We start from the raw sequence: 57,671 nt of genomic DNA, 5'->3' as shown, positions 1-57,671 counted from the left end.
TTAAGGCGCTGTTGTTGCTTGTATTCAGCTCGCTCTTTTTCACGATCGAGTATCGTTAATTTATGGTTGTTACTGCGAAGTTCAGCTTGTAATCCAGCCAAAAGCCTTTCTCGCTCAAGATCGTTTAGTTGTTTTCTATAATCAACTTTAGGGACATTTTGCAGTATGTTTGTGGTATTTACTTTGTATGTAGTTGCGCGATGATCGCAAGGAAACTGAGAAAAAACAGTCTCTTTTTCTGTCACGCATTTGTAGTAAGTCGTGGCGTTATTATAAAAGCAGATAAAGATGCAAAGTGAATAAAATAAGTAACTAACAAGTTTAATCATAGCAGGGCATCCATGAATTTATTTTGCGTTGCTAAAAACGCAGTTCCAAAATAAAAACTATAACCTAGCTTGACGTTATAGCAAGCTAGGTCAGGATTACAGTTATTGAGTGAAAGTTTTTAACTTCTTAATGCTTTGTACTAAAAATGGAATATCTAAACCTTGCTCAATAGAGAACCCTTCAGCGGCAGAGATGTTTTTAAAATTCCCATCAGAGTCTATTAATGTGATCCTATCTTTTTTGTATGCTATGACTACACCTTGGGAGTAATTAACACCCATATTGTCTTTTTTCTTGTATAAGTTAACACCTAACATTGTTTGTTTGGCAATCGCTTTACAATTTAAGTACTGACCGACACTAGTCGCAATTAAATCACTTGGTTGAATTAAGCCTTCAATTTTTGAGATTCTTTTATCTGAGCTGTATAAGGTTGATGTACTTACCACTTCTTGAGTATCATTTACTAAGCTAAAAGCAAAGATTTGCGTTGCGTTATCGCGTGGGGATACAACTTTTGAACCGCTAATAACTCTAATCGCACTGTTAGTGTGAGCTTGGTCATTAATAAAACTCAGCTCGTCAATACCACTTACTTCAATACTGCGACGTTGGCTCTGCCATGCCGGAAGAGTGTGCTCTTCAATTATCGCAACTTTATAAAAGGCAGGTAAACCGTATACCAAACTAAATAGCATGTCGCTATGATTAGTTGGCTGTAAAAACTGCTCTGTTTTATGTAGACCTTTATTTTCTGAAATAAAGTCGGCTAATTGTTGGTCGGTTTCAAAAACAAAAATGTCGATATTAGCCTGAGTGTAATCTTCACATTTCTCAAGAGGAGTTGGTATTTGGTAGTTAATATTCTGGTTATTAATTTTAACGCTATGAGCTTGTTTATATGTTTCGATATCTAGTAAATCATTTTTAGCTAACAAACTTTTAGCTGTTGTAGGGTATGAAAGTGGTAAAACATTATCTTGCTTTGTTACATCAAATTTTAAGTTAGCATCTGCCCAAATATGAATGCTGTGGCTAAGCGCAAAACATATAACTAAAAATGAGCTTGCGTAACGTGCAAATTTAAACTGTTTTAGACGCGCTAAATGCCGCCATGTAAGATTACTGGCAACGAGTTGAAAACCTAAGATTAGCAGAACAATACCGCCGGCAAAAAGAGTTGTTAAAGCAGGCGAACTTGTTAATCGATGCCACAGTAGTGAGATGATTTCAGGCAAAGCGGAAGTGCTTAAATGATAGCCCAAATTAACATACACATAAGCATCAAGAGTAAGCAGTGATGCGCCAAACGTAGCAATTACAGCAGCCATTCCACGAATGTGCCTAGGATAGGGGAAAATCAAACTAAGCGGAAATACCGTCAGCACAAATGCTAAAAAGGCAATAAAACTAGTGTGGCTAAGCCATGTCACTAGCATATAAGTTATGCCCATAAAGCTAGTTGGTGGCGAATCGGCAAATAAATAGCTTAAGCTAATAAATAGCGCCAAGCCGATGTTGGCAAAGGTGAACCAATGCCCCCAGCTTAATAACTGACTCGCTTTTGATGAAAACTGATTGTGCTGCGATAAGTTCATAGAGTTTATTTAACCGACTGTGACAATGCTTTTGCAAAGTTCTCAGTTACGGCTTGTCTTTTCCCTGTTGGTACATGCTCTTTTAAGATATGCGTGATAGAATTTCCTAAACACATAAGGCTTAAATCAACCGGTGCATTATGTTTAGTTAGCACATCAATAAGCTGATCGACGATTTGTTCTACTTCTTCATTAGAGTATTTTGATAAGATTGGCATCAGTTGGTTCAATAAAATAGTTATATTCCCGTATTTTAACACTAGAGGCGTGAAAAACAAAGATGACAACAGACGTTAAAAAATTAGTCGTTCATTATGTAGACAAAAAAGACGACGATACGCAAATTCACCTTCGAAATGATGAAATGATCATCAACGATAAAGTGGCCGTGTTCATTGAGCAGTTACATCATGCGTACAACGGTAAACCTGGTAAAGGTTATTGTGCTTTCAGTGGAGACAAAAACAGTATTGTAGCATCAGCAATGCAAAGTTACCGTAATGATGAGTTGGGCTTTTGGCATATGACAGAGCAAGCTTCAACAGTCTTAAAAGAAGAGCTTGATAAGTATGCTTTTAGTGAAACAGGTTATTTAGTATTTTGTCATTATCAGTATGTTGCTACCGATTACATGTTAATTGCGATGATTAACATCAAAGAACATTATTCAATGACTTCAGAGCTTGATTTAGCAGCTTCTCGCCATTTAGATATATCGCGTATGCAACTCGCTGCTCGCATCGACTTAACAGCGTGGGATACACAAGCTGACGACAACCGTTATATTTCATTTATCAAAGGACGAGCTGGACGTAAAGTTGCTGACTTTTTCTTAGACTTTTTAGGTTGTGAAGAGGGTATTGATTCAAAACAGCAAAGCCAAGTAATGCTTAGCGCAGTAGAGGATTATTTATCAGAGCAACAGTTTGATAAATCAGAAAAAGACGACTTACGTAAACAAGTATTTGATTACTGTAATGATTGCGTAACTACAGGCGAAGATGCAAGTGTGAGCGATCTATCAGCAACGCTCACTAAAGGCGATGACAGCCCGTTCGACAGTTTTTGTAAAGAACAAAGCTATGACTTAGAAGAAACCTTCCCTGTAGATAAAAAAACGGTAACCAGTATGGTTAAGTTTTCAGGTCTAGGTGGTGGCGTAAGTGTAAGTTTTGAGCGTAAACATTTAGGTGAGCGCGTTACTTATAATGAAGCGACTGATACCTTAGTGATTAAAGGTATTCCGCCAAATTTAAAAGATCAGTTACAACGTTTTATGGAACAAGAGCAAGAATAAACGTTACATAAATAATGTTTTAGCTTTATTGAAAACGCGGCAAGTAGACCGCGTTTTTTTTATGAGAAAACTTATTTTTAAACGCCAGCAAGCTGTGCGTCTACAGGTTATGGATTTAACGTTTGGTGTTTACTTGTAGAGCTTGATCACGTTATAAGCGCTTTACATATCACTTAAAGCAAAAAAGCCCCGCTATTGAGTAAATAGCGGGGCTTTTTAATGAGCGTTAGTTACTAATCAGCACTCATTGTTTTAGTCATTGCAGAGCTTGCACGACCAGCAGGTTTGATTGAGCCTGCACGTAAGCCACTGTCGGGTACTAGTTCACGTTTGTCGTGAGCCATTGCAACAGAGATATGTTTTACTTCGCTATCAGCTACAGGAGTAGGTTGTGCCATTGCTGCACTTGCAGAACCTTGCGAAACGACGGTTTTAACATGCTGTACTGATTTTTCAACTTTAGCTGGTTGCTCAGTCACTACAGGCGCTTCAACTTTAGCTGGTTGCTCAGTAACTACAGGTGCTTCAACTTTAGCTGGTTGCTCAGTCACTACAGGTGCTTCAACTTTAGCTGGTTGCTCAGTCACTACAGGTGCTTCAACTTTAGCTGGTTGCTCAGTCACTACAGGTGCTTCAACTTTAGCTGGTTGCTCAGTCACTGCAGGCGCTTCAACTTTAGCTGGTTGCTCAGTCACTGCAGGTGCTTCAACTTTAGCGGGTTGCTCAGTCACTACAGGCGCTTCAACTTTAGTTGGTTGCTCAGTCACTACAGGTGCTTCAATTTTAGCTGCTTGCTCAGTCACTACAGGGGCTTCAACTTCAGCTGATTCTTTAACCGCTTCAACTTTAGCCAAGTCTTCTACAGCAAGTGCTTGTTCAACTTTTTCAGAAGCATCAACAGCGGTTTCTTGCGATTTAGCTTTAAGTTCAGCTTCATACTCAGCTGCAGCTTGATCTGCTACTGGTACAAATGCAGGTGTTTCGTCTGATTTGTTTTCAGAACCTTCACCTTCTGGTCGGCGGCGACGTTGACCAGATGCACGAAGATGACGAGGAGAGCGGCGTGAACGTGTACGTGTTTGCTCTTGTTCTTCATCAGATGCAGATGTTTCATCGTTAGAATCAACAACGTCAACTTTCTCTTCTTTAATATGCGCTGTTTTTTCTGCTGGAGCTTGCGTTTGCTTTTCTACAGTAGGCGTAACTTGCTCTTTAACTTGTGGTTTTTCATCACTTACCACAGTTTGTTCTGTTATTTTATCTACTGTTTTTGCTTGTTCAGCATTTTCGTCTTGTAAACGTACTTTTTTACGTAAATTACGTCGTTGACGGCGAACTTTAGGCTTCTGCTCTTTAGGCTCTGCAGCTTGTGCTGGTTTAGAATCAGTTTCTACTTCCGCCTTTGCAGGGGCTTCAGTTTTAACTTGATCTTTTTCTTGGTTTTTATGCTCTGGGCGCTTACGAGAGTTAGGATTACGACGACGCTTGTTGCGATTTTCGTTTCTTTCTTGGTTCTCGTTAGTTACTGGTGAATCAGTTTTAGCTTCATCTTGATCAGTATTGCTGCGTTCAGCACGAGGCTTAGTGCGAGGATTATTTCGACGACGTTGATTGTTATTTCGACGGCGGTTATCGTTACCTCTGCGGTTATTACGTGCTTCTTCTTGCTGCTTTTCAGCGGCTTCTTTTTTCTCTTCTACCGTTTCAGTAGCAAATAACGACTTAAACCACTTAGTGATTGCTGTAAATAAGCCACCATTAGCTTTAGTCTCATTGGTCACTGGCTTAGCTGTTTGTGCAGGCGCTGCTTGTGGAGCTGGTGTAGAAGGCATTACTACACCTTTTAGCATTGGTTCTTCACGTACTGGTGTACTTGGAGATTTAGACATCTCAAATACTTCAGGCTCAGGCGCAATAACTTGTCCGTAACTTACCGTTTCAAGTGTTTCGTCTTTACGTAAACGCATAACTTCGTAATGTGGTGTTTCCATATGTTGATTAGGAATAATCACTACATCACATTTATGATGTTTTTCAATACGATGAACACTACGTCGTTGCTCATTTAACAAATAAGCGGCAACAGCAACAGGCACTTGTGCATTTACTTGTGTCGTATTGTCTTTTATTGCTTCTTCTTCAATTAAGCGAAGAATAGAAAGTGCGATTGATTCGTTAGAACGAATAGTCCCTTGTCCGCTACAGCGAGGGCATGGGCCTTGGCTTGCTTCACCTAATGAAGGACGCAAGCGCTGACGCGACATTTCAAGTAAACCAAAGCGTGAGATTTTACCAATTTGAACACGAGCACGATCTGGGCGAGCAGCATCTTTTAAGCGATTTTCTACTTCACGTTGATGACGTGGAGGGGTCATATCGATAAAGTCGATTACAATCAAACCACCTAGGTCACGAAGACGTAACTGACGTGCAATTTCATCAGCAGCTTCTAAGTTAGTATTTAGTGCTGTTTCCTCAATATCACCGCCTTTTGTTGCTTTAGACGAGTTAATATCGATAGATGTTAATGCTTCAGTAGGGTCAATAACTATTGAACCACCAGATGGAAGACGCACTTCACGCTGAAACGCTGACTCGATTTGGCTTTCAATTTGATAATGTGTAAATAATGGCGTATCGCCTTGATAAAGCTTAACGCGGCTCATGAAATCAGGGCGAAAACGCTCAATGTGCGCTTTAGCTTCTTCAAAAACACGTGGTTTATCAATTAATATCTCACCAATGTCGCGACGTAAATAATCGCGAATGGCGCGAAATATTACGTTACTTTCTTGGTGTATTAAAAAAGGCGCTTTAGCACTGTCGGCTGCTTGGCCAATAGCCTCCCAGTGTACTAATAATGCTTTTAAATCGTAGTTAAGTTCTTCAAATGACTTACCAACACCAGCAGTACGAACAATTAAGCCCATACCTTTAGGTAATTCTAAACGACCTAGTGCTTCTTTAAGTTCAGTGCGCTCATCACCTTCAATACGGCGAGAAATGCCACCGGCACGAGGATTGTTAGGCATTAGAACTAAGTAACTACCAGCAACGCTGATAAAAGTAGTTAACGCTGCGCCTTTTTGGCCTCGTTCTTCTTTATCAACTTGTACTATTACTTCTTGACCTTCTTTGATTACGTCGCGAATATTCGGACGACCGTGAAAAGTGTAACCTGCAGGGAAGTAAGTACGGGCTATTTCTTTTAAAGGGAGGAAACCATGGCGATCAGCACCGTATTCAACAAATGCTGCTTCAAGAGATGGTTCAATGCGGGTTATTTTGCCTTTATAAATATTGGCTTTTTTCTGTTCGTGACCTGGGCTTTCTATATCTAAATCATATAGGCGCTGGCCATCAACCAGTGCTACGCGCATTTCTTCTTGCTGCGTTGCATTGATTAGCATACGTTTCATATTGTTACTCTACTTATTTATGTCGCTGACATGACGATGTTTTTATCGCCTGTTCAGTTGTTCCTATTTTTAGAATGTGCAGCCTCACGACTGGGTCTTTAACGGAACGGCTCTGTATTTTCGTACGCAGTATTTTAAATGCTGGCAAACAATAACGTGTATTACCGTTATTAAATTCTAAATGGTGTTAAAACAGTCGGCTTTTCAGCTACGTTTACATGTTTTACCCAGAAGTTGGCCTGTCATATCAATCTTACTAAATGTCATTCATATTAGGTGCGTAGGGCTCATTAAGTTGGTGAGTAATACATATTTATGTATCACTAATATCCATTTTAAGAGCAAAAGTTGCTACCAATGTTAATGAACGCTTATTTATTAGATTTTTTTAGTTCTAAATAAGCTGCTGTACGGTACTACAATAATTGAGCAAATGCTGAACGACGTGTTTTTACGTCGTCACTATCAGACAAATTATCTGTTCATTGCTTTCTCAATCGCATTAAAAACCACTTCATGTTCAAACTTAACCAGCAATATATTACGCGCATTGCCGTTAATTGATCGCACGTGTTGACTAGGTATGTATAAAAGCTTTGGAAAACTTAACTCGGATCTGTATGATCGGCTACCCAGAATGTGCATCACGAATGTTTTAATGTGTTAAAAAGCACCGTTGTTATTTGCAAATACTAAATATTTGCGCTGCTGATTATCCCACTATTATTACAGTGTTAGCAACTAAATTATTTTACTTAAATTAGTGATTAGGCAATGTCAGAAAAAAACGACTTACAAGTAACTTATGTCACGATCAATGAAGACCATTTAGGTCAGCGTATTGATAACTTTCTTATTACCCATTTAAAAGGGGTGCCTAAAAGCGCTATTTATAAACTTTTGCGCAAAGGTGAGGTACGCGTTAATAAAAAGCGTATTAAGCCTGTATATAAACTACAGCTTGACGATGTGCTTCGTATTGCACCTATTAGAGTTGCTGAGCGTGAAGAGTTTGTACCATCAAAACTAGATAAAGTAACTCGCCTTGAAAACGATATCTTATTTGAAGATAAATACCTTATCGTTATAAATAAACCTTCAGGCATGGCTGTTCATGGTGGCAGTGGTTTAAGTTATGGTTTAATTGAAGCTTTGCGCGCGCTTCGCCCAGAGGAGCGCAGTCTTGAGCTAGTTCACAGGCTTGACCGTGATACATCGGGTTGTTTACTTATAGCAAAACGTCGTTCGGTGTTAACAGCATTGCATGAACAGCTTCGTGAAAAAACAATGGAAAAAAATTATTGGGCGCTAGTTGAAGGGCAGTGGGACTCTAAAACTAAAAATGTAACCGAAGGGCTGCGTAAAAATACGCTTAAATCGGGTGAACGCGTAGTACGTGTAGATAACACTGAGGGCAAGCCTTCGCATACGCGTTTTAAAGTACTTGAACGTTTTAATGATTGCTCGCTTGTACAAGCGTCGCCTGTTACAGGTCGTACACACCAAATTCGTGTGCACACGCAGTGTAAAGGTCATCCAATAGCGTGTGATGATAAATACGGCGATCAAGGGTTTGATGAATCTATGCGTAAAGTTGGCTTAAACCGATTATTTTTACATGCACACGATTTAAGTTTTTATCATCCTAAAAACGAAACAACGATGCGTATTGAAGCGCCCCTTGATAAAACGCTTAAAAATACATTACTAAAATTACGAGACGCAAAACAGTGATTGCAGTGACGCCAATTAAAAAATATAAGCTCGTCATTTTTGATTGGGATGGCACCGTTATGGATTCAGTCACTAAAATAGTTAACTGTATTCGTAGTAGTGCTGAGTCACTTAATTTAGTGTCACCAAGTGATTTAGCAATTAAAAATATTATTGGTATGTCGCTTGAAAAAGCAATTGATGTTTTATTTCCTGATGATACCGCGCAGCATCAAGCGCTAATTAAAGGGTATAAACACCAATATAGTGTTGATACCACGCCAACTCCTGTATTTGCTAATGTTGTCAGCGTTTTAACTGCTTTAAAAAAGCAAGGCATTGTTTTAGCTGTTGCCACAGGTAAAGGTCGAGATGGATTAGAGCGCTTGCTTGATCAAAGCCAACTTAGACATTTTTTTAGTGCAACACGTACAAGCGATGACGCACTGTCTAAACCGTCTGCGGATATGCTGTATCAATTACTTGAAGAACTTGGCATAAGCGCTCAAGATGCCGTAATGATTGGTGACACTCAAATAGACATGACAATGGCAAAAGCTGCAGGCATGGATAGAATTGGTGTAACCATGGGGGTGCACAACGCACAGCAATTAAATGAGCTTAATCCGGTTGCAACGGTAGATAACTATCTGCAGCTGCAACAGGTTTTGCTTGGCTAATTTATTTAACTAGAACTTGTTTTGAGCGGTAAGTACATCAATACCAAACTCAGCCAGTAATTGGCTGAGTTTAATTAGCGGCAACCCAATTAAGCTATTAGGATCGTCTCCGCTTAACTTTTCAAATAAACAAATACCTAACCCTTCACTTTTAAAACTGCCAGCACAGTTATATGGCTGCTCTGCGTCGCAATAAGCACTAATTTGTGCATCACTGAGTGTTTTAAACGTCACATTAAACGGTTCTACGCAGGTTTTTTTTGTTCCAGTTACAATATCGTAAACACAAAGCCCAGTTAAAAATGTTACAGTATTACCGCTAAATAAATTTAGTTGTTTTACGGCATTTTTTTTATTGTGTGGTTTACCTAAAATTTGATTATTAAACACAGCTACTTGGTCTGATCCAATAGCTAACCCTTTGTTAAAGTGTTTATTAGCTGCAGAGGCTTTTAATTCACTTAAACGCTTAACCAGTTCGGTAGGTGTTTCGCATTCAAGTGCTGACTCGTCAACGTCTGGTGAAAATGTATCAAATGGTAAATTAAATTTTTGTAATAAAGACTGCCTAAAAGGCGAGCTTGACGCTAAAATAAGTGGGTGCTTCACGGACTGTTTCCCTAAGATAATTCAGATTGAGTTAGGATAAATCAGATCCGAGAGTAAAACACGTTAAAAACCAAGTAAAAATGGTTTTTTACTTTGACTAACAAACTAACTATCTATATGATGCAGCCCCTATGCAAAAGGTGAAAATTCCCATCACTCTTCATCCAGGCAAAGCAGCGCAGCACCGTTTAAAGTATGACGGAATTGTACCGCTTGAAAAACTTACTCGTTTAGAGAAAGTTGTGCAGGAAGAAGTAGGTGAAATAGCGGTAAAAATACATTGCAAGAATGATGATCAAGGTTTCGCTGTGATTAGAGGCAATTTGTCCACACACGTTACTGTCATTTGTCAACGTTGTAATGGTGATTTAGGGTTGGATTTGGTTCAAGACTTTGCATATTCACCAGTAGGTGAAGATACAGAGTTAGATATTTTTCCAGAAGACTACGATGAAGTAGCGCTTGATGAAAATGGTGAAGTTAACGTTTTTGATTTAATTGAAGACGAACTAATTTTAGCAATTCCATTAGTAGCTACCCACAACGAAGCTTCATGCAGTTATTCAGCAAAGCCTGCCAGCTTTGGTGTTTTAAAGGCGGAAGATGATAAACCTAATCCATTTGATATTTTGAAACAACTTAAGAAAGATTCTTAGGAGAAGACTATGGCTGTACAAAAAAGCAAAAAGTCTCGTGCAAGACGCGGCATGCGCCGTTCACACGATGCGATCAGTGGTCCAACTTTAACTGTAGATCAAACATCTGGTGAGACTCATCGTCGTCACCATGTGACTGCAGATGGTTACTACAAAGGCGTTCAAGTAATTTCTAAATAAGAGATTACTTATATGCTGAATGATCTAACCATAGCGTTAGATATGATGGGGGGCGATTACGGCCCCCGTTCATCTATTCCTGCTGCCGTTCACGCAGTAAACGCTCATGCCAATTTAACTCTCATTTTATGTGGCAATGAAGACGTTATATCTAAAGAACTCGAATCCCTCGATTCCTTACCTCATCCTAGACTCATAATTCGTCACTGTAGTGAAATAGTCACTAATGCTTGTGAACCTGCAATTGCTGTGCGTTCAAAAAAAGATTCATCTATGCGTGTTGCCCTTGATTTAGTTAAGTCAGGCGAAGCTCAAGCGTGTGTTAGTTCAGGTAATACTGGTGCGCTATTTTTTATGGCTCACTATGTGCTAAAAATGCTGCCAGGTGTAAAACGTGCTGCACTCATTTCATCCGTTCCTACAGAGCTTAAAAACCCAGTATATTTACTCGACTTAGGTGCTAATGTGCATTGCGATGCGCAAATGCTGTATCAGTTTGGCATTATGGGCTCTGTAGTTGCTGGCCAAGCACTTGGCTGCGATAACCCTCGCGTTAGCTTATTAAATATTGGCGCTGAGGATATTAAAGGTCACGATGATATTAAACAGGCTGCACAATTAATGCAGCAAAGCCCACATATTAATTACATTGGTTATAGCGAAGGAAGCGATATTTTTTCTGGCAAGGCTGATGTTATTGTATGCGAAGGTTTTGTGGGTAACGTTGCACTTAAAACATGCGAAGGCATTGCCAAGCTTATTATGAATAAGTTTACAGTTGCGCTCGAAAAGCACCTTTTATATAAATGTATGGCGTTTATATTGCGTCCAATAATAAAAAAACTCTATAAAAGGGTGAACCCCGACCAGTATAACGGTGCTTCTCTGGTAGGATTGCGCGGTATTGTCGTTAAAAGTCATGGAAATGCGTCAGCTAAAGCATTTCAAGCAGCAATTGATGAAGCGGTAAAGGAGGTTGAACGTCAACTTCCTGATAAAATAGCCGCTATTTTCGAAAAAACACATTCTAAAGACACGGCGGTTAATCAATAATTGATGTGCCGTGTATTTCATTATTTATTTGTTTAATTAAAAAGAGCAAAGTATGGCACAAAAAATTGCACTTCTATTCCCAGGTCAAGGCTCGCAAAGCGTTGGTATGTTACAAGAGCTACTAGAGAGTTCTGACATTGTTAAAGCAACATTTGCAGAAGCATCAGATGCATTGGGTTACGACTTAGCAGAGCTAGTTCTTAATGGCCCAGAAGAAAAATTAAATCAAACTCATCGTACACAACCTGCATTATTAACTGCAAGTGTTGCTATTTACCGTGATTGGCTTGCAGCAAACCCAGATGCCGACGTTGTTATGGCCGGTCACAGCTTAGGTGAATATTCAGCACTAGTGTGTAGCGACGTACTAAGCTTGAGTGAAGCTGTTAAGCTTGTTGAAAACCGTGGTTTATATATGCAAGAAGCTGTGCCTGCAGGCGTAGGTTCAATGGCTGCGATTATTGGCTTAGGCGATGAAGAAATAAAAGCGGCGTGTGCTGCCTCAGCGCAAGGTGAGGTTGTATCTCCAGTTAACTACAATTCTCCTGGTCAAGTTGTTATTGCAGGGCATAAAGCGGCAGTAGATAGAGCATCACAAGCATGTAAAGATGCAGGTGCTAAACGCGCATTACCACTTTCGGTTAGCGTACCTTCACATTGTGAACTAATGAAGCCAGCAGCGGATAAGCTAGCGGTAGACTTAGCCGCTTTAACATTTAATACACCTAAGTGTGATGTAATTAATAATGTTGATGTAAAAGCTGAATCGACCGCTGATGCAATTAAAGACGCACTAGTACGTCAACTATACAGCCCAGTTCGCTGGACAGAAACAGTACAAGCCTTGGTTGCGCAAGATGTAACACAAAGCTACGAATTTGGTCCTGGTAAAGTATTAACAGGACTTGCTAAACGAATTGATAGAGCAATGATCTGTGGCTCAGTAAACGATGCCGCTTCAATCGCTGCAGCTAAATAAGAGTATATAAAATGTCTAATTTATTTTCATTAGAGGGCAAAATTGTCCTAATTACTGGCGCTAGCCGTGGTATTGGTAAAGCAATTGCAACAACATTAGTTGCGCAAGGTGCAAAAGTTGCAGGCACTGCTACAAGCGAGTCAGGCGCTGCTAAAATCAGTGAGTACCTGGGTGATAGTGGTAAAGGTTATGCATTAAATGTAACGGATCCTGCATCTATTGAAGCGACACTTGCCGCAATAAAAGCTGATTTTGGCGATATTGACGTACTTGTTAATAACGCAGGTATCACACGTGATAACCTATTAATGCGTATGAAAGAGACTGAGTGGGACGATATAATCGACACTAACTTAAGCTCGATTTTCCGTTTATCTAAAGCGGTACTTCGTCCAATGATGAAGAAAAAGAAAGGCCGTATTATCAATATTGGCTCAGTAGTAGGCACTATGGGTAATGCAGGGCAAGCTAACTATGCGGCGGCTAAAGCGGGCGTAATTGGTTTTTCTAAGTCACTTGCGCGCGAAGTCGCATCTCGTGGTATTACAGTTAACGTAGTGGCACCTGGTTTTATTCAAACTGATATGACAGATGATTTAACTGATGAGCAAAAAGCAGCAACGCTTGCCAATGTTCCAGCAGGGCGTTTAGGTCAACCAGACGAAATTGCTGCTGCAGTGTGTTATTTAGCATCTGACTCAGCTGCGTATGTATCAGGCGAAACTTTGCATGTAAATGGTGCGATGTACATGGTTTAGTAGTCATAATATCGGCTAAATAATAAAATTAAGTTAAGTTAGTTAACTCAAAAACATTGAATTATTTGTGAACTTGCTTTAAACATACTTGAAATTGCTGTGAAAATAAGCGATAAAAGATAAAACTTACACTCAGAGGTTTGACCAGACAATTATTTATGGCCAAATCATTGAATCAGAGAATTATGCGGCGTAAACTACGCCGCAATCTGAAAATAACGCATTGGCGTTTTTAATAAAGGAAAGAAGAATGAGCGATATCCAAGAACGCGTAAAGAAAATCATCATTGAACAACTAGGTGTTAAAGAAGAAGAAGTTAAAAATGAATCTTCTTTCGTAGATGACTTAGGTGCAGATTCTCTTGATACTGTAGAACTAGTAATGGCTCTTGAAGAAGAGTTTGATACTGAGATCCCAGATGAAGAAGCTGAAAAGATCACTACAGTTCAAACTGCAATCGATTACGTTACAGCTCACGCTGAGTAATTAATCGCAAATTAAGGGCAGCATTCGCTGCCCTTAATCTATATATCCAAACCACCTCAAAGTTCGTGATTCAAAAACAAACCTTAACTCCCAATCTTAACTAAAAATTATTTTTGCTAGTGTTATGCGTTTTTAATCTATTTTGGGACTAGCACTTTGAGGTAGCTTGGGTATGATCATCCACCTTATAAAAATATCCCTTATTGGAGGCAAACCGTGGCTAAACGTCGAGTCGTCGTAACTGGCTTAGGAATGTTGACGCCGCTAGGTAATGATGTTCAATCAACCTGGCAAGGCTTATTAGATGGTAAAAGTGGTATTCAAACAATAACCCACTTTGATACATCAAAATTTGGTACAAAGTTCGCTGGTTTAATTAATGACTTTGATGCATCGGCTTATATGTCACCAAAAGATGCAAAAAAAATGGATTTATTTATCCAGTACGGCATTGCAGCGGGTGTTCAAGCTTTTGAAGATTCTGGCCTCGAGATAACAGAGCAAAATGCAACACGCATAGGTGTGGCTGTAGGTTCAGGTATTGGTGGTTTAACGCTTATCGAAGAAAACCACATTAAACTATTAAATAGTGGTCCGCGTAAGTTATCGCCATTTTATGTGCCATCTACCATTATTAATATGATTTCAGGTCATTTATCAATAATGCATGGGCTTCGTGGCCCAAATATTTCTATTGTAACGGCTTGTACAACAGGTTTGCACAACATAGGCCATGCTGCGCGTATGATTGCTTATGGCGATGCTGATGCAATGGTTGCCGGTGGCGCCGAAAAAGCCTGTACACCAATTGGTATGGGTGGCTTTAATGCTGCACGTGCACTATCAACCCGCAATGACGATCCACAAGCGGCTTCTCGCCCTTGGGATAAAGACCGCGATGGTTTTGTGCTTTCTGACGGCGCAGGTGTTGTCGTAGTTGAAGAGTACGAACATGCTAAAGCACGTGGTGCTAAAATTTATGCTGAGCTTGTAGGCTTTGGCATGAGTGGCGACGCGTACCATATGACATCACCACCAGAAGACGGTGCAGGCGCTGCCCTTGCAATGCAAAATGCATTAAACGATGCGCAAGTAAATGCAGAGCAAGTGGGCTACATTAATGCACACGGCACATCAACGCATGCTGGCGATAAAGCCGAAACTGCCGCTGTTAAATCTATTTTTGGTAATGCAGCTAAAGATGTAATGGTTGGTTCGACTAAATCAATGATGGGTCACTTATTAGGTGCTGCGGGTTCTGTTGAATCAATCGTTTCGATTTTATCGTTAACGGATCAAAAAGTATCGCCAACTATTAACCTTGATAACCCAGACGAAGGGTGTGACTTAGATTATATTGCGCACACTGCACGTGATGCAAAGCTAGACTTTGCACTGTGTAACTCGTTCGGTTTTGGTGGTACTAATGGCTCGTTGCTGTTTAAAAAGGTATAATCTTTTTTAACAACGAATCAAATTATAAGAGCTCAGTTGTTTAACTGGGCTTTTTTTATATGCCAAATAAAATGCAAACAATAATAGCAGTAGATCAAAACAGCACTTTAAGCACGTGTGACAGAGGCTTAAATTACGGTGACGGCTTTTTTACAACGGCTAAAGTTGTTGATGGGCAAGTACAGTATTGGGCTCACCATAAAGCGCGTTTGATTGAATGTGCACAGCGTTTGGGTTTTCCTGAGTTAGACTTTAATAGCCTTGAAAATCAAATTGCTCAGTATATAAAAGCTGCACCACTGAACGTGCTTAAAATACTTGTAACGCGAGGCGAAGGCGGACGTGGTTATGGGCTGCCAAGTGAGTGTAATATTACTATTTTATTGAGTATATTAGATTACCCTAGTAATTACAGTGCGCTTACTAAAAAGGGTGTAAGTCTCGAAATAAGCCCAATTAAATTAGCTGCACAACCTCATTTAGCGGGTCTTAAAACATTAAACCGGCTTGAGCAAGTACTAGTTAAAAAAGCAATGCAAACGCAAAACTGCGACGATGTGTTAGTGCTTGATTACAATAACAATATAATTGAAGCCTCAGCAGCTAATATTTTTGCGATTAAAAATAAGTGTGTGTTTACGCCACTGCTTGATGAGTGCGGAATAAAGGGCGTTTACCTACAATCGTTATGTGCTAAATTACCAGTTGAATTTAAACGCGTGAAAGTAGAAGACCTAATCCAAGCAGACGCCGTATTTGTGTGTAATAGCTTAATGGGAGCAGTACCAGTAAAACGTATTGAACAACAGGTATTTAATACAGACGACAGCCACGCATTATTAACTAAATTATTAGCCAAGGAGGCTGAGTGTTAAAAGTTATTTTATCGGTACTCTTTTTAGCTGTTATAACCACTGCTGTTGGTTACCAGCAATTACAAGCAACAATTAATAGCCCGTTAAAGGTAGCTCAAAACACACAATTTGAAGTTAAGCATGGCACTGGCTTTAATAAGTTATGCCACCAATGGCAAGCTAAAAACTGGGTAGAAAGTTGCTGGCGCTATCAGGTAATTGCCAAATTAGATCCCACACTCACCGACTTAAAAGCGGGGCTTTACGAGCTAACAGCCGATAGTGTTATCAGTAATATAAAAAAAATTAATCAAGGCCAGCAAGTCAGTTTTAGTTTTACCATTATTGAAGGGCAAAACTTACGTGAAGTACTAAGTGCTATTAAAAAAGCCGATAATTTACAAAACGATTTAAAAAGTGATGAACTAAGTACACAAATACTGGGTAATAATATGCACTTAGAAGGCTGGTTATTCCCCGACACTTACCATTATCATAATAACGATACTGTAAGCGGTGTATTAAAACGTGCAGCACAGAAAATGCAGCAAACATTAGATGATGCTTGGCAGCAGCGCGCTGCTAATCTACCCTATAAAACAGCATACGAAGCACTAATAATGGCTTCAATTATTGAAAAAGAAACAGGCCTTGCTAGTGAACGTCCGTTAATTGCATCAGCGTTTGTTAATCGATTAAACACCAATATGCGCCTGCAAACCGATCCCACCGTAATATACGGGCTAGGCGCTGATTTTGATGGTGATATTAAACGTAAAGATTTGCGCGATTATACGCCTTACAATACGTATCGAATTAATGGTTTACCACCAACACCTATAGCAATGCCATCAAAAGCTGCTATTTTAGCTGCAGTTAATCCGCCGCAAAGTGAATACGTTTACTTTGTCGCAAAAGGCGATGGCAGTCATCAATTTTCAATCACGTTAAAGCAGCATAATGCAGCAGTTAAAACGTACATACTAAATAAAAAGAACTAAATTTTTATGAAACCAAAATTTATAGTAATAGAAGGGCTAGAAGGCGCTGGTAAATCAACAGCAATTTCCTTATGCCAAGATTTTTTAAACAAAAAACAGATCGACTTTATAAATGTACGTGAACCAGGCGGAACACCACTAGCCGAATCACTGCGCACACTTGTAAAAGCAGAGCATGAAGAAGAAATTGCCTTTGAAACCGAATTGCTGATCATGTATGCGGCGCGTTCGCAGTTAATGCATAACGTCATTAATCCTGCGCTTGAGCAAGGTCAATGGATATTGGCTGATCGCCATGATTTATCATCTCAAGCATATCAAGGTGGCGGACGAGGTATTAGCTCAAATACACTAGCGTCGTTATCATCAATGGTATTAAAAGGATTGAAGCCCGATTTAACTATTTACCTTGATATTGACCCTGTTATTGGCCTTGAACGTGCAAAAGGGCGAGGCGAACTTGATAGAATAGAGCAAGAAGCTATTGAGTTTTTTCAGCGCACTCGCATGCGTTACCTTGAGCTTGCTAACGACGACAGCTCAATTAAAACAGTTGATGCAAACCAAGACATCGATAAAGTACACCGCGATATAACTAACGTACTACGTACATTTTTTGAAGGGCTAAAATAATATGGCACTGCCTTGGCTACACGATACACAGCAACGCTTAGCGCAGAGCTTTCGTGGCCAACGTTTTCATCATGCACAGTTGTTTTGTGGACCCATTGGCGTTGGTAAATTCGAGTTAAGCGATCAGTTAGCTAATGCCTTATTGTGCCAAAATATAGTACAGCAATCAGCAGCTGCTAATAGTATTTTAGCACCGTGTGGCCACTGTAAAAGTTGTTTACTCACACTTGCAGGCACGCACCCTGATAAACGTTTAACGCAGGTTGATGGGCAAAGTATTGGCGTAGACGATATACGCGGGATCAGTGATTTTATGAATCACTCTGCGGCGCAAAATGGTAACAAAGTAGTTGTTATTAAAAATTGTGAAAAAATGACAACCGCCGCAGCAAATGCATTATTAAAAACGCTAGAAGAGCCAAGTAATAGCCGATTTTTGATACTTACAACAAGCCAAGCTGCACAGCTTCCGGCCACGATATTAAGCCGGTGTGCTAAAACAGATATAAAAGTAATAAACACACAACTTGCCCAGCAATGGCTTGAGTCATTGCAAATTAAAGGTTATAGCTGGTTGCCACTTTTTTATAGCCAACCATTACAAGTTAAGCATTGGCAAGAGCAAAGTCAGTTACAAAGTATTGATATGCTTTATAAGTTTGCAACTGAGTTTAAACAAAGTCATAATTTTAAAGTGTTAGTCGATATTATAAATAAACAGCCTGAGCTTGTTCGCATATTTACTTTGTTCTTAAGTGAGCAACTAAAGCAGCAGTTAATGCAAGGCATGAGCTTTGATGCATATCAGATTGCGCAACAGGCTCTGAGTGAATTTTTGCAAAATAACACAAAAATCCTTGGGCTTAATTTACCGCTTTCAGTATCGCGATTAGCGCACATATTACGTAATTCATAAAAAGGATTAAACATGCAAGAGCTATTAGTTGATATAGATGATCTAGATGAATTATATCGTTGTTATATGCCTTATTTAAAAAAAGGTGGCTTATTTGTACCCACTAATATGCGTTACGAAGTAGGGCACTCATTGGCACTTAGAGTTACCTTGCCTGATGCACTAGAAGATGATGTAGTGACGGGTAAAGTGTCGTGGATCACCCCACAAGGTGCACAAAGCTCTAACCCACCAGGGATTGGTATTACTTTCTTAGATGATAAAACAAACCTTAATTCTAAGATCGAAAAACTACTGGGGACTATGTTAAACTCCGGTAATCCGACTTACACCATGTAGTAAAAAACAGGCCCAATTTTGATTGTAGATTCGCATTGCCATTTAGACCGTCTTGATTTTGATAAACTTGATTTAAACCTTGACCAAGTGCTTGATAAAGCACGTGCTAAAAAGGTTGAGCATTTTTTATGTGTAAGTGTAACACTTGATCAGTTCCCGAGTATGCTTGACAAAATTCAGCATTACGACGATGTATCAGCTTCTTGTGGCGTACATCCACTTGATCAAAAATATGCACTTAACAAGCAGCAGTTAATTGACCTAGCATCGCACGACAAAGTAGTCGCTATTGGCGAAACAGGCCTTGATTATTATTATTCAAAAGATACACATGCAGTACAGCAAGCCAGTTTTGTTGGGCATATTGAAGTAGCTAACGAATTACAAAAGCCGTTAATTATTCATACTCGCGATGCACGTGTCGACACCATAAACTTAATGCGTGAACATAAAGCGGAAAATTGCGGTGGCGTATTGCATTGTTTTACTGAAGACTGGGATATGGCTAAAAAAGCCATAGACATGGGCTTTTATATTTCTATTTCCGGCATTGTTACCTTTAAAAATGCTTTAGAACTAAAAGAAGTCGTAAAAAAAATCCCACTCGATCGCTTATTAATAGAAACCGACTCGCCTTATTTAGCACCGGTACCGTATCGTGGGCAAACAAATCAGCCAGCATACGTAGAAGACGTTGCTTATTACATTAGCGAACTTAAAGGCATTAGCTTTAATGAACTGGCTAAAGCGACTACCGAGAACTTTTATTCTTTATTTAAATTAGCAGCTAAAGGCTAAATGCATGATTACTAACACGGCAAACCTTCCTATTTTACTAATGGGGCCAATGGTGCGCCGTGCAGAGCAAACTGGAGTCTGTATTCAGTTTGCTACCAGCAAGTCTGCAAACTGCCAAATAAACTTATTAAATGTTGAGTGTTATAGTGATCAACACACTGTTTCTTTAGGGGAACATTTGTATCTGCATTTCGTCATTATAAAGCCAATAGACAACAAACTCCCTCTAGATAGCTTATTAAACTATGAGCTTGTAATTGACGATACAGTAATCGATTTATCGCCTTGGTGCTATAGCAGTAAAACAACGCCTGCATTTGTAATCCCCGATAAACTCAGTGATATTTTGCATGGCTCGTGCCGTAATGCACATCATCCAGCAAAAGATAGCTTAGTGTCTGCAAGTCACTGGCAAAATAATCAGCGCGGTAATAATAATCAAGGCGCACAATTGCTATTACTGAGCGGTGACCAGGTTTACGCCGATGACGTAGCAGGCCCCATGTTATTAGCTATTCATCAGTTAGTTAAGCAACTAGGTATTTATAAAGAGCAACCACTTGCCATTGAGTTACCGGACGATATAAAAGAGCAACTTTATAATCGTCATTTGTATTTACCAAAAACGCCTTGGCAAAAACGTTCAAAATTAGGTATAGGTTACTGGCTAAAAAAAGACGAACCTCACTTTTCAAGTGTAAAAGCCTACAATCACCTTATCCATTTTGAAGAATACATAGCGCTTTATTTATTAAATTTTAGTGCTGCTGCTTGGCAATGCGTTGATATACAAAATACAACGTATTCAGGTCAAAACAAGCAAAACAAAACTATTTTTGACGCTGAAAAAACAGCACTGATTGATTATGCAAAAGGCTTAAGTGAAGTAGAGCGGTTGTTTGCCAATGTATCGACATTAATGATGTTTGACGATCATGATGTAACCGATGATTGGAACCTCACCGCTGGGTGGGAGCAAGCTATAAATGAAAATCCAAGTAGTAAACGAATCATTAATAACGGCTTAATTAGTTATTGGCTTTTCCAAGGAATGGGGAACGATGCACTAAATAAAACAGGCGAGTTACTAACACCTTTTAAGCAAAGCCGTACTGCTAATAATTTATGGCAGTTTAAAGCATTTGATAAACCACTAAACGATTTTAGTTTTTGGCATTACGAGTTAACTACAACCCCAAAAGTAGTGGTGCTAGATACACGTACGCACCGTTGGCGAAATGAGCAAAATTTTAACGAGCCTTCAGGTCTACTTGATTGGGAACGCCTAACAGAGCTTGAAGAAAGCCTATTAAGCCACGACCAGGTTATTATTGTATCACCAGCCCCCGTATTTGGTGTTAAATCAATAGAAGCTATTCAAGCCATGTTTAATATTTGCGGGCAACCGCTTATGGTTGATGTAGAGAACTGGATGGCACACGAAGGATCGGCTAAAAAACTACTCGATACGTTTAGGCGAACTGATACACCAAACGAAACGCTTATTTTATCGGGAGACGTGCACTATTCATTTTGTTTTTCAGTGCAAAAACGTTTTGGTAATCACCCCAACCGAATTTGGCAACTTACCGCCAGTGGTATTAAAAACGAATTTCCACGTAAATTAATAAACGTACTCGATAAACTAGATTCAATTTTATATGGACCAAAAAGCCCACTTAACTTTTTTACTAAACGTTGGCATATGGAAGTAGATAAACACCAAACTAAGGGCGAAGGGCAAAAGTATTTAGTAAGTGACTCTGCGATTAGTTTAATAACACTCGAACAAGGCAATTTAGCGCGCTATCAATTGATTCATGGCTCTGGGGAATTAACCGAATTTGATTTAGTTGAAAATTAAAAAATGCCCAGAGTAATTAGGAAAACTCTGGGCTTTAGAATGACTCTCTGTTGAGTCTTGCGTTAACTAAAAAAACTTTCTAGATTCTTAGGGAGAAGAAGAAAGTACTTAAAAGTGTAGTTAAGTAATGATAAAAGGCATAACTAAATTTTGCATTTAGTTATATTTAATAACAAATGCTTAGATTTTTTATGCGCAGTTTAAAATGGTTATCCATTTTTTATACCCAGCTTATTAACTGCGTATTTTGCACTAGATCTCGGGGTAGTGAATTTTTGATCTTATTTTTTTGCCATTTCCCGAGCCCAATAGGGCAACCACACAGTGTTAATACTACTTCACCTATTGTCTGAGTTGCTTCCGTTAAGCGTATATCTTTACCTTGAAAATAATCATTTGCTTGCTCGTTATTTAAAGCAAATACATTAGTTTTACACTCATTGCCAAATACGGTTGCAAACTCGTGCGTTAGCCTTACGCCATTTTTATGAATAATGCCAATTTGAATACCTAAGCGTGCGTACTTAATTTTATTTTGCAGGGCTTCAAACCCTTGTGGAAATAACCACAGCTCTTTGTCGCGCTGCATTAAGTTGCCAGGAAGATTAGTTAATTCAAAGTGCTTTTTAAGCGACTGCATAAACGCGGCACTTTGCTTTTTATCAAACTCGTTAAACGGAAACGCGCCTTTTTTAACAGTTTGATTTGGGTTATCGCAACTTGCGTGCTTTTTAAATTTAGCAATAAAAAAGCCTTCGCTATCGAAGGTTTGCGGCCATACATGTAAATAGCCCTCATTAGTTGTGGCTTCGCTTGCACCTTCAAATAAATCACTTAGGGATTGTGGCTCTATATAGTCGCCAAATTCACTGAGTAAATAATCGCATACTTGCTGGTTTTCGAGCGGAGTAAGTGTACAGGTTGAATACACTAACGTGCCACCTGGCTTTAATGCGTAAAATGCGCTTTTAATTAAGTCTTTTTGTACTTGGGCTATTTGTATGTTTGATTCTATTGACCAATTTTTTAGTGCGTCGGCGTCTTTACGCACAGTACCTTCGCCAGAGCATGGCGCGTCTAGCAATATGCTATCAAAGCATTCAAACATGTAGTTGCCAAATATAACGCCATCAAAGTGCGAGAGCGCACAGTTACCGACCCCCATGCGTTTTAAGGTGGCGCTAAGTACCTTTAAACGAGATGACGAAAGCTCATTTGCAACAAGCACGCCTTGGTTATTCATAAGCGCAGCTAGCTGTGAGGTTTTAGAGCCCGGCGCTGATGCCATATCAAGCACGGTGTTATTTTGAGTGCCTGTGAGTTCAATACTTTGCTTTAAGGCAATAGGCGGCAGCATTGAACTTGCTTCTTGTACGTACATCGCACCGCTTAGGTGTAAGTCGGTATTACCGAGGGCTAGGTTTTGCTCTTCATCGCTTGGGCGTTCTAACCAAAAGCCTTCACTGCACCAAGGGATGGGGGTTAGCAGCCAATTTTTTTCAGTTGCACGTTTTACAAATTCTTCAATGCTAATTTTTAATGTATTAACGCGGATAGATTTTCTGAGCGGCCGACGACACGCATTTAAAAAGTCATCCAAGTTTAGATGCGCTGGTAAATAGGTTTTTACGTCATCAATAAAGTGCTCAGGAATAAAAGTGTTGGCGTTCACGCGTTAGCTCATACTATAAAAATAAAGCGCGATAATAGCATTTATATAACGCATTTTCAGCGCTTAAAAACGTAACATCCAATTTATTACTATGTCGACACTTTGTTGTTTTACTCTATTTTCAAGGTGATTTTATACGGCTTTAGATTAATAGTGTCGACAATGAGTGCGTTTTTTAGTCTTTTTGTTGTGCTCAAGGGTTGACATGGTTTTTTAATAAGCCCATAGTAACGGCATTAATTGTCGACAATCTAAAAAATAACTTATGACACACACATTTTTAAACGAAGCGCCTATTACTACCGCATCAGATCAGGTATTTGTAGATATGCGCCGTGAGATTGTTGAAGGCAGTATAGTTCAAGGCAGTAAAATATCAGAGCCTGAACTTGCAAAGCGTTATGGTGTAAGCCGTGCAACGCTTAGAGAAGCGTTAAATCGCTTAGAGAGTTGCTACCTTGTTGAGCGTAAAGCTAACGTAGGTTGCCGAGTAGTTGCCCTTACCGCTGAGCGTTTGATTGAAGTTTATCAAGTTCGCAGCTCACTTGAAGGCTTGGCATGTAGGCTGGCTGCCGACAATATGGAACCCGAAGAGATAAAAGGCTTAAAGCAATTACTTAATCAGCACTTGCAAACACAACGTGTTAAAGAGGGCGAGTCTTACTATCAAGAAGCCGGCGATTTAGATTTTCATTACCGTATTATTCAAGGCAGTAAAAACGCGCATTTAATTCATTTACTGTGTAATGAGCTCTATCAATTAATACGCATGTACCGTGTACAAATGGGCATGGTGGGGCCGCGTGTATCAAAAGCGTTTGATGAGCATTTAGCTATTATTAACGCCATTGAAAACCACGACGGCGAACTGGCCGAAATGCTTATGAAGCGCCACATAAGCGCATCGCAAGCAAATATTCAAACCAAATTCGACTTATTAGCTAAGCAAAAAGCATAAGCTGCTAAAAGCTAGCAAGAGCAGTTAAACAGTCATAATTACAGATTAAAACTATAAGTTACTCCACGTAGCAACCGTTCAAAGTGAGGAGAAAGTAATGTCAGCAGGATTAAAATTTAAACACGCTATTGCCAATAACCGCCCGTTACAAGTGGTAGGTACTATTAACGCCTACACAGCGATGATGGCAGAAAAAATGGGCCACCAAGCTATTTACCTCTCAGGTGCGGGTGTTGCAAACGCCTCGTTTGGTATGCCAGATTTAGGTATGACAAGCCTTGATAACGTGCTTGAAGATATTCGTCGTATTACCGGTGCCAGCGACTTACCGCTACTTGTTGATGCCGATACCGGTTGGGGTGGGGCATTTAACATTGCACGCACAGTAAAAGAAATGACTAAAGCCGGTGCGGCGGGTTTTCATATTGAAGACCAAGTAGCACAAAAGCGCTGTGGCCATCGTCCTAATAAAGAAATTGTAAGCCAAGGTGAAATGGTTGACCGTATTAAAGCGGCGGTTGATGCAAAAACCGATAGCGATTTTTACATTATGGCCCGTACCGATGCATTTCAAAAAGAAGGTTTAAATGCCGCTATTGACCGTGCAGCTGCCTGTGTTGAAGCCGGTGCTGACGCTATTTTTGCAGAAGCCGTACACGACCTTGCTGATTACCAAGCATTTGCAAAAGCGATCAACGTTCCAATTTTGGCAAACATTACTGAGTTTGGCCAAACACCTATTTACACAAAAGAGCAGTTAAGCGATGTAGGTGTTGAAATGGTGCTTTACCCACTAAGTGCATTTAGAGCCATGAACAAAGCAGCATTAAACGTGTATTCAGCAATTTTAAATGAAGGCTCGCAACAAAGCCAAATTGAAAATATGCAAACGCGCTCTGAACTTTACGACTTTTTAGATTACCACACGTACGAGAACACACTCGACACACTTTTTTCATCAAAATCTGACAAATAATAATTATTAAAAAATAAAATCACACACAAATTTAAGATAGGAGAAGAACATGGTAGATAAAGCATTAGGCGGCGCGGGTTTACGCGGACAAGTGGCTGGTCAAACAGCATTGTGTACTGTTGGACAAAGTGGTTCTGGTTTAACGTATTGTGGTTACGATATTAGCGAACTTGCCGAAAAAGCGCAGTTTGAAGAAGTGTCTTTTTTACTTTCACGCGGTGAGTTACCTACAACTAGCGAATTGGCAGAATATAAAGCAAAACTAAAAAATTTACGCGGCTTACCAGATGCACTTAAAACCGTGCTTGAAAATATTCCTAAAGACGCGCACCCAATGGATGTAATGCGCACGGGTTGCTCAATGTTGGGTAACCTTGAAATGGAGCTTGATTTTAGCCAAGCTAATGATGCAATCGACCGTATGGTTGCTGTGTTCCCAAGTATTATTTGTTACTGGTACCGCTTTACACACGATGGCGTACGCATTGAAACACAAACAGATGACGACTCTGTTGGCGCACACTTTTTAACACTGTTACACGACAAAGCACCCAGCGAGTTATTTGCGCAAGTGATGAACGTATCACTAATTTTATACGCAGAGCATGAATTTAACGCCTCTACCTTTACGGGACGTGTATGTGCTTCAACTTTATCTGATATTCATTCTTGTGTAACTGGCGCGATTGGTACGCTGCGTGGTCCACTTCATGGTGGTGCTAACGAAGCGGCTATGGATATGATTCAAGGCTTTACAAGTGCTGAGCATGCTGAACAAGAAGTCATGGGCATGCTTGAACGTAAAGACAAAATAATGGGCTTTGGTCATGCTATTTATCGCGAATCTGATCCACGCAATATAATTATTAAAAAATGGTCTGAAAAACTAGCAGCAGAGGTAGGCGATACCGTGCTTTACCCTGTGTCTGTTCGTTGTGAAGAGATTATGTGGCGCGAGAAGAAGCTGTTTTGTAATGCTGATTTTTTCCATGCGTCTGCTTATCATTTTATGGATATTCCAACTAAATTATTTACGCCAATATTTGTAATGAGCCGTGTTACTGGTTGGACTGCGCATGTAAAAGAGCAACGCGCTAACAACCGTATTATCCGCCCAAGTGCCGATTACACAGGCCCTGATGCTCGTAGTTACACACCAATAGAGTCACGTTAAAAAATGGGTGAGCACGCATGTGCTCACTTTTTATTGCACATAGCCACTAGCGAGCAGTTTTTCTCAAACTTTTCATTAAACACGCTAGCTGTGAGCAAACACCGTCACCAATTAGCGAATTTATTATGACCATAATTAATAATACCCAATACCGTAAACCTCTACCGGGCTCAAATGTCGACTATTACGATACGCAAGAAGCCGTAGATGCAATTAAGCCAGGTGCATACGCTACGCTACCTTATTCATCACGTGTATTTGCCGAAAACCTAGTACGCCGATGCGACCCTGCCATGTTAACCGATGCACTTAATCAGCTAATTGAGCGAAAGCAAGATTTAGATTTTCCGTGGTATCCGGCGCGTGTGGTCTGCCACGATATTTTAGGCCAAACAGCACTTGTTGATTTAGCAGGGCTTCGTGATGCAATTGCAGCCAAAGGCGGCGATCCGGCAAAAGTGAATCCTGTGGTACCCACGCAGTTAATAGTGGATCATTCGTTAGCGGTAGAGCATGCCGGTTTTGATCCTGACGCATTTGAAAAAAACCGCGCTATTGAAGACAGACGAAATGATGACCGTTTTCACTTTATAAACTGGACAAAAACTGCGTTTAAAAATATTGACGTTATTCCACCGGGTAACGGCATTATGCATCAAATTAATCTTGAAAAAATGTCGCCGGTTATTCAAAACCGAGATGGCATTGCATTCCCCGATACTTTAGTAGGTACCGATAGCCACACGCCACATGTTGATGCGCTGGGTGTTATTGCTGTGGGTGTAGGCGGGCTTGAAGCTGAAAGCGTAATGCTTGGCCGTGCTTCTTATATCCGCTTACCTGATATTGTAGGTGTTGAGCTTACAGGCAAACGCCAACCTGGTATTACCGCAACCGATATTGTGCTCGCTATTACTGAATTTTTACGCGAGCAACGTGTTGTATCTACCTATTTAGAATTTTACGGTGAAGGTGCTGACGCGCTTACACTTGGTGACAGAGCAACCATTTCGAACATGACACCTGAATTTGGCGCAACTGCAGCCATGTTTTATATCGATGATAAAACAATAGATTACTTGCGTTTAACAGGCCGTGAAGAAGAACAAATTGCCCTAGTAGAAAACTACGCAAAAACAGCGGGCCTTTGGAGCGATAGCTTAAAAACCGCAAAATACGAGCGTGTACTTACGTTTGATTTATCAAGCGTGGGACGCAATATTGCGGGTCCATCTAATCCGCACCGCCGTGTATCAACAAGCGATTTAGCTAAAGAAGGTATTTCGGGTGTCGTTGAAAATGAAGAGGGCTTAATGCCAGACGGCGCATGTATTATTGCGGCTATTACTAGCTGTACCAATACCAGTAATCCGCGCAATGTAATTGCCGCTGCACTCCTTGCCCGTAACGCAAATGTAAAAGGCTTAACGCGCAAACCTTGGGTTAAAACTTCATTAGCACCGGGCTCAAAAGCAGTGCAATCATACCTTGAAGATGCAAACTTACTAACAGAGCTTGAGCAACTTGGCTTTGGCATTGTTGGTTTTGCGTGTACTACCTGTAATGGGATGAGCGGTGCCCTTGACCCTGTTGTTCAAAAAGAAGTCATCGATCGCGATTTATACACGACAGCGGTGCTTTCGGGCAATCGTAACTTTGACGGGCGAATTCATCCTTATGCTAAGCAAGCATTTTTAGCGTCACCTCCTTTAGTTGTTGCGTACGCCATTGCAGGTACTATTCGCTTTGATATTGAAAAAGGGATACTAGGGCAAGATCAACAAGGCAACGATATTACGCTTAAAGATTTATGGCCGTCTGACGAAGAGATTGATGCAGTAATTAAGCAAAGCGTTAAGCCTGAGCAATTTAGAAAAGTATACGAGCCGATGTTTAATTTAACCGTAGATTACGGTGAAGATAACGACCCACTTTACGACTGGCGCCCAGAAAGCACCTACATTCGTCGCCCTCCTTATTGGGAAGGTGCACTTGCGGGTGAGCGCACTATGACCGGTATGCGCGCGCTTGCAGTACTTGGCGATAACATTACAACGGATCATTTATCGCCATCAAACGCAATTATGGCAAGCAGCGCTGCTGGCGAATACCTGACCAAAATGAACGTCCCAGAGGAAGACTATAACTCGTACGCAACGCACCGGGGCGATCATTTAACAGCGCAGCGTGCAACATTTGCAAACCCAAAACTACTTAATGAAATGGTACTGGACGAAAACGGCGAAGTTAAGCAAGGCTCTTACGCACGCTTAGAACCACAAGGCACTAATACCCGTATGTGGGAAGCAATCGAAGCTTACATGGAGCGTAAACAACCGCTTATTATCGTAGCCGGTGCCGATTACGGTCAAGGTTCATCGCGCGATTGGGCTGCAAAAGGCGTAAGACTTGCAGGCGTTGAAGTAATAGCAGCTGAGGGCTTTGAGCGTATTCACCGTACTAACTTAATTGGTATGGGGGTTTTACCGCTTGAGTTTAAAGCAGGCACAACGCGTAAAACTCTAAAGCTGGATGGCAGTGAAACGTACAATGTAACGGGTGATTTAAAACCAGGCGCCACCGTTAATTTAAGCATTACCCGTAAAGACAGTGAAGTGCTTACTGTGCCTATGAAGTGCCGTATCGACACCCAAGAAGAGCTTTCTATTTACGCAGCTGGTGGTGTATTACAGCGCTTTGCTCAAGACTTTTTAGAAGCAACACAATCTGCATAAGGGCAAGCATTATGTTTAAACCGCAAATTAAAGTGCCTGCAACCTATATGCGTGGCGGCACCAGTAAAGGTGTATTTTTTAATTTAACTGATTTGCCAAAGCCTGCTCAAGTAGCAGGCGAGGCGCGCGATAATTTATTACTGCGTGTTATTGGCAGCCCCGATCCGTATGCTAAGCAAACGGATGGCATGGGCGGTGCTACATCAAGTACCAGTAAAACCGTCATTTTAAGTAAAAGTGAGCAAGCCGAACACGATGTTGATTACTTGTTTGGTCAAGTGGCTATAGATAAACCTTTTGTAGATTGGAGTGGTAACTGTGGCAACTTAACGTCAGCAGTCGGTGCTTTTGCCATTAGTAATGGTTTAGTCGATAGAAGCAGAGTACCTAATAACGGTGTTGCTATCGTGCGGGTGTGGCAGGCTAATATTAAAAAAAGCATATTAGTGCATGTCCCTATGACAAATGGCGAAGTACAAGAAACCGGCGACTTTGAGCTCGATGGCGTTACATTTGCTGCAGCTGAAGTAAAACTTGAATTTATGGACCCCGCTGATGGCGATGGCGCGTTATTTCCAACAGGTAACGTAGTTGATGACTTAGAGGTTCCAGGTGTTGGTACTTTAAAAGCAACCATGATAAATGCAGGTATTCCTACTGTATTTATTAAAGCCACTGATATTGGTTATACCGGCACAGAGCTGCAAGACGATATAAATAACGATGTTGCAGCGCTTGAAAAGCTTGAAACCATTCGTGCTTATGGCGCTGTTAAAATGGGCTTAATCACTAACATTAGTGAAGCGCAAGTTCGCCAACATACGCCAAAGGTTGCGTTTGTTGCATCACCTTTAGATTACAAAGCGTCTAGCGGAAAGCTTATTGAAGCTGCAAATATCAATTTATTAGTGCGCGCTATGTCGATGGGTAAACTGCACCATGCCATGATGGGCACAGCGGCTGTTGCTATTGGCACGGCCGCAGCAATCGAAGGCACACTCGTAAATATAGCCGCTGGTGGCGGCGCATTGAGTGAAGTTAACTTTGGTCATCCGTCGGGCACGCTAAAAGTAGGTGCTGAAGCTAAAAATACTGCAGGTAATTGGCTAGTTACCAAAGCAAGTATGAGCCGCAGTGCACGAGTATTAATGGAAGGGGTTGTAAGGGTTCCTTATTAAAATAAAGTCCCTCTTGTGATTATGCAGTGGGGTTTTCTATGTAGTAATTATTTCAATATCTGGGTCTATTTATCTTCGAGGTTGAATTTGCAGCTGTATGTTTGGTTTTTAGGCAAGGCAACGCCTATGGTGTTATTTACTATAAATAGGCGATAACGCAGCATAGATGTCAAACATGCATTGCCCTTGGGTTCGTGTTGGGGACTATTTGCTCGGTTATTACTTAACCTTAACTCTGGTTAAGAGACTTACTAACATATTGAATCATGATGATATTAAACTTATTTTCTCTAGCCAGCTATTTTCAACGCAGTTAGCGAGCCCACTAGATTACAAACCTCGCATCGCGATTAAATTGCCTTAGGTAATAAAAAGAAAAACCAAATATATGGCTCAATGCTTAGCGATTGAAAAAATTTGAATGTTGTCATAGTCATATTTTTTTAGTTAATTTTCATTCCAGTTCAGTAAAAAAACCGCTTTTTTCTTCGATTCATCGCATTTACTTGAAGAATAATATTAACAAACTAAATTAAATGTAATATTCAATTCACAAAATGGATATACTATATTTTAGCGTCCTGAGTTTTTATGATTTTTAATTAGATTACTGAGGGTCATAAAGAAATAGTATGTAGATAAAATCAAAATACATTTAATAAAATGTATAAATATGTAGCAAAAATATATGGCTTAATGGTATTTTTAGAATTCTAGTAACAAAGGTTAGTATTGCGTGTTCGTTTATTATTTTTGTAAACTTGAACAATGCAAATTGTGACTAAACTAATTTCTGATACTCATTTCAAGCTATCAAGGAGAAATAAATGTCGAAGCGTATGATCAAATTTACACCAATTGCAGCATCAGTTGCACTTACATTGGGCTTAACAGCTTGTGGTTCTGATAACGATAGGAATGTATACGTACCTCCTGTTGAATCTTTTAGCTCATCAGATGATGCTCAATTTAATGTTGAAGTAACTGGTAAAGCTGTTAAAGGCGCAATGATGAACGCGGTAGTAAGCGTTTCTACATTAGATGCAACTGGTCAAAGTGTACCTGTTGCATTTAGATTAGAAGCCTCTTCTGAAGCTGAATCTTTCTCTGGAGAAGGTTTATCGCAAGATGCAGCCGATGCTGATTTAGAAGCAAACAAAATTGCAGGTAACCCTGATGATGTTCTAACAAATGAAAGCGGACGCTACAGCATTTTCTTAGAAGATAACTTTACTGGACCAGTTTACATCACAGTTAAAACGTCAGAAGAAGGCGATGAGAGCTTTTTAAGATGTGATGCTTACTTAGGTTGTGGTTCTTACGCAACAGCCCCAGAAGTTGATGATGTAAATGATGGCGATACTGCAATTGAATTTGGTGAATGGTACAAAACTGATCTAGAACTGTCAGTAATCAAATTTGTCCCAGCAATTACAGCTGATACGTCAGGTGCAAGTGGAGCTCAAGGCGATCCAGGTGTATCTCGTTCTTTAACAGCTAATGCAACATTGTTTACGACTATCGGTTCTCAGTTAATTATTACAGCTGGAGGAGAGGTTGGTCCTCCTACTCTTGCTGAAGTAAGTTTACGCAGTTTTTTCCAATTAATGGGACCTGATAGCACACTTCAAATACCAGAGTTACTTGCTGACCCTTCAATTGGTGGTGCAGTTGATTTAAGTGATGTAGACGGTGAAGAAGAGTTAAGCGAAGGTATTTTAGCAATTTCTCAAATAGCGTCATCTATTCAAGGTTTAGACTCTATCAGCGATGTGCTAAGTAAATTAAAAACAGGCATTAAAGATGGTAAGTTAAGCGGTAGTGATGATGCTGAAATTGCAGCGTTAGCGGCTAAACTTCAACAAGCAGTAACAAACACATCTAACATTTTTTTAGCCATTGCTACTGGTGATGATGATGCTATTGAAGCTGCAATTATAAATGCATTCAATGTTGTTAATCCAAATGCAACAGATGCTGAAAAAGATGCATTTATTTTACAAGCGGCTGGCATTGCTGCTAAAGCAAAAGCAGCAAAAAATAAAGCTATTAAAAATGGCGCAGCAACTGACGCTAGTTTAGCGCTTATTGCTAAAAAAGTTAAAAAAGCATTAGAAAAGTTAGGTTGTACAGATAACTGTGAAGCTGATGACAATTTTTATGCTCGATTAGCTGTTTCTGTTACAGCAGAGGTTACAGCATCAGAAGCTGAACTTGTTACTTTACAAGCTTTAGTAGTGACAGCTGAGACTAACTTAGCAGATGCTCAATCTCTAGGTGGAGAAACGGTTACTGATGCAGCAAGTGCTGTCGCATTTGCAAGTGCAGTAGCTACACTTGTTAATGAAGCTGAAACTGCCGATTTAGCAAATAAAGTAAATAAATTATTTATTAAGTCTCAAGGTCTTGTTTCAGCAGCAACATTACTTGTTGACCAAAATAATACATACCAACAAATTCTTGATAATGCAGAAGATCTACTATCTGATGCAAATACAGAAGTTGACAAAGTAAGTGCGTTTGACGCAGCGCTTGCTGAATTAGTTATTGCTGTTGATGCGGCTGTTACAGAGTTTGATGTTGAAGTAACGGCGGCTAAAGCTATTGCTATTGATGCAGCAGATGTTGCAGATGCGAAGCAAACCCTATCAATGACGGCAGAAGCTGCTTCTACTTCAGCGCTTGCTGATGCACAAAACGCGACGATCGATACCGCTGTTAATGCAGCGGCTGCTCTAGAGCTTGCAACAGCAGCAGTCTCTGCCGCATCTGAATTTGCTGCAACTGTAGATGCATTGGAAATTGCTATAGCGCAAGCTAAAGCAGCTGCACAAGCATATTTAGATGTTGCTGTAACAGATGAAGATAAAGACGCAGCACAAACATTAGTTGATGATGCTGATGCAATGGTTAAAGTTGCTACTGATAAAGCTGAATTAGCAGCGGAGCAGTTTACAGCTGCGTTAGCGCTTCAAGTTGCTGCAGAAGAAGCGCTTCCTAAACTAACTGTACTAGCTTCTGTTAAAGCTACGTCAGAGTCATTAGCGACTATGACAGTGCTAACGAGTACTGGTGGTGATGCTATTATTGATGCTGCTGAAATTGTAGCTGATGTAATCGATGAAGTTTCTGGTATGGGTGATTCTGCATCGGGTACATCTACACGTTTCCCTAACTGGGCTTACAATTACAGCTTAGATGATCTTACACTTATGCTTAGCAATGCTACTACAGGTGAAATGATTAACGCAGCGGCTTCTTATGAAGGTGATAAGCTAGTTGTTGCTTGGGGTGCTACGCTGGTAGGCGAAAATGATGCATCTATTAAGCTTGTAACTGCTGATACGCAAGTAGCAGCATTGACAGATTGTGTTGAATTTGCAGCAGGTACAATTGATGCTACTCAAATCGATTCATGTTTAGTATTTACTTTTGATGGCGCGGTGACGGCTGATAATGTAGATGATGCAGAAATCATAATGACTGAAACGACTAACCATATTGAAATTATGGATGGCGATTCTGGCTTTAACGGCGTGTTAAGCATTACAGCTGATGAAGAAACAGATTCAAGTTCTATTTCATTAGAAGGTGTATCTGGTGATGTAGACTTTAAAGTAATGACTACATACCTTGACAGCGACATGGAAGAAGCAAGTGCTTTAGATATTACAGTAAATAATGCAATGGGTTACACGTTGTCTATTACTGGTAATGAAAGTGCAGGTTACACTGGTGACGTTATGGCTATGTACAATGAGATGATGATGTCTTTTGGTACTGCAGCTAAAACAACAAACGGTCTTTCAATTACTTACATTGATGGTGACGTAGTTGATTACACTGATGTTGATTTAATTGATTCATCTAAGTAATATTTAAACTATAAAAGGGGAAAGCAGCGCTTTTCCCTTTTTTTATAGAAAGCGATTAAATTATGAAAAAAAAAATTCTCTTGTTAGGATTTTCAACAGCTCTTATTTCTCCATTTGTTTCCGCAGATAACCAATTTCAAGTATTTACACATTTTGACGCAGAGATTTACACCGAAGCACAGCCAGTACAAGCTTTTGTCGATGATTTCGATGCACCACTAAAATCGGGAGACAGTGCATTTACTTACAATATATTTGAAGTCGGTGTGGGTTTCGGGAATTTTAAGGTTGGTTTACAAAGTCGCTATGATTACGTGCTTAATTTTGATCCAGATACGGCCAAATACACTCACACTGAAAAAAATAATTTAGAGTTTGAGGATCGTTTTTATACATATAATTTAGATGCAAAACAAGCGACTTCAAATGGTGTTTTTGTATCTTACGATTTTAAGTTTTTAGATAAAAATTCATTAACAATTACACCTAAATTATCCGTTTTTTCGAGTACGCATTTTCAAGATGCTACTGTAAATGGCGAAATTTATAGCGATGAAGTTGAAGGTGCTGTAACTGTTGATTACAATTTTTCAAAAGATATTTTATTTAAAAAATTCACACCAGACCAGAAACCTGAAGGCCTAGGCTATAGCCTAGATATTTTTGCTGATTGGCAAGTAAATGATGAACTACAACTTGGTTTTAGTGTAAAAGATTTACTCTATAAAACAGATTACGACGATAGTGGCTTTGTTAAAGGCCAAACTACAGAAGTTCCATTTAGTGAAAATGACAACGGCGACATTACTACCCAGCCAACAGTATCATTAAAAACGTCTGCATTTGGAAATACCGAATCGCATGATTTTGAGATGGAAATGCGACTACAAGCATTTGCCGATTACAGAATAAACGAGCGTTTTTCAACCCAACTAACTTTAAAACGTTACGATAAAGACACGTTTAGCCAATTAAAAGGCCGCATTCACTTTTGGGAACATTGGAAAGTACAAGCAGGCTACGAAACAAAAAGTGAAGCGTTTTTGGTTGGTATAGAAAGTGAATATTTTGGTCTTAATTTACAAACAGATAGCTTAGATTTAGATAAAGCCTATTATGCGAATGTGAATTGGTACGTGAACATTAAGTTTTAAGGAATGAAGATGTTAAAACAAATTATACCTTTAGGGGTCGCTATTGCATTGGTAGGTTGTGGTTCTTCATCAGACAGTGACAGTTCAGAATCTGTTGCAGTGAGTGAAGTTTCAACATCTTCTTCTGTAAATTTTTATGTATCTAATTGGCAATCACCACAGGGAACGCTTAATGTTTTAGATAGTGATGGGGTGGTGAAAGAATCAATTGAAGTCGAAAACATCAATACTGCGAGTATAAATGTAACTCCACTTACTTTTAATAGCTTTGAGTTTATACCTAGTGATACAACGCTACCTTGCCCACGCTTTACCGGTTGCGGCAGAACAGTTCGTGGTGATGCAAATGACTTAAACGCGAACCGTTTAATCGACTATCAAGAATTAACAGCCGTTACTCTTAATTACAAAGCAGCTGCTTTTAGTGCTCCTGGTGTAAATACGGTTTATTTATCGCCATTGAGTAAAGCAATTACTGACGAAGGTTTTGGTGCTACACAGGCTAGTTTATCAGCCACGCCTTTTTATCATTTAACGCACAGTAATTTAAATGCAAGTGTTGAAGCAGAAATGGTTACTAACGCATTTACTTACGCGGCAATTTTAGCTGGTGTTGCTGATAGTACGTTTAGCGTTGTAAGTGCTTTTAATGCATTTACTAACTTGGAGACTGACCAGCAAGCGTGGCAAGATTACAGCGATTTAGCAGTGCAGTATGTTACAGATAACTTATTTAGCGACCAAGGTAATGCTTTGCTGAAAAATGTCGCTGGTCAAGTTAAGCAAACCATTGCGAGCGTAACTACATTCACAAATTGGCAGGCTCGTTCAGCAGAAGTACAAAGCTTAGATTCAAGAGAGTTACTTGTTGATACGCGAAATATAATAGGTGTTGCAAGACTTCAAGAAAAAGCTTACTCAGATGAATTAGACGCAAAATTTACTGAGCTTGAAGGTGCATTTGATGAAGACACACAAAGAACTCTTAGTGCGCTTACTAATGCTTTAAATGAAGTTATTACAAACTATTCTCCACTTGCAGAAGGCTCTACGCCAGCAGGACAATATAAGCTTCGTGATTTGGATATCATTTATAGCCAATCACCTTATACATGGGCTATTACTGGCACATATGATGATTTACCTATAGCAATTGATTTATCAATCCCAACATTTAGGGTAAGTGGTGTACTGGGAGATAAAATTGAAGGTGTAATGAGCGCAACTGTCACAAATGGCGCTACGGTATTGAGTGTTGATGTGAGTGAGTTGGTGATTCAATTTGATGGTATAGATGCTCAAAGTGAATTAAACCCAGAAGCTGATACAGGTATAGCGCAGATCACGACCAATGTAATTATCAATAAAGCAGCGGGTAAACTAGAAGGTGACTTATCATTAAACTTAAATCGTTTTGTTAATTCACTAGGTGAGGAGTCAACTACGTTATCTACCTTTGATTTTAATGGTAATTACGTAAGCGGCACTCAAAACACTGCATTTCATATCACAGCAGTAGAGGCTTCGCCTTTTATTGGTGAAGATAATGACGATTTAGCCTTTACTTTTGAATTAGATTTTCCATTGAGTGGTGCAAGCGATTTTAAATTTGCATACGTAGGTGATGTTGAAAATTTATCTGAACTTACTTCTACAGATATATTTGTTAGTGTAAAAAATAGGGCGTTGGATTTACGTATTCGTGATGTTAGTGGCAATATTAACCTCATTGCGAAAGGCGAAAATGGACGTTGGTTAGATGTAAAACAAAAGGGCCGTAATTACAGTGGAGGTTTATATTTTGGTGATACTAAAATAGCTGACGTTACTGCCGTTCGTGGCATCCCCGGGGTTTTATTTTCAAATGGCGATTTTGAATCGTTGTTCTAATTAATTGACTTAAATATTAGACATAAAAACCCAATATTAGTTGGTTTTTTATGTCTAATAGTAAGCATTTATAGCAACTCAATACTTACTGTTGCGCCTTTTTCGATATTGCCGCTTTGTGCTGGCACTACAATTAAGCAGTTAGCTTTACTAAGCGACGAAAGCACACCCGAGCCCTGTTTATTAAACGGGGCAACCACCAAGTCACCTTGCTCGTTAGTTGTTGCAGTACCGCGCTGAAAGTCAGCTCTGCCAGGGCGCTTTTTAATAACGGATGTAGTAACAGCGTTAAAGCGCATTTTAGGGTTTACTTCACCAAGACCCGACAGCTTTTGCAGTGCAGGCTCTACTAACTGATTAAAGGTGACAGCAGCCGACACAGGGTTACCTGGCAAGCCAAAAAAGTAACTGTTAGCTAGTTTACCAAAGGCAAAAGGTTTGCCTGGTTTCATGGCTATTTTCCAAAAGTGAATATTGCCAATTTCGTTGAGCACTTCTTTCGTAAAGTCGGCTTCACCAACCGATACACCACCTGAGCTTATTACGGCATCGGCAAGTTCGTTCGCTTTTAAAAATGCATTGGTGATGAGTTCTTTGTCATCAGGGATAATTCCTAAATCAAGCACGTCTATATTTTTTTGTTGCAGCGCACTAATAATAACAGCGCGGTTGCTCTCAAAAATAGCGCCTTGTTTAAGCGGCTGACCAGGTTCAATTAGCTCATCGCCGGTAGAAAGTACCGCTATTTTTAGGGTTCTTACCACGTCTATATTGGCAATTCCTAAAGACGCAAGTAATCCCACATCAACGGCTTTTAGTTTATCGCCTGCTTTTAAAATAACATCGTCGATTGCTATATCTTCGCCAGCAAAACGCACGTTTTCGTTTAGTTTTGGTTGCGCGGTAAACGTAATTTTATCACCATCAACCGAGGCATTTTCTTGCATTACAACGCCGTTAGCGCCTGGTGCAATGGCGGCGCCGGTCATTATTCTTACGCATTGCCCTGGGGTAAGCGTTTCTTCAAAAACTTGACCCGCAAACACACTACCTACTTGTGTGTAGGTTAAGCTTTTATCTGAAATACACAGCGCATAGCCATCCATTGCGGAGTTGTTATGAGCGGGTACGTTTATAGTTGACTTAACATCGCTTGCTAAAACGCGATCAACGCTTTGCATTATAGAAATAGTTTCAACGTCTTTAACAGGCGTTATTGTGCCAAATATATTCTGTATTGCAGTTTCAATTGGCAATAAACCGGGTGCATTGCAAACATCGTTCATATATATTGCTTACTTAAATCATTTTATTTTGAAACAATACTTATAATGTCAAAGCTTTACAATACATGGTTGGGTTATTTTTTGTGTGTAGCATGCATACTTTCGTGCAGCGTAAACGCAAAAGAAACGCTGCAAGTAGCCGTAGCGAGTAATTTTAAAACTGTATTGCAAACCTTACTAAAAAAATCCCCATTACCTGATGTTGACGTGAAAATATCAGCAGCTTCTAGCGGTGTTTTATATTCGCAAATAGTGCATGGCGCGCCATTTGATGTGTTTTTATCAGCTGACGATTTTCGCCCGCAATCGCTTATTAAAGAAGGCTATGCCGAGCAAAGCAGTTTAATTACTTACGCGTTAGGCGAACTTGCTTTGTGGCAACCCAAAGCTGAAAAAGTAAATGATAAAGTAGCCATTGCTAATCCGCGTTTTTCACCATACGGGCGTGCCTCAGAGCATTACGCGAATAACCATTTTAAAAAACCAATAAATTATGTGTACGGGAATAACATTACACATGCGTTTCAGTTTGTGCAAAGTGGTAATGTAGGAGTAGGGCTGGTGGCTGTTTCATCACTAAAGGCGGCTTACAGTAACACGCAAGATCAAAAATATTTAGATTATACCGTGCTGCCTACCAATCAATATCCCGATATAATTCAACAAGGCGTTATTATTAGCTCGACTAAAAAGCATGCTAGCGCTAAGCAACTTATGCACTTTTTAATGACGCAGGCTACGCAGCAACAGTTAATTGAATTAGGTTACAGAATAAAGGACAACAATGCTTCAAAGTGATTTAACCGCGCTGTGGTTAACTATAAAACTTGCCTTTATAACCGCAGTGCTCCTTCTTGTTTTTTGTATTCCACTGGCTTACAAGCTTGCTGGCTATAACGGTAAGTTTAAACCATTTTTAGAGGCATTAATTGCAATGCCTTTAGTGCTACCTCCTACATTATTAGGGTTTTACTTACTTGTTTTATTTTCGCCTGATCACGCTTTTGGGCAGTTTTGGTTTTGGCTAACGGGTACGCAGCTTGCGTTTAGTTTTCAGGGCGTGGTTATTGGCTCGCTTTTTTATTCACTGCCTTTTGTAATGCAGCCGCTTGTGGCTGGGTTTAAACATATTAATCAAACCTATAACGAAGCTGCCATTGCGCTTGGATTAAGTCCGTTTAAACGCTTTGTGCATTTAATTATTCCGCTTTTAAAACCCAGTATTGGTAGCGCGTTTGCCTTAGGTTTTGCGCACACATTGGGTGAATTTGGTTTGGTATTAATGATTGGCGGTAATATTCAGGGGCAAACACAGGTGGTGTCTATTGCGCTTTATGACCATGTTGAATCGTTAAATTATACGGCGGCGCATCAGCTTTCACTTGTTTTACTGGCAATTTCGTTTGCCTGTTTAGTGCTGTTATTTAAGTTTAATAAAAGCATTGTAGGGGTTAAGCAATAACATGATTAAGTTAAGCCTTTTTAAAGCACTCAATAATTTTGATTTAGATATAAACCTTGAGCTTGAGTCGTTTAATGTACTCGGTGTTCACGGGCCTTCTGGCTCGGGTAAGTCAACATTACTGCGTTGTATTAGTGGTTTAGAGCCTGCAAAAAGCGTTTATATTAATAATCAGCCAGTGCATGAGTTGCCAAGCGATAAACGTGGTATTACGCTTCAGCTGCAATCGTGTCCGTTGTTTCCTCATTTAGATGTGGCAGGTAATTTAGCGTTTACACAACAACACTGTGGGAACAAACAAACCAGCTTAACGCTTCAATACGTTGTTAAAGCACTTGAATTGCAAGACTTACTAAATCGTGACGTACAAAGCTTATCGGGTGGCGAGGGCCAACGTGTAGTATTTGCGCGCACTTTGCTTGCCGGTCAAAAATTTATAATGCTTGATGAGCCTTTTAGTGCGCTTGATTGGTCGTTGCGTTTTAAAACACTCACAAAACTCAATGAGTTAGCCGTTAAGTTTAATATAAAATTTATAATAGTAAGTCACTCATTAAAAGAGCTGCTATTTTGCTGCGATACCCTTATCCAGCTTAATAAAGGTAAGGTGATAAACCAAGGTGCAAGTGCGCACGTTGCAAAAGCTATTTACGCAAACGACAGGCAAACACCGCTGAGCTTAATTAATTACGATGTGGTTAAATTTGATGAAGACTACGGGCTATATCAACTGCAATTAAAGCAAAGTGAGCAGCCACTTTTTGTACTTCCTGCACTTGTAGACAGCAGTAATAAGCTAATTATAGAAAGTGAGCAAATGTCGTTTAGTGCGTTAAGGCCTGAACAAACAACGCATAGCAATGTTTTAAAGTCGGTATTAACTCAGGCTGAGCTTATTAATAATAAGTGGCAGCTAACGCTTAATGTAGATGAGCAAACCTTGTTTGGCTTGGTTTCAAGACGAGTGTGGGACAAAAACGACTTTAAAGTGGGCGATGTGCTTTATACAACAATCCATAATTTAGAGTAACGCTTTAACGGGTTAAATCATCCATTACAAGGTTTGGTGCAGATACTAAATGCTGCACACCGCACATTGGCTGTTTTTAGCTATTTTAAAACGATTAAACTCCATACTTAAACCATCCACCAGCAATAAGTGTTCGCTTAAGCCACTTGGTAAACCAGCAAGCATTTTTAGCGCTTCAGTAGCCTGAATACTGCCTATTAACCCCACAAGAGGAGAGAGCACACCGGATTCTGAGCAGCTTTGTGTTTGTTCACTAAAAAATTGCGATAAACAACCATAACAGTGGCTGTTTCCATCCATAGTAAAACACGCGACTTGTCCTTCCATACGTATTGCAGAGCCTGACACTAGCGGAACTTTAGCTTTAAAACAGGCGCTATTAAGTGCATTACGCGTTGCTAGGTTATCTGAACAATCAATCACTATATCAATGTTATTAAATAGCTGTTCTGTAATGGTATTTACACCAAAAAATGCCTCAATGGTGTTTATATCTATTTCACTATTAAGCGCGCTGAGCTGTTTTTTAGCAGCACTGCATTTTGAGCTACCAATATCACTTTCTTTATACAGTATTTGCCTTTGCAGGTTGGTCACGTCTATTTCATCGTTATCAACTAAAGTAAGTGTGCCAACGCCAGATGCTGCTAAGTACTGACCTACCGCACACCCAAGCCCACCCACACCAATAATTAAAGCATGCGATTGCCATAGCTTCTCTTGTCCGTCTATATCAAGCTGCGGCAGCATTATGTGCCGAGAATAGCGCAGTTGCTGCTGGTAAGTTAGCGGTGTTTTTTGCATTTTCAAACTTCTCATACTTTTTTTGAACAATACCAAGTTGTTAAATCCAAGAGCAAGTAGTAACGCTTTTTATTTGCACTGTAACAGCCCATATCGCCTCACTCATATAGTGCAACTATAACGTATTAAAGCAGTTAATAAATATAACCAACTGAAATTTATAGTTTTTAATTAGTGGCTCAGTAATTGCTGTATTGGGTTAACTAAAATTTAACAAAGTTTGGGCTACTACTCATATAAAAGAGTGGGGCATTTATAAAACAATAATACGTTTACGAGGAAATAAACATGCAACCGAGTTCTGGGTTTAACTTAATATCCTTTAAAGGAAAAATGAAAGTATTGCATCTGAGTTGGATGGTCTTTTTTGTGTCATTTTTTGTATGGTTTAACCATGCTCCTTTATTAGGTGCAATTGCGGGCTCGCTTGGAATCACCATGGCGCAAGTTAAAACATTACTAATTTTAAATGTAGCGTTAACTATTCCTGCCCGTGTTGTGGTGGGTATGCTGACCGATAAATTTGGCCCTCGGATTGTTTATGCGGCGCTACTTATTAGCTGTAGTATTCCGTGTTTTATGTTTGCTATGGCAACCACATTTGAACAAGCCGCTATAGCGCGTTTTGCGCTAGGCTTTATTGGTGCTGGCTTTGTTGTGGGCATTCGTATGGTGAGTGAATGGTTTCCTGCTAACGAGCTGGGTATAGCAGAAGGTATTTATGGCGGTTGGGGTAACTTTGGTTCAGCAGCCGCGGCTATGTTACTGCCAATTATTGCACTTATGTTTGGTGGCGAAGATGGTTGGCGTTATGCAGTAGGTTTAACCGGTGTATTAAGCGTTATATTTGGTATTATTTGGTACTTAAATGTAACCGATACGCCAAAAGGCGGTACATACTTTAAACCTAAAAAAGTAGGCGCAATGGAAGTAACCAGTAAAGGCGACTTTGTATTACTCCTTATTATGAAAATCCCTATGTATGGCGCATTAGCATTACTTACTTGGAAGCTTTCACCAACAGGTGCTAACCTAATTTCGGCTAATTTTGTACTTGCCGTGTATGCTTTTTTAGTTCTGCTTTATATTTACGAAGTGTATAAAACCTTTGACGTAAATGGTCATATTTTTAAAGAGCCTGTACCCGAGTCGCATCGTTATGAGTTTAAGCAAGTAGCTGTTTTAAATATTTTATATTTTACAACCTTTGGTTCTGAGCTTGCGGTTGTTTCTATGTTACCGCTGTTTTTTATGGATGTGTTTGCGCTTGATATGGTGTACGCGGGTATTTTAGCCTCTGCTTATGCATTTATGAACTTAGCATCTCGCCCGGGTGGCGGTTGGATTTCAGATAAATTAGGTCGTCGTATTACCCTTATTGTACTTACAATGGGTCTTGCTGTTGGTTATTTTGTAATGGGCTTGGTTGATGCATCTTGGCCTTTATGGCTTGCAGTTGTTGCGGCTATGGCATGTTCGTTCTTTGTGCAAGCAGGTGAAGGCGCTGTATTTGCCGCAGTACCGCTAATTAAGCGTCGTTTAACTGGGCAAATTGCAGGTATGACAGGTGCTTACGGTAATGTAGGTGCAGTAGTGTACTTAACGGCATTGTCACTTGTTGATTATCAAACTTTCTTTTTCATTATTGCGGGTAGTGCATTACTTGGCTTAGGCGCACTGTTTTTTATGACCGAGCCAGACGGGCATATTACCGAGGTAAATGAAGACGGCACCGTTGAACTTATTTCAGTGACTTAAGGCATTATTGACTATGTTTGATGAAACACTCCACGCTAAAGCGCTAAAAAATGAACTCAACGTTTCATTTGGCGGACACAGCGCAAAAGGCTTAAAAGCAGAAAACCAAGATGCGTTTGCAGCTCTTAATACCAAAGCGCAAGAAAAAGAGTCTAAAGGCGTTATTGCCTGCTTAGCCGATGGGTGTTCATCAGCAAAAAATGCTAAACAAGCGTCTCAACTTTCGGTTACTCATTTTATAAATGAGTATTTAAATACCCCCGAAAGTTGGGCGGTTAAAAAGTCAGTATCGAAGGTGTTAGCAAGTTTAAATCAGTGGCTTTATTCGCAATCGGTTAATTATAATCACCTTGGTCAGCGCCAAGCCGATTGGATGACCACTTTTACAGCGCTTATTTTAAAGTCGGCAACGGGTTATATATTTCACTTAGGTGATACGCGTATTACCCGCTTGCGAGAAAATAAAATAGAGGCAATTACACGGGACCATAAAGTAAACGATACGCTAACGCGTGCGCTTGGCGCACAACTTCATCAAGAAATAGATGTATACGAAGTTGACCTAAAAGCAGACGATATTTATATATTAACCTGCGATGGCGTACACGATGTGCTTCCAAGTAGTGATATAGCTAAATTAATTAACGAGCACACTGATTTAGAAAATGCAGCTAAAGCAATTACCGAACTTGCATTAGCGCGAGGCAGTGACGACAACGTAAGTTGTTTGCTTGTAAAAGTAGAAAATATTGCCGAGCAAAAGTTAGATGAGCTTTATCATTCGCTAACACGACGAAAAATTCCACCTGCGCTTAATGTTGGGCAAAAAATTGATGACTACACGGTTATTCGTAAATTACATGCCAGTAGTCGCTCGCACATTTATTTAGTGCAACAAGCGCCCGATATACCGCCAGTGGTTTTAAAAGCACCTTCGGTTAATTTTGAAGACGATGTGCACTACCTTCAAGGCTTTATAAGAGAAGGCTGGGTAGGGCAACGCATAAACCATTTAAACGTGATGAAAGTACTGAGTACGCAATCGGAAAGTCGTTTTTTGTATCATATTTGTGAATACATGGACGGGCAAACACTCAGTGATTGGAAGCACGACGTGCCGCACCCAGAAATAACTCAAGTACGCAGTATTATTGAACAAATAGTACATGCACTAAGGGCGTTTCAGCGACTCGATATGGTACATCGCGATTTAAAACTCGATAACGTAATGATAGATGCGCACGGAAAAGTAACGCTAATAGATTACGGCACAGTAAGTGTTGCGGCTATGGACGAGTCGGTTAAACAAGTTGCGGATGATTGCCCGCAAGGCACTGCCGACTACACCGCACCCGAAACACTTATTACTATGCACGCCGATTTTAAAAGTGATTTGTTTTCACTTGGCGTTATTGCATACGAGTTATTGTGCTCAAAATTGCCTTACAAACCACTGCCACTTAACCACGTAGCGCCAAAAGATTACAGCCATTGGCACTACACAAGTATTCGTAAATACAGAGCCGATATTCCGTTTTGGTTAGATCAAGCCCTTATGAAAGCGCTTGCCCCTAAACCTGAGCTCAGATACCAAGCTTTTTCTGAGTTTATAAACGATATCAACAAACCTAATCCTTATTTAGAAAGTACCGCTAATAAAAGTTCAATAATGAAACGCGATCCAGTTATGGTGTGGAAATGTATTTCGCTGTGTTTATTTATTGCTTTGGTATGTGTATTAATAATTAAAACTTAGAGAACCAAAATGCTTAACTATAAGAACAACTTACCTATTATTTTTATACTGGGTTGCTTCACTGCGCCTTTAATAAGCCAAGCTGCGCAAACTGATCTTGATTTTAGACTGCGTTTTGAAAGCGTTGATCAAAACAATGCTCTAAAAGATGCAAGCGGCTTAACACTTAGAACCCGCTTAACGCATCAAACAGACGAGGTTAATGGTTTTTCAGCCCTTATTGAAGTAGAAGACACTCGCAGCCTATTGGGCGTAGATGATTACAACAATACGGTGAGGAAAAACACTAATTATTCTGTTATTGCAGACCCAGAAAACACTGAAATAGACCAAGGTTTTGTTAAATATGCCCGCGATGGTCTATCGCTAAAAGTAGGGCGCCAAGTAATAGCCCTTGATGGGCAGCGTTTTGTTGGGCACGTAGGTTGGCGCCAAGACAGGCAAACCTTTGATGCAGCAACCATTAATTACGCACTTAATAACATAGATTTACAGTACAGTTATTTAAATAAGCGTAACCGCATATTTGCTGACGATAAAGACATTAAATCGTCCGATCATCTAATTAATGCAAGCTTTAAAACAGACTACGGTAAAGTGGTTTTATACAGTTACTTATTAAGTGACGATGCACTACAAGACGACAGTTTAGATACTTATGGCGTTTCTTTTAACGGTAATAAAACCCTAAACGATATAAAATTTTATTACAAAGCGGAGTATGCAACGCAGTCTGCCTCAACAAGCGTGAGTGATTTTGATGCTGATTACTATGCACTTGAAGGCGCTGTGGATTTAAATGGGTTGGGCATAAAAACAGTAACTTTAAAAGTCGGCATAGAGTCACTTGGCTCTGACAATGGCGATTACGGGTTTGCAACACCGCTTGCCACGTTACATAAATTTAATGGTTGGGCAGATACGTTTTTAAATACACCCACACAAGGCTTGGACGACACTTACATAAGCTTAAACGGTAAAGCGTTTGACGGAAAATGGCTGGTGGCTTATCACAGTTTTGATGCTAATGAGCAATCAAATGGGGTTGACGATTTGGGTACTGAACTAAACGTACAATACGTTAAACCTATTAATAAACAATACGCAGTGGGTGTTAAATACGCTGATTACTCAGCGGGCGATACTGCTGCTAATAAAGTCGATACTCAAAAATTGTGGGTATGGATGAGCGCTAAATTTTAACCCTCTTTATCTTCTAACATTCACTTGTAATTTATAGCGACACAAGATGGTGCAATTGCACCATCTTGTGGGGCTTTATGCTTTTCACCTCTGCACCAATGTAGGCAACCTACTGATTTTAAGTGCTTATATATTTGGCTTACATATTGCTATAACAAACCTATAACAAATTATTCGATTTCAGTTTTAGTCAATTACTAAAATAGGTATCACTTTAAGGTGGGTAAATGTTAAGTAAGCAGCGTGTTGTAGTGGTAGGAAACGGAATGGTCGGGCACCATTTTGTGCAGCAGCTAGTTTCTCAAAATCAGGCTGATGAGCAATTTGAAATTACGGTACTTAGTGGTGAAGACCGTTTAGCGTATGACCGTGTACAACTATCCTCTTTTTTTAAAGGCAAAACCGCAGACGACCTCGCACTTACATGCAATAAAACCTATGACGATTGGCAAGTACGCTTTCATACTCATTCTAAAGTGGTTGATATAAATCGTGATATGCAAACTGTAACGACCGCTAAAGGGGAGTTGTTTGAATACGACAAACTTGTGCTTGCTACAGGTTCATTCCCATTTGTACCGCCTATACCGGGTAAAGATCGCGAGCATTGCCTTGTTTATCGCACCATTAACGATTTACACGCAATAAAAAATTCAGCCCACGGCAGCAAAGTAGGCGTGGTAATTGGTGGCGGTTTACTGGGGCTTGAAGCTGCAAACGCATTAAAGCAATTGGGTCTGCATACTCACGTAATAGAATTTGCTCCGCAACTTATGGGTGTACAAGTTGATGCTGGTGGCGGTCGGCTACTAAAAAACAAAATTACGGATTTAGGCGTTACTGTGCATACATCGGTAGCAACGGAGGAAATAGTAGAAGGTGAAAGTTGCCGTTACAAAATGTGTTTTAAGGGCGGTAAAACCCTTGAAACCGACATGATTGTATTTTCGGCGGGTATTCGCCCTTATGATAATTTGGCCCGCGAGTTTAATTTAGAGTTAGGCGAGCGCGGCGGTATTGTAATTAATAACCACTGCCAAACGAGCGATAAAAACATATACGCTATTGGTGAATGTGCACTGTGGAATAATTTTATTTTTGGCTTAGTGGCACCCGGTTACGCCATGGCTAAAATAGCAGTTGGTCATATTTTACAAGATACGCAGCAAGGTAGTTTACAAAGTACTGGCTTAGACAATAAAGCCGATGAATTTAGCGGTGCCGATATGAGCACCAAGCTTAAATTAATGGGTGTTGAAGTAGGCTCTATCGGCGATGCGCATGCACGCAGCGAAGGCGCAATAAGCTATTACTTTGAAGACCAAGCCAATGGTATTTATAAAAAAATAGTCACTAATTCACAAAGTAATAAGCTGATTGGTGCGGTACTTGTTGGGGATACCAGCGATTACGACAATTTGCTGCAATATCATTTAAACGACATTGAACTTACCACCGCTCCCGAAGCCCTCATTATGCCCCTTGCCGGCGACATAGCAGAGCTAAGCGCCGATGATTTGCCTGATGACGCCATTATTTGCGCGTGTCATAAAGTAACTAAACACACCATTGAACAATCAGTTTCTAACGGCTGCATAGATTTGGCAAGTGTGCAGCAAAGCACCAAAGCCAGTACCGGTTGTGGAGGGTGTGAAAAGCTCGTTCAAAATGTAATAAACAGCGCGCTCGCTAAAGCAAGTAACACTATTAACGTAGTTACCCTTAATGAGCCTGTAAAACAGCCTGCATAAATTAAAGCACACTAAAAGAGAGCAGTAGTATGACAACCGCAAACACGTCACCAACTATAAATAAAACCAGTTTAAAACAAACAACATGTGCTTACTGTGGTGTAGGGTGTGGTGTTGATATTTCACTTTTTAATAATGTGCCAACCAAGCTTGAAGGCATGCGAGAGCACCCCGCAAACTTTGGTCGTTTATGTGTAAAAGGCACCCATTTGCTCGACACCACAGGCAGTGATAATCGTTTAACGTCGCCACTTATTAATAATCAAGCTGTTACGTGGGATGATGCCACCGACCATGTTGCCAATAAATTTAACGACATAATACAAAAGCACGGACCCGATGCTGTGGCTTTTTATGTATCGGGGCAGTTACTTACTGAAGATTACTACATCGCGAATAAATTAATGAAAGGCTACATAGGCTCAGGCAATATTGATACAAATTCGCGCCTGTGTATGTCATCTGCTGTGGCAGGTTACAAACGCGCTTTTGGTGAAGACGTAGTGCCGTGTACCTACGAGGATTTAGAGCAAACTGAGCTGCTTATTTTAATTGGCTCTAATGCCGCATGGACTCACCCGGTTTTGTATCAGCGAATGGAACGTGCAAAGCAGCTTAACCCAAATATGAAAGTGGTGGTTATTGATCCGCGAAAAACCGACACCGCTGAGCTTGCCGACACATTTTTAAATATAAAACCAGGCAGTGACGCTGCGCTTTATAACGGTTTGCTTAATTATTTAAATGAGCATAACCACCTCGATACGCAATTTATTGCTCAGCACACAAACGGTTTTGAAAGCGCATTGCAAGAAGCACAAAAATGGAGCTGTGAGGCAGTTAGTGACTTTTGCGATATAGCAATTGAGCAAGTTACTGAGTTTTACGCGCTATTTGCTAACAGCCCAAGTGCGATTAGCTTTTATTCAATGGGTATAAATCAGTCAAGCTCGGGTGTAGATAAATGCAACGCTATTATTAATGCGCATTTAGCCTCAGGTAAATTACTTAAACCAGGCAGTGGTCCGTTTTCAATTACTGGGCAGCCCAATGCGATGGGCGGGCGCGAAGTAGGTGGTTTGGCTAATCAGTTAGCGGCGCACTTAGATATTGAAAACGAAGCGCATCAATCACTTGTACAACGCTTTTGGCTCTCGCCAACGATCGCTAAAAATGCAGGCAGTAATGCCATCGATATGTTTGATGAAATAGCCGCAGGCAAAATAAAAGCAGTGTGGATAATGGCAACAAACCCAATGGTGAGCTTGCCCAATAACGCCGCTATTAAAAAAGCATTAGAGACCTGTGAGCTGGTGGTTGTATCTGACTGTATTGCAAAAAGTGATACGTTAAAATTTGCCGATGTTGCTTTTCCATCAACCGGATGGGGTGAAAAAAACGGCACAGTAACCAACTCAGAGCGCAGAATATCAAGGCAGCGCCCGTTAGTAGCGCCTTATTCAGGAGCTAAAAACGATTGGCAAATTATGTGCGAAGTCGCTAAAAAAATGGGCTTTGAAGGGTTTGATTTTACAGATCCAAGTGGCATTTTTGAAGAATGGGCACAATTAACCGACTTTGAAAATAACGGCAGCCGAGTATTAAACCTCTCTGGTTTAGTTGGGCTCACACAAAATCAGTATGATAATTTAAAACCCATTATGTGGCCTGTTGTTAAAAATCAGCCTTATAAAAATGGTCAGGTTTTTACAAATAATCAATTTAGCACCGCTGATAAAAAGGCGCGTTTTATACCCATAACGCCGCAATTACCGGTGCAAAAAACATCAAATGATTACCCTTTTGTAATGAACTCAGGGCGTATACGCGACCAATGGCATACCATGAGTCGCACCGGTAAAAGCACTGCGCTTTCATCGCATATTACACGCCCGTACATTGAAATTAATCCGCTTGATGCCAGTAAATTAGCAATTAAGCAAAACGATTTAATAAGTGCAATTGCCCAAACAGGGCAGGTTACCGCGCATGCAAAAGTAACCGATTCGGTGCGAAAAGGTGAATGCTTTATGCCTATTCATTGGAATAAGCAATTTGCGTCATCAGCAACAGTAAGTGGGTTGTATCAATCGGTAGTTGACCCTCTATCTGGTCAGGCTGAGTGCAAACACGGCGCTGTTAATATAGTTAAAGCACCCTTTGTGCAATATATGCAGCTGTTTGCTAAAAACGAACTTGTTATAAACAGTGATTTTTGGCTCAAAGTTAATGCAAGCAATTGCTTTAATTACCAATTGGCGCTTAATGAGCCACAAAGTGATTTACTGTATTACTGCCAAACCTTAACTGGTTTACAAGGGCAGTGGTCGGCTATGAACACGGCAAAAGCCATGCATGTGCAGTGTATTCAAAACGATCAATTAGCGTTTGTTGGTGTTATTTCTAATGAACAAAAAGAAATATCACTTGAGTGGATAAACCATTTATTTGCAGTGCCATTACTGACTTTTACACAGTTACAGTCTTTGCTTTATGCGACCCCCGATGAAGAATTTACCCAAGGCGTGCAAGTGTGTAGCTGCTTTAAAGTAAGAGAGCAGCCAATTATAAACGCCATTAAAAACGGTGCAAACACAGTCGAGCAATTGGGGTCTGAACTTAAATGTGGGACGAACTGCGGTTCGTGTAAAACACAATTAAGCCAATTAATAAAACAACATTACAAAGCAGGTTCTAGCAGCATTGATGTTGCGGTTGTAATGTAAAGAAAAAAGGAAGCATATGCTTAATGATCAATTTGGTCGGCAGTTTAACTATTTGCGCCTCTCAATAACCGATGTATGTAATTTTAGTTGTAGTTATTGTTTACCAAACGGGTATCAGTGCGATACGCCGCGTAATTTTTTAAATAAAAACGAAATTAGCACGCTGGTAAATGCGTTTGCAGAACTAGGTACTAAAAAAGTGCGTATTACAGGTGGCGAACCATGCTTACGAAACGACGTAACCGATATTATAAAACTCTGTAAAAATACGCCTGGTATAGAAAAAGTAGCCATTACTACCAACGGGTTTAATTTATTAAATAAAATTGATGAATTTGCAGAAGCCGGGCTTGATGCGCTTAATGTTAGTATTGATAGTTTAAATCCGAGTATGTTTAAACTCATAACAGGGCACGACAAACTTAACCTTATTTTAAAAGGGATTGAACGCGCGGTAGATCTGGGCATAAAAGATATAAAAATAAATGCAGTGCTTGCCAAGCAGTTTAATAAAAACCAATTGAAGGATTTTTTAGCGTGGGTAAAACACCACAAAGTTACAGTGCGCTTTATAGAATTAATGGAAACAGGTGACGGCGCAACATTTTTTGAAGAAAACCACTTAAGTGGGCAAACAGTTAAAGCCCAGCTTTTAGCTCAAGGCTGGTTACAAGTCGTTAGGGGGAAATTAAATGGACCCGCTGAGGAGTTTTGTCATCCTGATTACGATGGTCGTATTGGTTTAATAATGCCTTACAGTAAAGACTTTTGTGAAAGTTGTAATCGCTTAAGGGTGTCGGCGCTGGGTAAATTACACTTATGCTTGTTTGCCGAGCAAGGTATAGATTTACGCGAACTACTAAACGAGGACGATACTGCAGCGACCGTAAAGGCAATTCGAGCCGCTATGGGCAATAAAGAAATAAGCCATGAGCTAGATAAACGCTTAACAGGTGCGACAACTCACTTAGCCATGTTAGGTGGTTAATATGGAAGTAAAAGCTAAGCGAGATTTTACAGGCGTTGTGCTTGCTGGTGGTAAGTCATCAAGAATGGGCACAGACAAAGCCGATTTAGTTTTAAAAAATAAAACGCTATTGCATAATGCGTGTGATTTATTAAAAGACGCAGGCGCTAAAAACATACTTATAAGTCGCAACGTTACAAATCCAGTTAAATCATCGAGCCATTATTCACCGAGCGATTATCCCTCAGAAAAGTACGTTAAAGATATATACCCAAATAGTGGACCCCTTGGCGGAATTTATTCCACATTAATAGCCACTGAGCACGACTTACTTATTACTGCGGTAGATATGCCTCTACTTACGAGTAGTTTGTTAAGCACAATTGTGCTGGCTTCTCAGTCAAATAAAGTACAAAGTGTGAGCAATCAATTAAATCAGTCACAAATACATGCTTGGCACTTTGAAAATGAACCACTACCGCTGTATATTCGTAATACAAGCAGTGTAAAAAATCATTTAAAACACATACTCACAAACGCTAACAGTCATAAATCAATAAAACAGTTTACCCAAAGCATTGGTGTGCAAACGCTTTTATGTAATAAAGCGCACGCATTAATAAACACCAATACACCGGCGCAATTTAAAGCTGTAAATGAGCATTTTGACCAAAGCATTAATCAATTAAGAAGAGCATTATGAGCCACACAACTGAGTCACAAATACCTTTAAACATTGCCGTACTTACAGTAAGCGACACGCGCGATGCGATTACCGATACTTCTGGTCATTACTTAATTAAAGCGCTAACTGAGGCGGGTCATCACTTAGCGGATAAAGAAATTGTAAAAGATGATGTTTACCAAATGCGCGCTATTGCATCGCAGTGGATAGCCGATGACACCATTCACGCTATTTTAGTGACTGGCGGTACAGGTTTTACCGAGCGCGATTCAACACCTGAGGCATTTGCGCCGCTGTTTGATAAAAGCGTAGATGGCTTTGGCGAGCTATTTAGACATATATCGTACGGTGAAATTGGTAACTCTACTATTCAATCTCGTGCATTGGCAGGACTTGCTAATAACACCGTTATTTTTTGTATGCCAGGCTCTACAGGCGCATGTAAAACTGCGTGGACAGGCATAATAAAAGATCAACTTAACTCAATACATAAACCGTGTAACTTTGCACCGCACATTACCATTGGTAAAAAGTGTGAATCGCGTGAGCAATAGTATGCTGAGCCACGTTGACGAAAACGGCCAAGCGAATATGGTTGATGTATCGCTCAAAGACGTAACCTTGCGCGATGCCTCAGCTGAAGCATTTATTAGCATGAGTAAGCTTGCCTTTGAGCAAGTAATGCTTAATCAAAACAAAAAGGGTGATGTGTTAGGTGTGGCACGTATTGCGGGTATTCAAGGCGCTAAAAAGTGCGCTGATTTAATTCCGCTTTGTCATCCGCTTGCACTTAGTAAAGTCGCTGTTGATTTTGAACTTGATGAAGCAAACAGCCAAATTAAAATAACCAGCTACTGCAAACTTGCCGGTAAAACGGGGGTTGAAATGGAAGCGTTAACAGCGGTATCTGTGGCTAGCCTTACTTTGTTTGATATGTGTAAAGCAGCCGACCCACTAATGGAAATTAGCGGCATGCGTGTTACTCAAAAAGCTGGGGGAAAAAATGGCAGTTGGCAACGAGATTAATCCAAACAATGTTATATCTAGCGCCCAAAATGTAGAGTTATTGTTTTTTGGGCAACTAAAAGAGCGGTTAAAGTGCAGTAAATTAAGCCTTGAGATTACGCAGCCGCTTACTATTTCAGAGCTTAAATTAAGCTTAGTGAGCCAATACCCGCATTGGCAACCGTGGCTGGAGGAGCGTGAGCTACTTGCAGCGCTTAACCAAACTATGTCATCAAGCGATGAAATAGTGAAAGCAGGGGATGAGCTTGCCTTTTTCCCGCCGGTTACAGGTGGCTAATGAGCATACATATTCAAGTACAAACCGATGATTTTAATGTAGGTGACGAGCACAATACGCTTTGTAGTAATAATAAAAGCGATGGCGCTGTTGTCACTTTCACAGGTTTGGTAAGAGAGTTCAGCAGTGGCGATAATGTTATTGCACTTGAGCTTGAGCACTACCCTGGTATGACCGAGCAACTGCTTCAATCTATTGCAGAGCAAGCTCAAACTCGCTGGCAACTGGCGCGAATATGCATTATTCACCGCGTTGGTTACTTAGCACTTGGCGAGCAAATTGTATTTGTAGGCGTAACGTCCCGCCATCGCCAAGCCGCGTTCGAAGGCGCACAATTTATAATGGATTATTTAAAAAACCACGCCACGTTTTGGAAAAAAGAGCACTTTAAAGACTCATCAAACTGGGTTGAGTTTAAACAAAGTGACAAACAAGCATTAGGTAAATGGGAGTCTTAATGAAAATAATCTCTACCAATATCTCTAAAATAAAAACGGTTGTGCATAACGGCAAAGAAGTCAAAACAGGTATATTTAAAACGGCTACTAACGAACCGGTAACTATTGAAAAGCTAAGTATTATAGGTGATGAGCAAGCTGATTTAGTTTACCACGGCGGCGTAGATAAAGCGGTATATGCTTTTTCGCACAATCATTATGACTATTGGAGGAGAATGCTTGCAAACGAGGATTTAACCAGTGGCATATTTGGTGAAAACTTCACGATTTCAGACCTTGATGAAGCGAATATACATATAGGCGATCATATTCGAATTGGTACTGCATTACTTGAAGTAAGCCAGCCTCGTGTACCCTGTTTTAAATTGGCTATCGCCCTTAATAATAAAAACAGCCTTAAACTGTTCACGCAGTATTACTGCACGGGCATATATTTTAGAGTCATTGAGCAAGGTGTTGCCAAAACAGGCGACGCAGTCACTATAGAAAAAAAAGCGGCGCATAAAATTTCAGTTAAAAAGCTGTTTCAGGCGTTTTTTGACAAAAAATACGTAGGTTACGAAGACGTACTTTTAGAGGCCCTAACTCTGCCAGAGCTTGCTGTAGAGTGGCAAGAAAAGTTAAAAAAGAAACTTGCTATTAAAGTTGAATCGGCCAAATGAATGCTGTGTAATTTTTATGCAGTAATTAAATTCTCTAAATAAGAGCAAAACCTATACATTAACTAGTAAAAAAAAGAATGCCTGCTATAACTAAGGTTAGAAAAACTATAATAAATATAGTGTTACGGTTATTAACCAATAGCGAATAGAAAAACAGGCTTCGTATATGAATATAACTAACAAATTGATGCTTATAGTAATCTTAACGACAGCCGAAGTAAGTATTACCGTTTTTTCTGCCTTTGAAATAGCTAAAGGCGCTAAGTTTCATCAGCTTAATTTTCTTCATTTAAAGTATATTAACCAATTAACAAAGACAGTAAAAAAAATAAAAAACGACACCCCTGTAGACATAAATACAATAGAGTTTGATATATTGGCTATAAAGCAGCAACCTATTGATTGTCTTGATGAAGTTAATTATTTAAACCGTGTTATTATGAAAGTCATTAAGACTGATCAAGCTTTAACTATTTGCGAAAATGATATAGAAATTGCGGATAAAGCACTACTGTCAGTTACTCAATATAAGAAAGGTGAACTCAGTAGAGATGATTTTTTACTAAACCTTAATGTTGCACTTGATGGATTCAATCAACATTCAGAAATGTTTGAAGAACCAATCAGAAAAACAGTGTCGTTTATATTGATCACTTTAATACCACTTGTTTTAATTATATCCCTTTTTAATATTATTCTAATCAGTTACCTGTCACGTACCATATCTAGCTCTATACGCAATTTAACCATTCTTTTAACTAGTAAACCTGAAGATAGTACTAATTTAGATGACGAACTTGATAAAAATACCACGGGTGAATTAAAAGCATTGGTAATAGCAGCAAGACAGCGTATCAAAGATGATTTATTAAACATAGAAAATAGTATAGAGCTAAAAGCTATTGTAAACAGCCAAACAGCTTCTTTGCAGCAGGCAAATGATGAACTGGCTCAGTTTGCTTATCGGGCATCACATGATTTAAAGTCACCGTTATCGGGCGCTAAATCTTTGGCTCAATTTGTTATTCAAGATATAGAAGCTGGTGATATTAAAGAGGCCTGTCAAAATGCGAAAATTATTTACCAACAAATGGAGAAGTTAGAAACACTTGTTGTTGATATTTTATTATTAGCAAAAGCAGATATAGGTAATGAAAACGAAGAATTAATTGATTTTAATCAGTTAATTACTGATATGGAAGAACGACTGGCTTGGTTAATGAAAGATAATCCTTGTACATTAACAACGAATATTAATTTATCGACACCTATCAAATCAGAAAAAGCGCGTTTTGCTCAAATCATCGAAAATTTGATATCAAATGGGTTGAAATATTACGACACAAATAAGGATGCGCCTTATGTTCACTGCGATATTTTTAACGAACAAGAGACGTTCAATATTACAGTTACCGATAATGGGATTGGAATACCTGATAAGCATCAAAGCGAAGTGTTTGATATGTTCAAGCGATTTCATGTTGAGACAAGTAGCGGCTCAGGTTTGGGTATGGCACTAGTTAAAAAACATATAGAGTATTTAGATGGAGAAATATCATTGCAAAGTTCTAATAGCGGTACAACATTCAAAATAACAATACCTATGGATAAATTAAGATGAAAAAAGTAAAACCACCTATATTAATTATCGATGACAATGAAGTTGATCGGTATATCCTTAAAAGATTAATAAAAGAAGCTAACTTAGAGCTTACCATTTTTGAAAAAAAAGATGGTCAAGAGGCGTTAGAATTTCTCGAAAATTATGAAGCGAATAGAAAAGAACACCCAGATGGCTTTCCCCCAATATTGATTTTTTTAGACATTAATATGCCCAGAGTTAATGGTATTCAATTTTTAGACGAGTTTGCCAAGCTCAGGAAAGTCATTGAAATAAGTTCTTGCGTAGTCATGATGTTCAGCTCATCAGAACGAGAAGAAGAGAAAAAAATTATTATGGCGCATGATTTTGTTAAAGGCTATTTAGTTAAGGGAACTTTTAAGGCTGAAGATCTAAAAGAGAAGGTACTGTCTGTTATTGATACTCCAATACAGGGAGATTAAAAATTATTACGATCTCAATATATTATTAGTTTATATTGAGTGAAAATAGAGTTTTAGGTGTTTTTCGGTTTAGCAAAATACAGCCTCTGTTATTTTATTTTGACGATTTCAATATAGGTAATATTTCTAGATTGAATCGTCGGCGTTCTTAGTGAGTAATAAGTCTATGTCGTTTGCAGGCATGGGCCTTGAAAATAAAAAGCCTTGTAAATAGTCTATTTCTAATTGTTTACATAAATCGTGCTGTGCTTGGGTTTCAATACCTTCGGCGACAATATCAAAATCTAATTTTTTAAGCATCAGAGACAACCCTTCTATTACTTTTAGTCGTTTCCCTTTTTCACCATCAGATGATTGCATGCTTTTATCTAACTTAACAATATCAATGGGGTAAGATATAAGATGAGATATAGATGAATAGCCCATACCAAAATCGTCCAAAGCAATTCTAAAGCCATTATTAGATAAGGTGGTTAATATATCAGTAACTTCTTCGTTATCTTTGATAAAGGCTGTTTCAGTTAT

At 39.7% G+C, this 57,671-nt stretch carries 51 protein-coding genes (2 of these 51 cut by a window edge); 42 read left to right on the top strand and 9 right to left on the bottom strand.

The window, feature by feature from the left end; all coding sequences use genetic code 11:
* The 3 genes from DO88_RS17135 to DO88_RS17145 all read right to left on the bottom strand — a co-directional run.
* A protein-coding gene (locus tag DO88_RS17135; RefSeq protein ID WP_033037825.1) for a hypothetical protein crosses the window boundary here: on the bottom strand, positions 1-329 show its 5' portion. 148 nt of this gene lie to the left of the window's left edge; only the first 329 of its 477 coding nucleotides appear in the window; it begins with the start codon at positions 327-329; its stop codon lies beyond the left edge, outside the window.
* Positions 330-431: 102 nt separating this feature from the next.
* Positions 432-1,928 (bottom strand): DUF3413 domain-containing protein, encoded by a 1,497-nt coding sequence (locus tag DO88_RS17140; protein ID WP_033037824.1) that lies wholly within the window; start codon positions 1,926-1,928, stop codon positions 432-434.
* A 5-nt stretch (positions 1,929-1,933) separates the two neighbouring features.
* The gene (locus DO88_RS17145; protein WP_007375276.1) at positions 1,934-2,146 is read right to left on the bottom strand and encodes a DUF1414 domain-containing protein; all 213 of its coding nucleotides are present in this window, start codon (positions 2,144-2,146) and stop codon (positions 1,934-1,936) included.
* Positions 2,147-2,208: 62 nt separating this feature from the next.
* Between DO88_RS17145 and yejK the strand changes: the two genes are divergently transcribed.
* Positions 2,209-3,225 (top strand): nucleoid-associated protein YejK, encoded by a 1,017-nt coding sequence (gene yejK / locus DO88_RS17150; protein WP_033037823.1) that lies wholly within the window; start codon positions 2,209-2,211, stop codon positions 3,223-3,225.
* 233 nt (positions 3,226-3,458) lie between these two features.
* Here the strand turns inward: yejK and rne are convergent, their stop codons facing one another.
* On the bottom strand, positions 3,459-6,644 hold the full coding sequence (rne, locus tag DO88_RS17155; RefSeq protein WP_033037822.1) for a ribonuclease E: 3,186 nt from the start codon (positions 6,642-6,644) through the stop codon (positions 3,459-3,461).
* Positions 6,645-7,418: 774 nt separating this feature from the next.
* Here rne and rluC point away from each other — a divergent pair.
* Together rluC and DO88_RS17165 are read left to right on the top strand one after the other, a co-directional pair.
* Positions 7,419-8,378, top strand: coding sequence for a 23S rRNA pseudouridine(955/2504/2580) synthase RluC (gene rluC / locus DO88_RS17160; RefSeq protein ID WP_002962392.1), 960 nt, complete (start codon positions 7,419-7,421; stop codon positions 8,376-8,378).
* The gene (locus tag DO88_RS17165; RefSeq protein WP_007375271.1) at positions 8,375-9,037 is read left to right on the top strand and encodes an HAD-IA family hydrolase; all 663 of its coding nucleotides are present in this window, start codon (positions 8,375-8,377) and stop codon (positions 9,035-9,037) included. Before rluC ends, DO88_RS17165 begins: the two co-directional genes overlap by 4 nt.
* Positions 9,038-9,046: 9 nt before the next feature.
* Here the strand turns inward: DO88_RS17165 and DO88_RS17170 are convergent, their stop codons facing one another.
* Positions 9,047-9,646: a Maf family protein gene (locus DO88_RS17170; RefSeq protein ID WP_033037821.1), complete on the bottom strand. Its 600-nt coding sequence runs from the start codon at positions 9,644-9,646 to the stop codon at positions 9,047-9,049.
* Between the two features lie 131 nt (positions 9,647-9,777).
* Here DO88_RS17170 and yceD point away from each other — a divergent pair, with 131 nt between their 5' ends.
* The 14 genes from yceD to DO88_RS17240 all read left to right on the top strand — a co-directional run bounded on the left by yceD (position 9,778) and on the right by DO88_RS17240 (position 21,619).
* Positions 9,778-10,302, top strand: coding sequence for a 23S rRNA accumulation protein YceD (gene yceD, locus DO88_RS17175; protein WP_007375269.1), 525 nt, complete (start codon positions 9,778-9,780; stop codon positions 10,300-10,302).
* A 9-nt stretch (positions 10,303-10,311) separates the two neighbouring features.
* Positions 10,312-10,482: a 50S ribosomal protein L32 gene (gene rpmF / locus DO88_RS17180; RefSeq protein ID WP_002962381.1), complete on the top strand. Its 171-nt coding sequence runs from the start codon at positions 10,312-10,314 to the stop codon at positions 10,480-10,482.
* 12 nt (positions 10,483-10,494) lie between these two features.
* A complete protein-coding gene (plsX, locus tag DO88_RS17185; RefSeq protein ID WP_007375268.1) occupies positions 10,495-11,535 on the top strand; it encodes a phosphate acyltransferase PlsX in 1,041 nt (346 codons plus the stop codon).
* Between the two features lie 52 nt (positions 11,536-11,587).
* Positions 11,588-12,514, top strand: coding sequence for an ACP S-malonyltransferase (gene fabD / locus DO88_RS17190; RefSeq protein WP_033037820.1), 927 nt, complete (start codon positions 11,588-11,590; stop codon positions 12,512-12,514).
* Positions 12,515-12,525: 11 nt separating this feature from the next.
* Positions 12,526-13,272 (top strand): 3-oxoacyl-ACP reductase FabG, encoded by a 747-nt coding sequence (fabG, locus tag DO88_RS17195; RefSeq protein WP_033037819.1) that lies wholly within the window; start codon positions 12,526-12,528, stop codon positions 13,270-13,272.
* Positions 13,273-13,522: 250 nt separating this feature from the next.
* Entirely contained in the window at positions 13,523-13,759 is a 237-nt protein-coding gene (acpP, locus tag DO88_RS17200) for an acyl carrier protein (RefSeq protein WP_002962377.1), read from the top strand.
* 216 nt (positions 13,760-13,975) lie between these two features.
* Positions 13,976-15,214 (top strand): beta-ketoacyl-ACP synthase II, encoded by a 1,239-nt coding sequence (gene fabF / locus DO88_RS17205; protein ID WP_008135390.1) that lies wholly within the window; start codon positions 13,976-13,978, stop codon positions 15,212-15,214.
* A gap of 59 nt (positions 15,215-15,273) precedes the next feature.
* Positions 15,274-16,089 carry an aminodeoxychorismate lyase gene (gene pabC, locus DO88_RS17210; protein ID WP_084166000.1) on the top strand — a complete coding sequence of 272 codons (816 nt, stop codon included), beginning with the start codon at positions 15,274-15,276 and terminating at the stop codon, positions 16,087-16,089.
* Positions 16,083-17,069: an endolytic transglycosylase MltG gene (mltG, locus tag DO88_RS17215; RefSeq protein ID WP_007375263.1), complete on the top strand. Its 987-nt coding sequence runs from the start codon at positions 16,083-16,085 to the stop codon at positions 17,067-17,069. The genes pabC and mltG overlap by 7 nt, the downstream gene beginning before the upstream one ends.
* Positions 17,070-17,075: 6 nt before the next feature.
* Positions 17,076-17,702, top strand: coding sequence for a dTMP kinase (gene tmk / locus DO88_RS17220; protein ID WP_008135397.1), 627 nt, complete (start codon positions 17,076-17,078; stop codon positions 17,700-17,702).
* A 1-nt stretch (position 17,703) separates the two neighbouring features.
* Positions 17,704-18,618 (top strand): DNA polymerase III subunit, encoded by a 915-nt coding sequence (locus DO88_RS17225; protein ID WP_033037818.1) that lies wholly within the window; start codon positions 17,704-17,706, stop codon positions 18,616-18,618.
* Positions 18,619-18,630: 12 nt separating this feature from the next.
* Positions 18,631-18,957 carry a PilZ domain-containing protein gene (locus DO88_RS17230; protein ID WP_007375260.1) on the top strand — a complete coding sequence of 109 codons (327 nt, stop codon included), beginning with the start codon at positions 18,631-18,633 and terminating at the stop codon, positions 18,955-18,957.
* Between the two features lie 18 nt (positions 18,958-18,975).
* Positions 18,976-19,755, top strand: coding sequence for a TatD family hydrolase (locus tag DO88_RS17235; RefSeq protein ID WP_033037817.1), 780 nt, complete (start codon positions 18,976-18,978; stop codon positions 19,753-19,755).
* Positions 19,756-19,759: 4 nt separating this feature from the next.
* Positions 19,760-21,619, top strand: coding sequence for an alkaline phosphatase D family protein (locus tag DO88_RS17240; protein ID WP_033037816.1), 1,860 nt, complete (start codon positions 19,760-19,762; stop codon positions 21,617-21,619).
* Positions 21,620-21,839: 220 nt separating this feature from the next.
* On the opposite strand, the gene rsmF is transcribed toward DO88_RS17240, so the two are convergent.
* Complete coding sequence (rsmF, locus tag DO88_RS17245; protein ID WP_033037815.1) at positions 21,840-23,291, bottom strand: 16S rRNA (cytosine(1407)-C(5))-methyltransferase RsmF; 1,452 nt, start codon at positions 23,289-23,291, stop codon at positions 21,840-21,842.
* A 265-nt stretch (positions 23,292-23,556) separates the two neighbouring features.
* Here rsmF and DO88_RS17250 point away from each other — a divergent pair, with 265 nt between their 5' ends.
* The 8 genes from DO88_RS17250 to DO88_RS17285 all read left to right on the top strand — a co-directional run bounded on the left by DO88_RS17250 (position 23,557) and on the right by DO88_RS17285 (position 37,231).
* Positions 23,557-24,249, top strand: a complete 693-nt coding sequence (locus tag DO88_RS17250) for a GntR family transcriptional regulator (RefSeq protein ID WP_008135402.1) — start codon at positions 23,557-23,559, stop codon at positions 24,247-24,249.
* Between the two features lie 97 nt (positions 24,250-24,346).
* A complete protein-coding gene (gene prpB, locus DO88_RS17255) occupies positions 24,347-25,225 on the top strand; it encodes a methylisocitrate lyase (RefSeq protein WP_002962361.1) in 879 nt (292 codons plus the stop codon).
* A 49-nt stretch (positions 25,226-25,274) separates the two neighbouring features.
* Positions 25,275-26,399, top strand: a complete 1,125-nt coding sequence (gene prpC / locus DO88_RS17260; RefSeq protein WP_033037814.1) for a bifunctional 2-methylcitrate synthase/citrate synthase — start codon at positions 25,275-25,277, stop codon at positions 26,397-26,399.
* Positions 26,400-26,524: 125 nt separating this feature from the next.
* Positions 26,525-29,134 (top strand): Fe/S-dependent 2-methylisocitrate dehydratase AcnD, encoded by a 2,610-nt coding sequence (acnD, locus tag DO88_RS17265; protein WP_033037813.1) that lies wholly within the window; start codon positions 26,525-26,527, stop codon positions 29,132-29,134.
* An 11-nt stretch (positions 29,135-29,145) separates the two neighbouring features.
* On the top strand, positions 29,146-30,312 hold the full coding sequence (gene prpF, locus DO88_RS17270; RefSeq protein ID WP_033037812.1) for a 2-methylaconitate cis-trans isomerase PrpF: 1,167 nt from the start codon (positions 29,146-29,148) through the stop codon (positions 30,310-30,312).
* Between the two features lie 827 nt (positions 30,313-31,139).
* Complete coding sequence (locus tag DO88_RS17275; protein WP_033037811.1) at positions 31,140-34,187, top strand: hypothetical protein; 3,048 nt, start codon at positions 31,140-31,142, stop codon at positions 34,185-34,187.
* Positions 34,188-34,249: 62 nt separating this feature from the next.
* The gene (locus tag DO88_RS17280; protein WP_033037810.1) at positions 34,250-35,341 is read left to right on the top strand and encodes a hypothetical protein; all 1,092 of its coding nucleotides are present in this window, start codon (positions 34,250-34,252) and stop codon (positions 35,339-35,341) included.
* Positions 35,342-35,350: 9 nt separating this feature from the next.
* Positions 35,351-37,231, top strand: coding sequence for a hypothetical protein (locus tag DO88_RS17285; protein WP_033037809.1), 1,881 nt, complete (start codon positions 35,351-35,353; stop codon positions 37,229-37,231).
* A 68-nt stretch (positions 37,232-37,299) separates the two neighbouring features.
* Here the strand turns inward: DO88_RS17285 and moeA are convergent, their stop codons facing one another.
* Positions 37,300-38,517 (bottom strand): molybdopterin molybdotransferase MoeA, encoded by a 1,218-nt coding sequence (gene moeA / locus DO88_RS17290; protein WP_033037808.1) that lies wholly within the window; start codon positions 38,515-38,517, stop codon positions 37,300-37,302.
* Between the two features lie 45 nt (positions 38,518-38,562).
* On the opposite strand from moeA, the gene modA reads away from it, so the two are divergent.
* The 3 genes from modA to DO88_RS17305 are packed head-to-tail and all read left to right on the top strand — an operon-like array spanning position 38,563 to position 41,009.
* Positions 38,563-39,315, top strand: coding sequence for a molybdate ABC transporter substrate-binding protein (gene modA, locus DO88_RS17295; RefSeq protein WP_050482406.1), 753 nt, complete (start codon positions 38,563-38,565; stop codon positions 39,313-39,315).
* The gene (gene modB / locus DO88_RS17300; RefSeq protein WP_033037807.1) at positions 39,302-39,979 is read left to right on the top strand and encodes a molybdate ABC transporter permease subunit; all 678 of its coding nucleotides are present in this window, start codon (positions 39,302-39,304) and stop codon (positions 39,977-39,979) included. Before modA ends, modB begins: the two co-directional genes overlap by 14 nt.
* Position 39,980: 1 nt before the next feature.
* Positions 39,981-41,009, top strand: a complete 1,029-nt coding sequence (locus DO88_RS17305) for an ATP-binding cassette domain-containing protein (RefSeq protein WP_033037806.1) — start codon at positions 39,981-39,983, stop codon at positions 41,007-41,009.
* Positions 41,010-41,054: 45 nt separating this feature from the next.
* Here the strand turns inward: DO88_RS17305 and DO88_RS17310 are convergent, their stop codons facing one another.
* A complete protein-coding gene (locus tag DO88_RS17310; protein WP_084165999.1) occupies positions 41,055-41,813 on the bottom strand; it encodes a HesA/MoeB/ThiF family protein in 759 nt (252 codons plus the stop codon).
* Between the two features lie 288 nt (positions 41,814-42,101).
* Here DO88_RS17310 and DO88_RS17315 point away from each other — a divergent pair, with 288 nt between their 5' ends.
* The 14 genes from DO88_RS17315 to DO88_RS17380 all read left to right on the top strand — a co-directional run bounded on the left by DO88_RS17315 (position 42,102) and on the right by DO88_RS17380 (position 57,146).
* The gene (locus tag DO88_RS17315; RefSeq protein ID WP_033037804.1) at positions 42,102-43,571 is read left to right on the top strand and encodes a NarK family nitrate/nitrite MFS transporter; all 1,470 of its coding nucleotides are present in this window, start codon (positions 42,102-42,104) and stop codon (positions 43,569-43,571) included.
* 13 nt (positions 43,572-43,584) lie between these two features.
* Positions 43,585-45,327, top strand: coding sequence for a bifunctional protein-serine/threonine kinase/phosphatase (locus DO88_RS17320; RefSeq protein ID WP_033037803.1), 1,743 nt, complete (start codon positions 43,585-43,587; stop codon positions 45,325-45,327).
* Between the two features lie 9 nt (positions 45,328-45,336).
* Positions 45,337-46,530: an alginate export family protein gene (locus tag DO88_RS17325; protein ID WP_033037802.1), complete on the top strand. Its 1,194-nt coding sequence runs from the start codon at positions 45,337-45,339 to the stop codon at positions 46,528-46,530.
* A gap of 227 nt (positions 46,531-46,757) precedes the next feature.
* Complete coding sequence (locus DO88_RS17330; RefSeq protein WP_050482405.1) at positions 46,758-48,281, top strand: FAD-dependent oxidoreductase; 1,524 nt, start codon at positions 46,758-46,760, stop codon at positions 48,279-48,281.
* Positions 48,282-48,310: 29 nt separating this feature from the next.
* On the top strand, positions 48,311-51,007 hold the full coding sequence (locus DO88_RS17335) for a nitrate reductase (RefSeq protein WP_033037801.1): 2,697 nt from the start codon (positions 48,311-48,313) through the stop codon (positions 51,005-51,007).
* Positions 51,008-51,023: 16 nt separating this feature from the next.
* Complete coding sequence (gene moaA / locus DO88_RS17340; protein ID WP_007375239.1) at positions 51,024-51,995, top strand: GTP 3',8-cyclase MoaA; 972 nt, start codon at positions 51,024-51,026, stop codon at positions 51,993-51,995.
* A 1-nt stretch (position 51,996) separates the two neighbouring features.
* Positions 51,997-52,677, top strand: a complete 681-nt coding sequence (locus DO88_RS17345; RefSeq protein WP_033037800.1) for a molybdenum cofactor guanylyltransferase — start codon at positions 51,997-51,999, stop codon at positions 52,675-52,677.
* Complete coding sequence (gene moaB, locus DO88_RS17350) at positions 52,674-53,213, top strand: molybdenum cofactor biosynthesis protein B (RefSeq protein WP_007375237.1); 540 nt, start codon at positions 52,674-52,676, stop codon at positions 53,211-53,213. The genes DO88_RS17345 and moaB overlap by 4 nt, the downstream gene beginning before the upstream one ends.
* A gap of 1 nt (position 53,214) precedes the next feature.
* Positions 53,215-53,685: a cyclic pyranopterin monophosphate synthase MoaC gene (moaC, locus tag DO88_RS17355; RefSeq protein WP_007375236.1), complete on the top strand. Its 471-nt coding sequence runs from the start codon at positions 53,215-53,217 to the stop codon at positions 53,683-53,685.
* On the top strand, positions 53,663-53,962 hold the full coding sequence (locus DO88_RS17360; RefSeq protein WP_007375235.1) for a MoaD/ThiS family protein: 300 nt from the start codon (positions 53,663-53,665) through the stop codon (positions 53,960-53,962). Before moaC ends, DO88_RS17360 begins: the two co-directional genes overlap by 23 nt.
* On the top strand, positions 53,962-54,420 hold the full coding sequence (gene moaE, locus DO88_RS17365; protein ID WP_007375234.1) for a molybdopterin synthase catalytic subunit MoaE: 459 nt from the start codon (positions 53,962-53,964) through the stop codon (positions 54,418-54,420). The genes DO88_RS17360 and moaE overlap by 1 nt, the downstream gene beginning before the upstream one ends.
* Entirely contained in the window at positions 54,420-55,082 is a 663-nt protein-coding gene (locus tag DO88_RS17370; RefSeq protein WP_007375233.1) for an MOSC domain-containing protein, read from the top strand. Before moaE ends, DO88_RS17370 begins: the two co-directional genes overlap by 1 nt.
* A 166-nt stretch (positions 55,083-55,248) precedes the next feature.
* A complete protein-coding gene (locus DO88_RS17375) occupies positions 55,249-56,703 on the top strand; it encodes a sensor histidine kinase (RefSeq protein WP_033037799.1) in 1,455 nt (484 codons plus the stop codon).
* Positions 56,700-57,146, top strand: coding sequence for a response regulator (locus DO88_RS17380; protein ID WP_007375231.1), 447 nt, complete (start codon positions 56,700-56,702; stop codon positions 57,144-57,146). Before DO88_RS17375 ends, DO88_RS17380 begins: the two co-directional genes overlap by 4 nt.
* A gap of 126 nt (positions 57,147-57,272) precedes the next feature.
* Here the strand turns inward: DO88_RS17380 and DO88_RS17385 are convergent, their stop codons facing one another.
* A protein-coding gene (locus tag DO88_RS17385; RefSeq protein WP_007375230.1) for a two-component system response regulator crosses the window boundary here: on the bottom strand, positions 57,273-57,671 show its 3' portion. The gene runs 1,317 nt beyond the window's last position; only the last 399 of its 1,716 coding nucleotides appear in the window; its start codon lies off the right edge, out of view; the stop codon is at positions 57,273-57,275.

Origin of the sequence: Pseudoalteromonas sp. S3431 (assembly GCF_000690035.1) — a bacterium.
GTDB classification, from domain to species: domain Bacteria; phylum Pseudomonadota; class Gammaproteobacteria; order Enterobacterales; family Alteromonadaceae; genus Pseudoalteromonas; species Pseudoalteromonas fuliginea.
Note: the sequence above shows the minus strand (reverse complement) of the source record. Positions and strands in the feature narration are given on the sequence as shown.

Excerpts from the sequence above, each read along its gene's own strand:
- DO88_RS17320 (WP_033037803.1), top strand. The coding sequence starts at position 43,585 with ATGTTTGATGAAACACTCCACGCTAAAGCGCTAAAAAATGAACTCAAC.
- DO88_RS17280 (WP_033037810.1), top strand. The coding sequence starts at position 34,250 with ATGAAAAAAAAAATTCTCTTGTTAGGATTTTCAACAGCTCTTATTTCT.
- DO88_RS17140 (WP_033037824.1), bottom strand. The coding sequence starts at position 1,928 with ATGAACTTATCGCAGCACAATCAGTTTTCATCAAAAGCGAGTCAGTTA.
- modA (WP_050482406.1), top strand. The coding sequence starts at position 38,563 with ATGTCAAAGCTTTACAATACATGGTTGGGTTATTTTTTGTGTGTAGCA.
- moaB (WP_007375237.1), top strand. The coding sequence starts at position 52,674 with ATGAGCCACACAACTGAGTCACAAATACCTTTAAACATTGCCGTACTT.
- prpC (WP_033037814.1), top strand. The coding sequence starts at position 25,275 with ATGGTAGATAAAGCATTAGGCGGCGCGGGTTTACGCGGACAAGTGGCT.
- DO88_RS17335 (WP_033037801.1), top strand. The coding sequence starts at position 48,311 with ATGACAACCGCAAACACGTCACCAACTATAAATAAAACCAGTTTAAAA.
- rpmF (WP_002962381.1), top strand. The coding sequence starts at position 10,312 with ATGGCTGTACAAAAAAGCAAAAAGTCTCGTGCAAGACGCGGCATGCGC.
- DO88_RS17250 (WP_008135402.1), top strand. The coding sequence starts at position 23,557 with ATGACACACACATTTTTAAACGAAGCGCCTATTACTACCGCATCAGAT.
- DO88_RS17370 (WP_007375233.1), top strand. The coding sequence starts at position 54,420 with ATGAAAATAATCTCTACCAATATCTCTAAAATAAAAACGGTTGTGCAT.
- DO88_RS17325 (WP_033037802.1), top strand. The coding sequence starts at position 45,337 with ATGCTTAACTATAAGAACAACTTACCTATTATTTTTATACTGGGTTGC.
- yejK (WP_033037823.1), top strand. The coding sequence starts at position 2,209 with ATGACAACAGACGTTAAAAAATTAGTCGTTCATTATGTAGACAAAAAA.
- yceD (WP_007375269.1), top strand. The coding sequence starts at position 9,778 with ATGCAAAAGGTGAAAATTCCCATCACTCTTCATCCAGGCAAAGCAGCG.
- prpF (WP_033037812.1), top strand. The coding sequence starts at position 29,146 with ATGTTTAAACCGCAAATTAAAGTGCCTGCAACCTATATGCGTGGCGGC.
- pabC (WP_084166000.1), top strand. The coding sequence starts at position 15,274 with ATGCCAAATAAAATGCAAACAATAATAGCAGTAGATCAAAACAGCACT.
- DO88_RS17310 (WP_084165999.1), bottom strand. The coding sequence starts at position 41,813 with ATGCAAAAAACACCGCTAACTTACCAGCAGCAACTGCGCTATTCTCGG.
- fabD (WP_033037820.1), top strand. The coding sequence starts at position 11,588 with ATGGCACAAAAAATTGCACTTCTATTCCCAGGTCAAGGCTCGCAAAGC.
- moaA (WP_007375239.1), top strand. The coding sequence starts at position 51,024 with ATGCTTAATGATCAATTTGGTCGGCAGTTTAACTATTTGCGCCTCTCA.
- moaE (WP_007375234.1), top strand. The coding sequence starts at position 53,962 with ATGAGCATACATATTCAAGTACAAACCGATGATTTTAATGTAGGTGAC.
- DO88_RS17315 (WP_033037804.1), top strand. The coding sequence starts at position 42,102 with ATGCAACCGAGTTCTGGGTTTAACTTAATATCCTTTAAAGGAAAAATG.
- plsX (WP_007375268.1), top strand. The coding sequence starts at position 10,495 with ATGCTGAATGATCTAACCATAGCGTTAGATATGATGGGGGGCGATTAC.
- DO88_RS17360 (WP_007375235.1), top strand. The coding sequence starts at position 53,663 with ATGGCAGTTGGCAACGAGATTAATCCAAACAATGTTATATCTAGCGCC.
- tmk (WP_008135397.1), top strand. The coding sequence starts at position 17,076 with ATGAAACCAAAATTTATAGTAATAGAAGGGCTAGAAGGCGCTGGTAAA.
- DO88_RS17285 (WP_033037809.1), top strand. The coding sequence starts at position 35,351 with ATGTTAAAACAAATTATACCTTTAGGGGTCGCTATTGCATTGGTAGGT.
- modB (WP_033037807.1), top strand. The coding sequence starts at position 39,302 with ATGCTTCAAAGTGATTTAACCGCGCTGTGGTTAACTATAAAACTTGCC.
- acnD (WP_033037813.1), top strand. The coding sequence starts at position 26,525 with ATGACCATAATTAATAATACCCAATACCGTAAACCTCTACCGGGCTCA.
- DO88_RS17275 (WP_033037811.1), top strand. The coding sequence starts at position 31,140 with ATGTCGAAGCGTATGATCAAATTTACACCAATTGCAGCATCAGTTGCA.
- DO88_RS17380 (WP_007375231.1), top strand. The coding sequence starts at position 56,700 with ATGAAAAAAGTAAAACCACCTATATTAATTATCGATGACAATGAAGTT.
- DO88_RS17330 (WP_050482405.1), top strand. The coding sequence starts at position 46,758 with ATGTTAAGTAAGCAGCGTGTTGTAGTGGTAGGAAACGGAATGGTCGGG.
- rluC (WP_002962392.1), top strand. The coding sequence starts at position 7,419 with ATGTCAGAAAAAAACGACTTACAAGTAACTTATGTCACGATCAATGAA.
- DO88_RS17230 (WP_007375260.1), top strand. The coding sequence starts at position 18,631 with ATGCAAGAGCTATTAGTTGATATAGATGATCTAGATGAATTATATCGT.
- DO88_RS17375 (WP_033037799.1), top strand. The coding sequence starts at position 55,249 with ATGAATATAACTAACAAATTGATGCTTATAGTAATCTTAACGACAGCC.
- DO88_RS17225 (WP_033037818.1), top strand. The coding sequence starts at position 17,704 with ATGGCACTGCCTTGGCTACACGATACACAGCAACGCTTAGCGCAGAGC.
- prpB (WP_002962361.1), top strand. The coding sequence starts at position 24,347 with ATGTCAGCAGGATTAAAATTTAAACACGCTATTGCCAATAACCGCCCG.
- moeA (WP_033037808.1), bottom strand. The coding sequence starts at position 38,517 with ATGAACGATGTTTGCAATGCACCCGGTTTATTGCCAATTGAAACTGCA.
- DO88_RS17240 (WP_033037816.1), top strand. The coding sequence starts at position 19,760 with ATGATTACTAACACGGCAAACCTTCCTATTTTACTAATGGGGCCAATG.
- fabG (WP_033037819.1), top strand. The coding sequence starts at position 12,526 with ATGTCTAATTTATTTTCATTAGAGGGCAAAATTGTCCTAATTACTGGC.
- moaC (WP_007375236.1), top strand. The coding sequence starts at position 53,215 with ATGCTGAGCCACGTTGACGAAAACGGCCAAGCGAATATGGTTGATGTA.
- acpP (WP_002962377.1), top strand. The coding sequence starts at position 13,523 with ATGAGCGATATCCAAGAACGCGTAAAGAAAATCATCATTGAACAACTA.
- DO88_RS17305 (WP_033037806.1), top strand. The coding sequence starts at position 39,981 with ATGATTAAGTTAAGCCTTTTTAAAGCACTCAATAATTTTGATTTAGAT.
- DO88_RS17145 (WP_007375276.1), bottom strand. The coding sequence starts at position 2,146 with ATGCCAATCTTATCAAAATACTCTAATGAAGAAGTAGAACAAATCGTC.
- rne (WP_033037822.1), bottom strand. The coding sequence starts at position 6,644 with ATGAAACGTATGCTAATCAATGCAACGCAGCAAGAAGAAATGCGCGTA.
- DO88_RS17345 (WP_033037800.1), top strand. The coding sequence starts at position 51,997 with ATGGAAGTAAAAGCTAAGCGAGATTTTACAGGCGTTGTGCTTGCTGGT.